This is a genomic window from Massilia aerilata (genome assembly GCF_042656905.1).
Classification (GTDB): domain Bacteria; phylum Pseudomonadota; class Gammaproteobacteria; order Burkholderiales; family Burkholderiaceae_D; genus Telluria; species Telluria aerilata.
The window spans coordinates 112,757-169,361 of the sequence record NZ_JBHSMZ010000004.1 but is presented as its reverse complement, the minus strand read 5'-3'; the positions used below and the strand labels follow the sequence as shown (position 1 = coordinate 169,361).

Annotated in this window: 55 protein-coding genes and 2 pseudogenes (2 of these 57 cut by a window edge); 8 read left to right on the top strand and 49 right to left on the bottom strand. The window is 59.6% G+C overall.

Annotated features, from left to right (window positions below):
- The 8 genes from ACFPO9_RS05445 to flgB form a co-directional block, all read right to left on the bottom strand.
- A protein-coding gene (locus tag ACFPO9_RS05445; RefSeq protein WP_379768209.1) for a flagellar basal body P-ring protein FlgI crosses the window boundary here: on the bottom strand, positions 1–457 show its 5' end (the start). Its footprint begins 656 nt before the window's first position; 457 of the gene's 1,113 nt are visible here — the first part of the coding sequence; it begins with the start codon at positions 455–457; its stop codon lies beyond the left edge, outside the window.
- A gap of 55 nt (positions 458–512) precedes the next feature.
- Positions 513–1,163 carry a flagellar basal body L-ring protein FlgH gene (locus tag ACFPO9_RS05440; protein ID WP_379768207.1) on the bottom strand — a complete coding sequence of 217 codons (651 nt, stop codon included), beginning with the start codon at positions 1,161–1,163 and terminating at the stop codon, positions 513–515.
- Positions 1,160–1,942 carry a flagellar basal-body rod protein FlgG gene (gene flgG, locus ACFPO9_RS05435; RefSeq protein WP_379768205.1) on the bottom strand — a complete coding sequence of 261 codons (783 nt, stop codon included), beginning with the start codon at positions 1,940–1,942 and terminating at the stop codon, positions 1,160–1,162. The genes ACFPO9_RS05440 and flgG overlap by 4 nt, the downstream gene beginning before the upstream one ends.
- A 64-nt stretch (positions 1,943–2,006) precedes the next feature.
- On the bottom strand, positions 2,007–2,747 hold the full coding sequence (gene flgF / locus ACFPO9_RS05430) for a flagellar basal-body rod protein FlgF (protein WP_379768203.1): 741 nt from the start codon (positions 2,745–2,747) through the stop codon (positions 2,007–2,009).
- Positions 2,748–2,834: 87 nt separating this feature from the next.
- On the bottom strand, positions 2,835–4,361 hold the full coding sequence (locus ACFPO9_RS05425) for a flagellar hook protein FlgE (RefSeq protein WP_379768201.1): 1,527 nt from the start codon (positions 4,359–4,361) through the stop codon (positions 2,835–2,837).
- A gap of 23 nt (positions 4,362–4,384) precedes the next feature.
- Complete coding sequence (locus tag ACFPO9_RS05420) at positions 4,385–5,101, bottom strand: flagellar hook assembly protein FlgD (protein ID WP_379768199.1); 717 nt, start codon at positions 5,099–5,101, stop codon at positions 4,385–4,387.
- 19 nt (positions 5,102–5,120) lie between these two features.
- Positions 5,121–5,522: a flagellar basal body rod protein FlgC gene (gene flgC, locus ACFPO9_RS05415; protein ID WP_379768197.1), complete on the bottom strand. Its 402-nt coding sequence runs from the start codon at positions 5,520–5,522 to the stop codon at positions 5,121–5,123.
- Positions 5,523–5,525: 3 nt separating this feature from the next.
- The gene (gene flgB / locus ACFPO9_RS05410) at positions 5,526–5,924 is read right to left on the bottom strand and encodes a flagellar basal body rod protein FlgB (RefSeq protein WP_379768195.1); all 399 of its coding nucleotides are present in this window, start codon (positions 5,922–5,924) and stop codon (positions 5,526–5,528) included.
- 159 nt (positions 5,925–6,083) lie between these two features.
- Here flgB and flgA point away from each other — a divergent pair, with 159 nt between their 5' ends.
- From flgA to ACFPO9_RS05395, 3 genes are all read left to right on the top strand, one after another.
- Complete coding sequence (gene flgA / locus ACFPO9_RS05405; protein WP_379768193.1) at positions 6,084–6,788, top strand: flagellar basal body P-ring formation chaperone FlgA; 705 nt, start codon at positions 6,084–6,086, stop codon at positions 6,786–6,788.
- A gap of 87 nt (positions 6,789–6,875) precedes the next feature.
- A complete protein-coding gene (gene flgM, locus ACFPO9_RS05400) occupies positions 6,876–7,190 on the top strand; it encodes a flagellar biosynthesis anti-sigma factor FlgM (protein WP_379768191.1) in 315 nt (104 codons plus the stop codon).
- Between the two features lie 7 nt (positions 7,191–7,197).
- A complete protein-coding gene (locus ACFPO9_RS05395) occupies positions 7,198–7,668 on the top strand; it encodes a flagella synthesis protein FlgN (RefSeq protein WP_379768189.1) in 471 nt (156 codons plus the stop codon).
- Positions 7,669–7,716: 48 nt separating this feature from the next.
- Here ACFPO9_RS05395 and ACFPO9_RS05390 read toward each other — a convergent pair whose 3' ends face one another.
- Positions 7,717–9,813: a putative bifunctional diguanylate cyclase/phosphodiesterase gene (locus ACFPO9_RS05390; RefSeq protein ID WP_379768187.1), complete on the bottom strand. Its 2,097-nt coding sequence runs from the start codon at positions 9,811–9,813 to the stop codon at positions 7,717–7,719.
- Positions 9,814–10,182: 369 nt separating this feature from the next.
- Here ACFPO9_RS05390 and ACFPO9_RS05385 point away from each other — a divergent pair, with 369 nt between their 5' ends.
- On the top strand, positions 10,183–11,280 hold the full coding sequence (locus tag ACFPO9_RS05385) for a M35 family metalloendopeptidase (protein ID WP_379768185.1): 1,098 nt from the start codon (positions 10,183–10,185) through the stop codon (positions 11,278–11,280).
- Between the two features lie 120 nt (positions 11,281–11,400).
- Here ACFPO9_RS05385 and ACFPO9_RS05380 read toward each other — a convergent pair whose 3' ends face one another.
- The 9 genes from ACFPO9_RS05380 to flhB all read right to left on the bottom strand — a co-directional run bounded on the left by ACFPO9_RS05380 (position 11,401) and on the right by flhB (position 20,265).
- Complete coding sequence (locus tag ACFPO9_RS05380) at positions 11,401–11,889, bottom strand: hypothetical protein (protein WP_379768183.1); 489 nt, start codon at positions 11,887–11,889, stop codon at positions 11,401–11,403.
- Positions 11,890–11,984: 95 nt separating this feature from the next.
- The gene (motD, locus tag ACFPO9_RS05375; RefSeq protein WP_379768181.1) at positions 11,985–12,710 is read right to left on the bottom strand and encodes a flagellar motor protein MotD; all 726 of its coding nucleotides are present in this window, start codon (positions 12,708–12,710) and stop codon (positions 11,985–11,987) included.
- A 13-nt stretch (positions 12,711–12,723) separates the two neighbouring features.
- Entirely contained in the window at positions 12,724–13,467 is a 744-nt protein-coding gene (locus ACFPO9_RS05370) for a flagellar motor protein (RefSeq protein WP_379768179.1), read from the bottom strand.
- Entirely contained in the window at positions 13,458–14,177 is a 720-nt protein-coding gene (locus ACFPO9_RS05365) for an RNA polymerase sigma factor FliA (RefSeq protein WP_379768177.1), read from the bottom strand. The genes ACFPO9_RS05370 and ACFPO9_RS05365 overlap by 10 nt, the downstream gene beginning before the upstream one ends.
- A 14-nt stretch (positions 14,178–14,191) precedes the next feature.
- Positions 14,192–14,986 (bottom strand): MinD/ParA family ATP-binding protein, encoded by a 795-nt coding sequence (locus ACFPO9_RS05360; protein ID WP_379768175.1) that lies wholly within the window; start codon positions 14,984–14,986, stop codon positions 14,192–14,194.
- Positions 14,979–16,466: a flagellar biosynthesis protein FlhF gene (gene flhF, locus ACFPO9_RS05355; RefSeq protein ID WP_379768173.1), complete on the bottom strand. Its 1,488-nt coding sequence runs from the start codon at positions 16,464–16,466 to the stop codon at positions 14,979–14,981. The genes ACFPO9_RS05360 and flhF overlap by 8 nt, the downstream gene beginning before the upstream one ends.
- Positions 16,467–16,600: 134 nt before the next feature.
- The gene (locus ACFPO9_RS05350; protein WP_379768171.1) at positions 16,601–16,840 is read right to left on the bottom strand and encodes a hypothetical protein; all 240 of its coding nucleotides are present in this window, start codon (positions 16,838–16,840) and stop codon (positions 16,601–16,603) included.
- 113 nt (positions 16,841–16,953) lie between these two features.
- Complete coding sequence (gene flhA, locus ACFPO9_RS05345; protein ID WP_379768169.1) at positions 16,954–19,095, bottom strand: flagellar biosynthesis protein FlhA; 2,142 nt, start codon at positions 19,093–19,095, stop codon at positions 16,954–16,956.
- 12 nt (positions 19,096–19,107) lie between these two features.
- Positions 19,108–20,265 carry a flagellar biosynthesis protein FlhB gene (flhB, locus tag ACFPO9_RS05340; protein WP_379768167.1) on the bottom strand — a complete coding sequence of 386 codons (1,158 nt, stop codon included), beginning with the start codon at positions 20,263–20,265 and terminating at the stop codon, positions 19,108–19,110.
- 271 nt (positions 20,266–20,536) lie between these two features.
- On the opposite strand from flhB, the gene ACFPO9_RS05335 reads away from it, so the two are divergent.
- Complete coding sequence (locus ACFPO9_RS05335) at positions 20,537–20,869, top strand: hypothetical protein (RefSeq protein WP_379768164.1); 333 nt, start codon at positions 20,537–20,539, stop codon at positions 20,867–20,869.
- Positions 20,870–20,969: 100 nt separating this feature from the next.
- On the opposite strand, the gene ACFPO9_RS05330 is transcribed toward ACFPO9_RS05335, so the two are convergent.
- From ACFPO9_RS05330 to ACFPO9_RS05300, 7 genes are all read right to left on the bottom strand, one after another.
- A complete protein-coding gene (locus tag ACFPO9_RS05330; RefSeq protein ID WP_379768161.1) occupies positions 20,970–22,022 on the bottom strand; it encodes an SDR family oxidoreductase in 1,053 nt (350 codons plus the stop codon).
- On the bottom strand, positions 22,022–23,311 hold the full coding sequence (locus ACFPO9_RS05325) for a nucleotide sugar dehydrogenase (protein ID WP_379768158.1): 1,290 nt from the start codon (positions 23,309–23,311) through the stop codon (positions 22,022–22,024). Before ACFPO9_RS05325 ends, ACFPO9_RS05330 begins: the two co-directional genes overlap by 1 nt.
- Before the next feature lie 155 nt (positions 23,312–23,466).
- Positions 23,467–24,018 carry a dTDP-4-dehydrorhamnose 3,5-epimerase gene (gene rfbC / locus ACFPO9_RS05320; protein WP_379768155.1) on the bottom strand — a complete coding sequence of 184 codons (552 nt, stop codon included), beginning with the start codon at positions 24,016–24,018 and terminating at the stop codon, positions 23,467–23,469.
- A 2-nt stretch (positions 24,019–24,020) separates the two neighbouring features.
- Positions 24,021–24,905: a glucose-1-phosphate thymidylyltransferase RfbA gene (rfbA, locus tag ACFPO9_RS05315; RefSeq protein WP_379768152.1), complete on the bottom strand. Its 885-nt coding sequence runs from the start codon at positions 24,903–24,905 to the stop codon at positions 24,021–24,023.
- Positions 24,898–25,803: a dTDP-4-dehydrorhamnose reductase gene (gene rfbD / locus ACFPO9_RS05310; protein WP_379768149.1), complete on the bottom strand. Its 906-nt coding sequence runs from the start codon at positions 25,801–25,803 to the stop codon at positions 24,898–24,900. Before rfbD ends, rfbA begins: the two co-directional genes overlap by 8 nt.
- Positions 25,804–26,862, bottom strand: coding sequence for a dTDP-glucose 4,6-dehydratase (gene rfbB / locus ACFPO9_RS05305; RefSeq protein WP_379768146.1), 1,059 nt, complete (start codon positions 26,860–26,862; stop codon positions 25,804–25,806). It lies immediately after the preceding gene.
- Positions 26,863–26,929: 67 nt separating this feature from the next.
- A complete protein-coding gene (locus ACFPO9_RS05300; RefSeq protein WP_379768143.1) occupies positions 26,930–29,719 on the bottom strand; it encodes a YjbH domain-containing protein in 2,790 nt (929 codons plus the stop codon).
- 344 nt (positions 29,720–30,063) lie between these two features.
- On the opposite strand from ACFPO9_RS05300, the gene ACFPO9_RS05295 reads away from it, so the two are divergent.
- Positions 30,064–30,267, top strand: a complete 204-nt coding sequence (locus ACFPO9_RS05295; RefSeq protein WP_379768140.1) for a hypothetical protein — start codon at positions 30,064–30,066, stop codon at positions 30,265–30,267.
- 12 nt (positions 30,268–30,279) lie between these two features.
- Here ACFPO9_RS05295 and ACFPO9_RS05290 read toward each other — a convergent pair whose 3' ends face one another.
- From ACFPO9_RS05290 to ACFPO9_RS05220, 15 genes are all read right to left on the bottom strand, one after another.
- Complete coding sequence (locus ACFPO9_RS05290) at positions 30,280–32,229, bottom strand: polysaccharide biosynthesis protein (RefSeq protein WP_379768137.1); 1,950 nt, start codon at positions 32,227–32,229, stop codon at positions 30,280–30,282.
- Positions 32,230–32,279: 50 nt separating this feature from the next.
- Entirely contained in the window at positions 32,280–33,452 is a 1,173-nt protein-coding gene (locus tag ACFPO9_RS05285; RefSeq protein ID WP_379768134.1) for a DegT/DnrJ/EryC1/StrS family aminotransferase, read from the bottom strand.
- Between the two features lie 20 nt (positions 33,453–33,472).
- On the bottom strand, positions 33,473–34,120 hold the full coding sequence (locus tag ACFPO9_RS05280) for a NeuD/PglB/VioB family sugar acetyltransferase (RefSeq protein WP_379768131.1): 648 nt from the start codon (positions 34,118–34,120) through the stop codon (positions 33,473–33,475).
- Positions 34,121–34,131: 11 nt separating this feature from the next.
- A complete protein-coding gene (locus tag ACFPO9_RS05275) occupies positions 34,132–34,728 on the bottom strand; it encodes a sugar transferase (protein ID WP_379768129.1) in 597 nt (198 codons plus the stop codon).
- 193 nt (positions 34,729–34,921) lie between these two features.
- Positions 34,922–36,049 (bottom strand): glycosyltransferase family 4 protein, encoded by a 1,128-nt coding sequence (locus ACFPO9_RS05270; protein WP_379768126.1) that lies wholly within the window; start codon positions 36,047–36,049, stop codon positions 34,922–34,924.
- A gap of 29 nt (positions 36,050–36,078) precedes the next feature.
- Positions 36,079–37,245, bottom strand: a complete 1,167-nt coding sequence (locus ACFPO9_RS05265; protein ID WP_379768123.1) for a glycosyltransferase — start codon at positions 37,243–37,245, stop codon at positions 36,079–36,081.
- A 79-nt stretch (positions 37,246–37,324) separates the two neighbouring features.
- The gene (locus ACFPO9_RS05260; protein ID WP_379768120.1) at positions 37,325–38,533 is read right to left on the bottom strand and encodes an O-antigen ligase family protein; all 1,209 of its coding nucleotides are present in this window, start codon (positions 38,531–38,533) and stop codon (positions 37,325–37,327) included.
- The gene (locus ACFPO9_RS05255; RefSeq protein WP_379768117.1) at positions 38,530–39,783 is read right to left on the bottom strand and encodes a glycosyltransferase family 4 protein; all 1,254 of its coding nucleotides are present in this window, start codon (positions 39,781–39,783) and stop codon (positions 38,530–38,532) included. Before ACFPO9_RS05255 ends, ACFPO9_RS05260 begins: the two co-directional genes overlap by 4 nt.
- 14 nt (positions 39,784–39,797) lie before the next feature.
- Positions 39,798–40,826: a glycosyltransferase gene (locus tag ACFPO9_RS05250; protein WP_379768114.1), complete on the bottom strand. Its 1,029-nt coding sequence runs from the start codon at positions 40,824–40,826 to the stop codon at positions 39,798–39,800.
- Positions 40,827–40,828: 2 nt separating this feature from the next.
- The gene (locus ACFPO9_RS05245) at positions 40,829–41,764 is read right to left on the bottom strand and encodes a PIG-L deacetylase family protein (protein WP_379768111.1); all 936 of its coding nucleotides are present in this window, start codon (positions 41,762–41,764) and stop codon (positions 40,829–40,831) included.
- 56 nt (positions 41,765–41,820) lie between these two features.
- Positions 41,821–43,074 carry an oligosaccharide flippase family protein gene (locus ACFPO9_RS05240; RefSeq protein WP_379768108.1) on the bottom strand — a complete coding sequence of 418 codons (1,254 nt, stop codon included), beginning with the start codon at positions 43,072–43,074 and terminating at the stop codon, positions 41,821–41,823.
- Positions 43,075–43,680, bottom strand: a complete 606-nt coding sequence (locus ACFPO9_RS05235; RefSeq protein WP_379768105.1) for an acyltransferase — start codon at positions 43,678–43,680, stop codon at positions 43,075–43,077.
- A gap of 199 nt (positions 43,681–43,879) precedes the next feature.
- Positions 43,880–46,132 (bottom strand): polysaccharide biosynthesis tyrosine autokinase, encoded by a 2,253-nt coding sequence (locus ACFPO9_RS05230; RefSeq protein WP_379768102.1) that lies wholly within the window; start codon positions 46,130–46,132, stop codon positions 43,880–43,882.
- A 23-nt stretch (positions 46,133–46,155) separates the two neighbouring features.
- Positions 46,156–46,590, bottom strand: a complete 435-nt coding sequence (locus ACFPO9_RS05225) for a low molecular weight protein-tyrosine-phosphatase (protein ID WP_379768099.1) — start codon at positions 46,588–46,590, stop codon at positions 46,156–46,158.
- Entirely contained in the window at positions 46,587–47,714 is a 1,128-nt protein-coding gene (locus tag ACFPO9_RS05220; RefSeq protein WP_379768096.1) for a polysaccharide biosynthesis/export family protein, read from the bottom strand. The genes ACFPO9_RS05225 and ACFPO9_RS05220 overlap by 4 nt, the downstream gene beginning before the upstream one ends.
- Before the next feature lie 516 nt (positions 47,715–48,230).
- Here ACFPO9_RS05220 and ACFPO9_RS05215 point away from each other — a divergent pair.
- The gene (locus tag ACFPO9_RS05215) at positions 48,231–49,421 is read left to right on the top strand and encodes a hypothetical protein (protein WP_379768093.1); all 1,191 of its coding nucleotides are present in this window, start codon (positions 48,231–48,233) and stop codon (positions 49,419–49,421) included.
- A gap of 24 nt (positions 49,422–49,445) precedes the next feature.
- Here ACFPO9_RS05215 and ACFPO9_RS05210 read toward each other — a convergent pair.
- The 5 genes and pseudogenes from ACFPO9_RS05210 to ACFPO9_RS05190 all read right to left on the bottom strand — a co-directional run.
- Positions 49,446–49,939: pseudogene (locus ACFPO9_RS05210) on the bottom strand (fumarylacetoacetate hydrolase family protein); the annotation flags it as partial.
- Positions 49,940–49,945: 6 nt separating this feature from the next.
- Positions 49,946–51,409 (bottom strand): RNA-guided endonuclease InsQ/TnpB family protein, encoded by a 1,464-nt coding sequence (locus ACFPO9_RS05205; protein ID WP_379768090.1) that lies wholly within the window; start codon positions 51,407–51,409, stop codon positions 49,946–49,948.
- A gap of 32 nt (positions 51,410–51,441) precedes the next feature.
- Positions 51,442–51,792 (bottom strand): annotated as a pseudogene (locus tag ACFPO9_RS05200) (fumarylacetoacetate hydrolase family protein); the annotation flags it as partial.
- A 25-nt stretch (positions 51,793–51,817) separates the two neighbouring features.
- Positions 51,818–52,750, bottom strand: coding sequence for a phospholipase A (locus ACFPO9_RS05195; RefSeq protein WP_379768087.1), 933 nt, complete (start codon positions 52,748–52,750; stop codon positions 51,818–51,820).
- Between the two features lie 279 nt (positions 52,751–53,029).
- Complete coding sequence (locus tag ACFPO9_RS05190) at positions 53,030–53,743, bottom strand: pseudouridine synthase (protein ID WP_379768084.1); 714 nt, start codon at positions 53,741–53,743, stop codon at positions 53,030–53,032.
- 192 nt (positions 53,744–53,935) lie between these two features.
- Here ACFPO9_RS05190 and ACFPO9_RS05185 point away from each other — a divergent pair, with 192 nt between their 5' ends.
- A complete protein-coding gene (locus tag ACFPO9_RS05185) occupies positions 53,936–54,202 on the top strand; it encodes a hypothetical protein (protein ID WP_379768081.1) in 267 nt (88 codons plus the stop codon).
- A 156-nt stretch (positions 54,203–54,358) separates the two neighbouring features.
- Here the strand turns inward: ACFPO9_RS05185 and ACFPO9_RS05180 are convergent, their stop codons facing one another.
- The 4 genes in view from ACFPO9_RS05180 to ACFPO9_RS05165 are tightly spaced (at most 15 nt apart) and all read right to left on the bottom strand, a layout consistent with a single transcriptional unit that may run on beyond the window.
- Positions 54,359–55,351 carry a S49 family peptidase gene (locus ACFPO9_RS05180; protein WP_379768077.1) on the bottom strand — a complete coding sequence of 331 codons (993 nt, stop codon included), beginning with the start codon at positions 55,349–55,351 and terminating at the stop codon, positions 54,359–54,361.
- Positions 55,352–55,366: 15 nt separating this feature from the next.
- Entirely contained in the window at positions 55,367–55,738 is a 372-nt protein-coding gene (locus ACFPO9_RS05175; protein ID WP_379768074.1) for a Rieske (2Fe-2S) protein, read from the bottom strand.
- The gene (locus ACFPO9_RS05170; RefSeq protein ID WP_379768071.1) at positions 55,735–56,394 is read right to left on the bottom strand and encodes an HAD-IIIA family hydrolase; all 660 of its coding nucleotides are present in this window, start codon (positions 56,392–56,394) and stop codon (positions 55,735–55,737) included. The genes ACFPO9_RS05175 and ACFPO9_RS05170 overlap by 4 nt, the downstream gene beginning before the upstream one ends.
- Positions 56,394–56,605: the end of an RluA family pseudouridine synthase gene (locus tag ACFPO9_RS05165; protein WP_379768068.1), read on the bottom strand. It continues 757 nt past the right edge of the window; the window shows 212 of its 969 coding nt (coding positions 758–969); its start codon lies off the right edge, out of view — the gene reads right to left on this strand; the stop codon is at positions 56,394–56,396. The genes ACFPO9_RS05170 and ACFPO9_RS05165 overlap by 1 nt, the downstream gene beginning before the upstream one ends.

Here is a 56,605-nt window from a genome sequence, read left to right as displayed (position 1 = left end):
CTGCCCCGCCGACCAGCACATTGCCCTGGGCCATGGCGTACACCTGGCCGTCGGCGCCCTGCAGCGGCGTCATGAGCAGCGTGCCGCCGCGCAGGCTTTTGGCATTACCCATCGACGACACCGTGATGTCGATGGCCTGGCCGGGCTGGGCGAAAGCCGGCAGCGAGGTGGTGACCATCACGGCCGCCACGTTCTTCAGCTGCAGCTGGGTGCCGGCCGGCAGGCTGATGCCCTTCTGCTGCAGCATCGCCATGATCGACTGCACGGTGAACGGGGTCTGGGTGGTCTGGTCGCCGGTGCCGTCGAGGCCGACCACGATGCCGTAGCCGGACAACTGGTTCTGGCGCACGCCGCCGAAGCTGGCGATGTCCTTCAGGCGCTCGGCGTGGGCCGGGGTCGCGAGGAGCGGACCCAGCAGAGCTGCGGCGAGGGCGATCAGTCTGAAATTCTTGTTCATAGTCAGTTGATTAAATTCGGGGTCTGACCCCGAATTTAACCCCGAATTTAGGCAATTAGAACGGCAACATTGATTGGAAGAAACGCGACATCATCGAGGTCATCTCGGCGCGGTCGATCTGGCTGTTGGTGCGGTATTCGACGCGGGCGTCGGCCACCAGGGTCGAGGACACCACGTTGCCCGGCTGGATCGTGTCCGGATTGACCATGCCCGAGAAGCGGATGAATTCGACGCCCTTGTTCATCGCGACCTGCTTCTCGCCGACCACGATCAGGTTGCCGTTGGCGAGCACTTCCGAGACCGTCACGCCGATCGTGCCGGTGAAGGCGTTCGACGCGGTCTGGGTGTCGCCATCGGCGTACTTGGTGGCGGTGCTGGTCTTGAGGTCGGCGCCCAGGCGTCCCTGCAGCGGGCCGGGAATGCCGAACTCCGCGCTGCCCGACTTGTTGCCGGTCGCGGCGCCGCTCTTGTTGGCCGAGGTCTTCTCGACGATGCTGACGGTCAGGATGTCGCCGATATGGCGCGCGCGGCGGTCTTCGAACATCGGACGGAAGGTGCTCGAATTGTAGATCGCGCCTTCGGTCGGGGCGCCGGCATCGGCGATCATCGGGCGTGCCGAGGTCGGGCCCTTGACGATCGAGGTCGGAGTGGCGGCGCAGCCGGCCATCAGGGCCGCGAGCGCTGCCAGTTTAAAAACATTTTTCATAATTGCGCCAGCTTCTGCAGCATCTGATCGGAAGTCGTAATCGCCTTCGAGTTGATCTCGTACGCGCGCTGGGTGGTGATCATGTTGACCATTTCCTCGACCACGTTGACGTTCGAAGTCTCGACATAGCCCTGCATCAGGACGCCGGCGCCGTTGGTACCCGGCGTGTTGGCGTTGGCGGTGCCGGACGCGCCGGTTTCGACGTACAGGTTTTCGCCACGCGATTCGAGGCCGGCCGGATTCACGAACGTGTTCAGCTGGATCGAGCCGATCTGGGTCGGCGCGGCCTGGCCCGGGGTAGTCACGGAGACCGTGCCGTCGCGTCCCACGGTCAGGCTCAGGGCGTTGTTCGGCACGGTGATCGGCGGCTGCAGCACGTAGCCGCTGGACGTCACCAGCTGGCCGTTGGCGTCGGACTGGAAGGAGCCGTCGCGGGTGTAGGCCTGCGTGCCGTCAGGGAGCAGCACCTGGAAGTATCCGGCGCCATTGACCATGACGTCCTTGTCGTTGCCGGTCTGCTGAGGGTTGCCCTGGGTATGGATGCGTTCGGTGGCGACGGTGCGCACGCCGGTGCCGATCTGCAGGCCGGACGGCAACTGGGTCTGTTGCGAGGATTGCGCGCCGGGCTGGCGTACGTTCTGGTACAGCAGGTCCTCGAACACGGCACGCGACTTTTTGAAGCCATTGGTGCTGACGTTGGCGAGGTTGTTGGTGATGACGTCGAGGTTGGTCTGCTGGGCTTCCAGGCCGGTTTTTGCGATGAATAGCGAACGGATCATGGTGGAGTTCTCCTGACGGCGACGGAACTCCATCGCCCACCATGAAATTATGTCCCAGCAGCAATCAAGTCAAAGCGAGGATCTGGGTGGCTTTCGTCGCGTTATTCTCGGCGTTCTTCAGCAGGCTCATCTGTGTTTCGAAGGAACGCGCCAAAGAAATCATGTTCACCATCGAGTCGACGGCCGATACATTGCTGCCTTCGAGCGCCCCGCCAGCCACGGTCACGGCCGGGTCGGACTGCGCGCTGCTGCCGTCCTTCAGGCGGAACAGGCCATCGTCGCCGCGCACCAGGTCGGCTTCGTTCGGATTCACCAGCTTGATGCGGCCCAGCACGGTGGGCGCGGCCGGCGTGGTGGTGGTCGACAGGGTCGAAATGGTGCCGTCGGCGCCGACTGCCACCGTCACGTCGGGCGGAATCGTGATCGGACCGCCCTCGCCGGCGACGGTCTGGCCGCTGGCGGTCTGCAGGATGCCGTTGGGGCTGAGCTGCAGCGAACCGTTGCGCGTGTACGACTCGGTGCCGTCCGCATTCTGCACCGCGATCCAGCCCTTGCCCTTGATCGCGACGTCGAGATCGCGCCCCGTCACCTGCAGCGGACCGGCAGAGAAGTCGGCGCCCGTGGTGTTATCGACCACGAAAGCACGCGTGGGCAAGCCCTCGCTCTGGACCGGCACCGCGCGAAACGTATCGAACTGCGCGCGAAAACCCGTTGTGTTGAGGTTCGCGAGATTGTTCGAGGTGGTCGCCTGCTGCTCCAGGATGTGCTTGGCACCGCTGGCTGCCGTGTAGATTAACCGGTCCATGATCTTCCTTAAACCGGGGTCAGAGCCCGAATTTTGGCAACTGCCCCTTAGTTATTTCCTAAAACGGGGCTCTGACCCCGGTTTGCGTTAGCGCAGGCTCACCAGCGTCTGCAACACCGAGTCCTGGGTCTTGATGGTCTGGGCATTCGCCTGATACACGCGCTGGGCCGTGATCATGTTCACCAGTTCGGCGGTCAGGTCGACGTTGGAAGATTCCACTGCCGACGATTGCAGCACGCCCAGGCTGCCGGTATCGGGCGTTCCCACCATCGGCGTACCCGAGGCCGAGCTCTCGGCGAAGGAGTTATTACCCAGCGGCTCCAGGCCCTGTGGATTGGTGAAATTGGCCAGCACAATCTGGCCCAGGGGCTTGGTCTGGCCGTTGCTATATTGACCGAGGATGATGCCGTCGGCGCCAGCCGAGAAGCGTTGCAGGTGGCCGGCGGTGTAGCCGTCCTGCGTGGTCTTCTTTTCGCTGGTGTCCGTGCCGTACTGGGTACTACCGGTGAAATTCAACTTGATCTGCAGGTCTTCCTTGGCCCCGGTGGGCGGGTAGATCGGCAGGTCGACCGTCAGCGGCAGGGTCTTCGTCATCAGGCTCGCCGACAGCGCACCGTTCGAGTCGAAGCGCAACTGCCCCAGCGACACGGCCGGCACCGTTACGGCGTTGGTAATGTCCTTGTCGACCTGGTCCGGATTGTAACCAGAGGCCGAGCCGGCGCTGGCCGCAGCCGCCTTGATGGCGTCGACCGTCGCCGCGCTCATCGTCGTGCCGCCCGCTGCAATGACGGCGGCCGAGGCCTTGTCCGCGTAATTTTTCAGCGCGCTCGCAATCGTGGCCGCATCCGGCGGCACCGCCTTGGTCGCATCGTCCCAGGCCTGGCGCGCGGCGCTGGCGGCAGCGTCCTTCGTCGCTGCCGACGCGACGTTCACGTTCGTCAGTTCGATGCCATCGCTACCGACATAGACATCCCAGGCGCCAGCCTGGGCGCTGCTCTTCACGTAATACACCGACATCACGTGCGGATTCCCGAGCGTGTCGTAGACCTCCACCGGCGTCTGCTTGTTGTAAGTGGTCGGATCGTCGGCGTTGAAAGGATAATTGGTCGGCGGGTCGGCGCGCGAGTCCAGGTTCAGCGAGGTATCCACGCGGGTCGTGGCCACGGGCTTCAGATCGGCCGAGTTGATCTGCAGCGCGGAAGGAGCGCCGGCCAGGATCTGTCCGCTTTGTCCCACACCGTAGCCCGTCAAGTTGGCACCCTGGGGGGTTACCAGGAAGCCGTTTTTATCCAGGGAAAACTGGCCATTGCGGGTGTACTGGATGACGCCGGAAGTCTCGGTGCGAAAGAAGCCGCTGCCGTTGATGGCGATGTCGAGGGGATTGTTCGAGGTTTCGATATTACCCTGCGTGAACTGCTGGGCAATGCCGGCAACCGTCACGCCGATACCGGCATTGACGCCACCCGCACCGCTCAGCGAACGCGCGTAGACGTCGGCGAACTGGGTGGTCGAACCCTTGAAGCCGACGGTGCTGGCGTTGGCGATGTTGTTACCGATGACGTCCAGCGATTTCGCGGCGCCGTTCAAGCCACTCAGGCCCTGTTGGAAAGACATGTTCTGCTCCTAGAAAAGTTCGATTACAGGACCTGCTTGATGTCTGCCAGCGTGACCCCGCCCTTCGAGGGCAGGTTCAGCTTGACGCCGTCGGTACTGTTGGTGGTGACCGACGCCACGCTGTCGAAGGACAGCGTCTTGGCGTCGGTCACCTTGTCGCCGCCGCGGGTGGCGACGACCTGGAAGGTGTAGTTGCCGTCCGCCACCGTGACCGGCTTGCCGTCGCTGTCCAGCTTGTTGGCATCGGGGACGCCGTCCCAGGCCAGCGGGATCACGCCGGCCTTCTGTGCGCCCAGGTCCATGGTCTGCACTTCCTTGCCGTTCTTGTCGCTGATGACGACCTTCATGCTGTCGACGTTGCTGGCCAGTTCCACCCCCAGGATCGCCTTGCTGCCCGACAGGGTCACGTTGCTGCCCTCGACCAGCACGCCGTGGCCGATCAGGTTGGTCGCCTGCATCGCTTCCGTGCTCTGGTAGCTGGCCTTGAGGGAGTTCAGGGTCTCGTTCAGCTTGTTCACGCCGGTGACGGTCTGCAGCTGCGCCAGCTGGCTGGTGACCTGGGCGTTGTCGAGCGGATTGAGTGGATCCTGGTTCTTCAGCTGGGTGACCAGCAGGGTCATGAACTTGTCGGTGTCGGCTTGCACGCTGTCGCCGCTGGTGGCGGCGGCCTTGGTGTTCATCGTCGACATCAGGTCGTTGATGGTGGCGGGCGAGCCGGTGTTGGTGTTAACGGTGGTCATGGGTGGGAACTTTCAGCGGTTACTGACCGATGGTCAGGGTCTTCAGCAGCATGGTCTTCGCCGCATTCATGGTTTCGACGTTGGTCTGGTAGGAGCGCGAGGCCGACAGCATGTTGACCATCTCGTCGACCACGTTCACGTTCGGCATCGTCACGAACCCCTTGTCGTCGGCCAGCGGGTTCTTCGGGTCGTACACCTGCTTCATCGGCGACGGGTCCTCGACCACTTCGCGCACCTTGACGGCGGTCGAGCCGTTGGTCACCGGCACGGCTTCGAACACGACCTGCTTGGCGCGGTAGGCTTCGCCCGTGGCGCTGGTGGCGCTGTCGGCGTTGGCCAGGTTGCTGGCGGTGGTGTTCAGGCGCGCCGACTGCGCGCTCATCGCCGAGCCGGCGACGTTGAAGACATTAAAGAGCGACATGGATTACTGGCCTCCCTGGATGGCGGCGAGCAGATTGTGAATCTGGTGGTTGATCATCGTGATGCCTGCTTCGTAGCGCAGCGCGTTGTCGGCGAACTGGGTACGTTCGGTGTCCATGTCGACCGTGTTGCCGTCGACGGCGCCCTGGGATACGTTGCGGTACAGGACCGGGGTGCCGTCCGCCAGCGCCTTGCCGTCCGCGGCCACCGAACCGTTGGCTATATGGGGCTGGGCGCCGCGCGCCAGCGCGCCCTGCAGGGCATTCGAAAAGTCGATGTCGCGCGCTTTGTAATTGGGCGTGTCGGCGTTGGCGATGTTCGACGCAAGCAGCTCCTGGCGCTGCGAGCGCAGGCTCAGCGCGGTTTCGTTGAAACGCAGGTAGTCGTCGAGTTTGCCGATCATGTCGCCTCCAGGGGCTAAGGTCTTATTGGACAGGATCGATCATACGGGCTCGCCGACTCTTCCAATCGGGCAATAAGGGGACCCAAAACAGGGCTATTCCAAGTTTCAGTACGGAATCAGGGCGCCTAAGATGGCAGGGTCGAACAGGATTTCCCATTTATGAAACGCCTCATCCGTACTCTTTTTGCCGCTGTCTCGCTGATCCCGCTGCTGACGCAGGCGGCGCCGGCCGTGCCGGCACGCCAGGACGCGAATGCGCTGCGCGCCGTGGCCGAACAGTTCCTGCTGACCCAGGCTGCCGGCCTGCCGGGCGAGGTGTCGGTGAAAGTCGGCGCGGTCGATCCGCGCACCGCGCTGGCGGGTTGCCCGGCGCCGGAAGCCTTCCTGCAGCCGGGCGCGCGCGCCTGGGGCAAGACCACGGTGGGCGTGCGCTGCACCGCCCCCTCCGTCTGGACCATCTTCATCCAGGCCCAGGTGAACGTCAAAGCCGAGTATGTGGCGGCGGCGGTGCCGCTGGCCCAGGGCCAGCCGGTCGAGCAGGGCCAGCTGATGTTGGTAAAAGGCGACATCGCGGCGATGCCCAACGGAATCATCACGGACATGGCGCAGGCCATCGGCCGCACCCCGACCGTCTCGCTGGCGGCCGGCACGCCGCTACGCCTGGATACCTTGAAGAGCAAACCCGTCGTGCAGCAGAACCAGGCGGTGCGTCTGGTGTTGAATGGCAATGGCTTTTCCGTGTCGTCCGAAGGCCGCGCGATCGGCACCGCCGGCGAAGGCCAGGTGGTGCAGGTGCGCACCGCGTCCGGCACGATGGTCAGCGGCACGGCCAGGGCCGGCGGTATGGTCGAGGTGGCCTTTTAACAGGTTTGGGACTAAAGTTTTCACTTGATACGCCGATAACCCAAGCAGATCCCGGGCTTTCTGTTCCGAACTGCAAAGGATGATGCTGTGAAAATCAACGATACCCTCAAGAACAACCCAGGCGTGCAGGCGAATACCACGCCGCCGGCCACCGCGAAGACCGCCGACAACGCGGCCGCGGCGACCGCCGCAGCGACCTCGCCTGCCGCCACCGACACCGTGCGCCTGTCCCAGCAAGGCCAGGCGCTGGCTGCCGGCAGCACGAATCAGGTGTTCGACGCCAAGAAAGTCGAGCGCATCAAGGCGGCCATCGCCGATGGCCAGTTCCAGGTAAATTCGGAGAAAGTGGCGGACGGCCTGCTGGAAACGGTACGCGACCTGCTGCACTCCCGCAAACGATAGACATTCCATGGCCATAGCATCCCCCGGCGCAACCCTGCGCGACGAACAGCAACTGATCGGCACCATCGTGGAGCTGATGAAAACGGAACAGCAGTTCCTGGTCAGTGCGGATGCCGATGGCCTCTCCAACCTCAGCCCGAAAAAGCTGCAGCTGGCCCAGAAGATGGCCGAGCTGGCGCGCCTGCGCCACCGGGCCCTGGGCGCCGCCGGTTTCCCCGCCGCGGAAAGCGGCATGGAGCCCTGGCTGGCGGTCGGCGGCAACGACGAGCTGCGCAGCCAATGGAACCAGCTCCTCGCCATGACGCGCGAAGCCAAGGAACTGAACCGCGTGAACGGCATGCTGGTCAACAAGCAGATGGCCCACACCCAGGGCATGCTGAACGCGCTGCGCCCGGCGGGCAATGGCGACGCCGGCGTGTATGGACCGGGCGGGCACACGGCGCCGAGCGGGCCTTCGAAGCGCTATCTGGTCGGCTGACGTCGTTCCCGCCTTCGCGGGAACGACGTGTGGCGCGGGAATGACGGCTTAAAGCTGCGCCTTCAGTAATTCCTCCACCGCCTCCGCCGTCACCGGCCGGCTGAAGTAAAACCCCTGCATCCGCTTGCAGCCGTGCGCGCCCAGGAAGTCCAGCTGGGCGGCGCTCTCCACGCCTTCGGCGATCACCTCCAGCTTCATCGACTGCGCCAGCGCGATCACCGCCTTGACGATGGCGGCGTCGTCGCCGTCCGCGATGTCGGAGACGAAGGAGCGGTCGATCTTCAGGCAGTGGATCGGGAAGCGCTTCAGGTTGGCCAGGTTCGAATAGCCGGTGCCGAAATCGTCGACCGCCAGGTGCACGCCCATGCTCGAGAGGCGCGTCATGGTCGCCGCGGCGGCGGACGGATTCTCCATCAGCACGCTCTCGGTGATCTCCAGCGTCAGCCAGGACGGCTCGCAGCCCGTTTCCTGCAGCAGGCGCTCGACCTTGCCCGCCACGTCCTGCTCGCGGAACTGGCGCGCCGACATGTTCACGCTCATGCGCGGCGGCGTGCCGCCGAGGAGCGCGGCAAAGCGCGCCTGCTGGCGCAGCGCCTCTCCCAGCACCCATTCGCCGATCGGCACGATCAGGCCGGTCTCCTCGGCCAGCGGAATGAAGTCGTTCGGCGGCACCATCGCCCCGCCCTCCGGCTGCCAGCGCACCAGCGCCTCGACGCCGACGATGCGGCCGCTGCCGGCGTCGACCTGCGGCTGGTAGTGCAGCACGAACTCGCTGCGCAGCAGGCCGCGCTGCAGGCCGTGCTCGATGCGCAGGTGGGCCTGGGCCTCGGCCGCCATCTCGTCGGCGTAGAACTCGTAGCGCTTGCCGCCGCTGGCCTTGGCGCGGTACATCGCGCTGTCGGCCGCCTTCAGCAGGGCTTCGCTGTCGCGCCCGTCGCCGGGGTACATGGCGATGCCGATGCTCCCCGACGGGAACACCTCGTGGCCGACCAGCGACAGCGGTTCGAACAGGCTCTCGAGCAGCTTGCCCGCCACCAGCGCGGCATCGTCGGGACTGGCCAGGTCGGCCAGCACCACCACGAATTCGTCGCCGCCCTGGCGCGCCACGGTGTCGCTCTCGCGCAGCGCGGCGGACAGGCGGCGCGCGATCTCGACGATCAGCTGGTCGCCGGCCTCGTGCCCGAGGCTGTCGTTGACGTGCTTGAAGCGGTCCAGGTCGATGAACATCACGCCCACCTGCCGGCGCGCGCGCTGGGCGTGGGCGATGGCCTGCGCCAGCCGGTCCTGCAGCAGCAGGCGGTTCGGCAGCCCGGTCAGGGCGTCGTGGCTGGCCATGCGCAGCAGCGCTTCCTCGGCCTCCTTGCGGCGCGAGATGTCCTGCACCGCGACGATCAGGCGCAGCTGGCCGGAGGCGGCTTCGCGCATGGTCGACGCGCTCAGCGCCACCCACACCGTGCGGCCGTCCTTGCACAGGTAGCGCGACTCGCGCCGGGCGTCGCGCGTCTCGCCGGCCACCAGGCGCCGCATCAGGGCCTTGTCCTCATCCAGTTCGTCCGGATGGGTGACCTGGTGGAAGAAGCGCTGCAGCAGTTCGATCTCGCTGAAGCCGACGATCTGCGACAGCTTGCGGTTCACGCGCACGAAACGCCCTTCGCGCGACAGCAGCGCGATGCCGATCGCGGCCTGGCTGAAGGTCAGGCGGAAGAATTCCTCGCTCTCCTGCAGGCGCTGCCTGGCCTGGCGGCGGAAGGTCACGTCCTGGCCGATCAGCAGCAGCTGGACGCCGCCGGACTGGGAGGTGCGGCGGATGTTGAACTCGAACCAGCGCACGCCGTCCGCGCGGCCGTCGACCGGCGCCATCACCGCATCCTGCGGCGCGCCGGTTTCCAGCGCCGCCGTCACGCGCTCGCCCAGCTCCACCGCCGGGATCAGGGATTCGAGGGAGGGCAAGCCGGCCAGCGCATCGTCGGGGATGCCGAGCATGGCGCTCATGGTGCTGTTGATGGCGCGGACGCGGCGCTGCTCGTCCACCACCAGCAGGCCGGCCGGCATGCCGTCGATGACCTGCAGCATGTCGTTCTTGCCCAGCTCGAGGAAGCGCTTGCGCGAGGCGATCGCGTCCGCTGAATTGTCTGATCCGCTCATAAATCCATTGTTCGATGTATGCGCCCGCAAGGGTAGCCGCAAAGCGAACATGCGGCGGCCACTGCGGCAGGCGTGGTCGCAGTGTTCAGGGTGCTGTGGGGCGTGTGGGCCGGCGCGCGCGCGATGTTCGGGCGGCGCATGAGCGATCAGGGGGAATTTATTCCGTCGTGAAACTCTTGTGTTCTTCCAGCATCATTTCATTCTAACAACGGTTGTCTAGTCAAGCGCGCAATTCTTTGTAACGGAGAGTCAATTCTCACCATTTGTTGCATTAAAGCTGCACGGCCTGTGCGGTTTCTTGCGGAGCGGCAATATTACTGGGTGCCGGCTTGCTACAAACGAGCTTTGAACCAGCCTCGGGAGAATCATATGGACCGGAAGTCGATCATGGGAGTGGCGCTGGCGGCAGGCGCCATGCTGAACACGGGCGCCGCGCTGGCCGCAGCCGGCGAGCTCACGGTACGGGTCACGCCGGAACGCCAGACCCTGGCGAAGAGCGACAACGTGGTCGTCGACGTGACCGTCACGAATGCCACCGCCGCCACGCAATACCTGCTGAAGTGGCAGACGCCGTTCGGCGCGATCGAGGCGCCGCTGTTCGAGGTGACGCGCGACGGCCTGCCGGTGCGCTACCTGGGCGTGCAGGTCAAGCGCCCCGCGCCCGTCCCCGCCGACTATGTCGCCCTCAGGCCGGGCGCCTCGCGCAGCGTGCGGGTCGAGCTATCGGCGCTGTACGACATGGGCGTCACCGGCGCCTACAGCGTGCGCTGGCGCGACGGCGCCACCCAGCTGTTCAGCCGCCCCGGCGTCGCGCGCGTGAGCACCAGCGCCACGAATGGCCAGTCGGCGCTGCCGGCCCGCGCCATCGCCCTGCCCGAGCCGGGGGCCGCTTCGGTGTGGATAGCCGGGCGCCTGCCGCGCGGCGCGTCCGAGCTTGTCAGCGCGCTGCCGGAAGGCGCGGGACTGTCCTTCAGCCGCTGCTCGAATGCCCAGCAGGAGGCGATCGCCGGCGCCGCGCAGGCAGCACAGGCGATGGCGCAGGATGCCGGCGCCTACCTGCAGGCAAAGTCCCTGGGCGCGCGCTATGCGAGCTGGTTCGGGGCCGCCGATCCGGCGCGCTCGAGCACGGTGACGGCCCACTTCCAGGCGATCAAGGAGGCCTTCGCCGGCAAGCCGGTGACGGTCGACTGCGGCTGCAACGAGTCTTACTACGCGTATGTGTACCCGAGCCAGCCCTACAAGATCTATGTGTGCAAGGCCTTCTGGAGCGCGCCGATGACCGGCACCGACTCGAAGGGCGGCACCCTGGTGCACGAGATGAGCCACTTCAATGTGGTGGCGGGGACCGACGACTGGGTGTATGGGCAGTCGGGGGCGGCCAGCCTGGCGATCAGCAATCCGTCGCAGGCAATCGATAACGCCGATTCGCATGAGTATTTTGGGGAGAATACGCCGGCGCTGCAGTAACCCCCCCCCCCCCGTCGTCCCCGCGCAGGCGGGAATAGTGCCCCCGGCACTATTCCCGCCAAGTGCGGCGAGTCGCCACGAAAGTCAACTTGGGTCCCCGCCTTTGCGGGGACGACGGTGTTAACGCTGCGTGTGACTGAACATCACCGCCTCGGTCGCAAAATCCGCCGCCGACTCGAGCTGCCGCACGTCCGACAACGCCGCCCCATCGTAGCGGATCACATAGGTATGCGTCCCCGGACTGAAGGCATAGGCCTCGGTGATGTCGATGGTATGCGTATGCGCGGAGTGCGGGGCCAGTTCGACGTAGTCGTCCAGCGTCGGCGGCCCGCGCTTGACCATGCGGCCGGTATAGGGCACCTCGGCGTCGCCGGGATGCCGGCGCAGGTCGAACAGGCGGCGCGTCAATGCCGTGTCGGCCGCGATCTCGCGCGGCAGGCCGGCCCGGCGCTCGCCGCGGTTCTCGATCCTGAAAGTCACCAGGACCTTGTCATGCCTGGCGTCGACGCTCAGGCTCGCATGCACATTCATCGGTTTTTCTCCATCGGCGCCGGCGGCCGCGGCCGTCATGGCCCATAGCGCGGCGCACAGCATCGTTCGTCTTCGCATCGACAGCTCCTGCCGGGTTGGGACGATTGTGGACCGCCATGGTGGAAATGCCAAGCGTGCGCGCCATGCGTGGGCACGGGGTGCCCACGCATGGTTTATTCGGCGAGGATGGTGACGGCGACGCGGCGGTTGCGGGCGCGGCCGATGGGGTCGTCGTTGGAGGCGATCGGCTGGTTGGCGCCGCGGCCGACCGCGGCCAGGCGGCGTTCAAGCACGCCGCTCTCGACGAACAGCCGCACCACGGTGCTGGCGCGCACCGCCGAAAGTTCCCAGTTCGAGGGGAAGGCGGTGGTGGCGATCGGGGTGGTGTCGGTGTGGCCTTCGACTTCGATGGCGTGCGTGTCGTCCTTCAGCAGGCCGGCGACGGTGCGGAGGGTTTCCTTCGCGTTGCCGACCAGGCCGGCGTCGCCTTCGTCGAACAGCACGCTGGCGTTGATCTCGACAGTGACGCCGCGCGCGTTCTGGGTAACACGCACCTTGCCGCTGTCGACCAGCGGCTTGAGGACGCTGTTCAGCTTGCGGGCCAGCAGATCCAGGCGCACGCGGTCGCGCTTGGCCTCTTCCGCGCGCTTGCGGGCGATGATGTTCGCCAGCGGCAGCGGTTCGACCTCGACCGCGGTATTGATCTTCGTGGCCGCGCCGCGCCTGCCGAAAGCGTCGCCGAGGGCATCCGACAGCACCTTGTACTTGCCGACGTTGACCACCGAAACCGCGTACATCACCACGAAGAAGGCGAACAGCAACGTGATGAAATCGGCGTAGGAGATCAGCCAGCGCTCGTGGTTCTCGTTGTCTTCGACGTAGCGTTTTCGGCGCGTCATGAGCGGCCCCGGCTCAGTACGGCGCCGTCAGGCAGGCGATGCGTTCCTCGAGCACCCGGGTGTAGTCGCCGGTGGCGATGTCGTGGAACACGTCGGTGAGGATCTCGTACTGCAGCACCTGCTCGGCGACGATACTCTTGATCTTGTTCCCGACCGGGTAGAACAGCAGGTTGGCCAGGCCCACGCCATACACCGTGGAGACGAAGGCGACCGCGATGCCGGCGCCGAGGCGCGAGGGGTCGCTCAGGTTTTCCATCACGTGGATCAGGCCCAGCACGGCGCCCAGGATCCCGACCGTCGGCGCATAACCGGCCGCCGATTCCCAGATGCGCGCCGCCTGGCGCTCGCGCATCTCATAAGTGTTGATCTCGGTGAACAGCAGGCTGCGCAGCTTGTCCGGCTGGATGCCGTCGACCACCAGGCGCAGGCCCTTCTGGATGAAGGGATCGGCCTTGGTCATGTACTGTTCCAGGGAGAGCAGGCCGTCGCGGCGCGCCGACAGGCTCCACAGATGGATTTCGCGCGCCAGCTCCTGGCGGCGGTCGGGCGGCGGGGCGAACACCCAGCGCAGCATGCGCAGGCCGCGGAGGAAGGCGGATTTTTTGGTCTGCAGCAGCACGGCGCCGAAGGTGCCGACCACCACGATCGCGAAGGCGGCCGGCTGCACCAGCGAAGAGAACTTGCCGCCGTCGAGGGTATGGCCGACCAGGATGCCGGCAATCGCCAGCACCAGCCCGAGCAGGCTGGCTATGTCCACGCAAGCTCCTTGAGATAGGTACGCATGCGGCCCACGGCCTGGCTGTGCAGCTGCGAGACGCGCGATTCCGACACGCCCATCACCGCCCCGATCTCCTTCAGGTTCAGTTCTTCCTCGTAATACAAGCCCATCAGGATCTTCTCCCTCGGCGGCAGGTTGTCGATGGCGTCGATGACGGCCTGGCGGAAGTCGGTCTCCAGCAGCGCGCGCAGCGGATCGTCGTCATCGACGGCATAGCGGTCGAGCCAGCTGTCGTTGCCGTCTTCGTCATGGAAATCTTCGTAATAGACCAACTGGTGGCCGCCGGAATCGCCCAGCATTTCCTGGTAATCGGCCAGCGAAAGCTTGAGGCTTTTCGCGATCTCGGATTCGCTGGGCGCGCGGCCGAGCTGCTGCTGCAGGGTCGCCATCGCCTGTTCCACCTTGCGCATGTTCTGGCGTGTCGAGCGCGGCAGCCAGTCGTTGCTGCGCAATTCGTCCAGCATGGCGCCGCGGATGCGCAGCACCGCATAGGTCTCGAACTGGGCGCCGTGGTTTTCTTCGTAGCGTTGAATCGCATCGAGCAGGCCGATCATGCCCGCCTGTACCAGGTCGTCGACTTCGACGGACGGCGGCAGCTTCGCCTTCATCTGGTGGGCGAGACGCTTCACCAACGGCGCATGCTCCGTCAGCAAATGATTCTTGTCCGCTTTCCCTTTAGCCGTGTACATGTTCTTTCTGTTTATTATGCTGCGCGGCTCACGCCCGTTGCAAAACGTCCGGCCAGGCGGCGGAATGCCACCGACGCGCCCGCCAGCGGGAAGGCGTCGACCACCGCACGGCCCAGGCGCGCGGCGCGCTGCAGGTACTCGTCGGCGGGCACCGAGCCCATGGAGCTAAGCGTTACTGCCAGGTAACGTGTTGCCGCAGATGACATATTATCGTATACCACCTTCGCCTCGGCTTCGGTAGCGCCGGTGACAAGGATACCGAAAGGGCGGCGCCCCAGGTGTTGCGACAGGCGCTTGACCAGCGCATAGGCGTTCGTGATGGACGTCGCGCCGGTCGAGACCTGGACCACGATCTCCGAGGATTCCATGATCGGCACCGGGAAGCCGCCCTCATCCGAAAATTCGCCGTCGACGATCACGATGCTGCCGGCCGCCTGCTTGACCAGCACGTCGAAGGCTTTCGCCAGGCGGCGCCTTTCGTCCGCGGTGCGGCCCGGGCGCATCTTCACCACCGAAAAACCCTGGGGCGCCGGATGGATCACCTGGTTCAGCGCGCACTCCTGGCGCGCCACCTCCAGCAGGCCGGGACCGCGGTCCACGCCCAGGCGCTGGGCCACGCCGTAGTCGTGCTCGCAGGCGTCGACGATCAGCACGTCATTGCCGCTCTGCGCCAGCGAGGCGCCGAGGTTCACCAGCATGGCGCCCTTGTCGTCCTGCGCGGTCGCCGAGAGGAAGGTCACGATGCGTGGCTTCGGACCCGCCAGCATCCGGCGCAGGCCTTCGGCCTGGTCGAAATCAAAACTAGCCAATGGTCACCTCGCGCAGCGAACGGTCGTTGTTCAGGTTGCCGAGGCCGGACATCATCAGCGGCAGGTCGGCGTCGGAAAATTGCGCGGCAGCGTCTTTTTTGGTGCGAAAGGCACGGTCGACCAGCATGGCGCGATCGGCCAGGTGCAGGTCTTCCGGCACGCGCTGGCCATTCGAAATGTAATGCAGGTTCAGTTTCTGGCGTATGATCACGTCCAGCACGTTGCCGATCGACGCGGCTTCGTCCATCTTGGTCATGATGCAACCGGCCAGGCCGGTGCCCTGGTAGGCGCGCACCACTTCGTTCAGGGTCTCGTTGGTCGAGGTGGCGTTCAGGCACAGCAGGCGCTGCACGTTGGCGCCCGATTCCGTCAGCATGGCCACCTGTTCCGTCACCATCTGGTCGCGCTGCGACATGCCGATGGTGTCGATCAGCACGGTGTGCTTGTTGCGCAGTTCTTTCAGTGCGATCCGCAGGTCGGCCTCGTCCTTCACAGAGTGCACCATCACGCCCAGGATCTTGCCGTAGATGCGCAGCTGCTCATGGCCGCCGATACGGTAGGCGTCGGTAGTGATCAGGGCCAGCTTTTCCGGGCCGTGGCGCATCACGCAGCGCGCGGCCAGCTTGGCGGTGGTGGTGGTCTTGCCGACGCCGGTCGGGCCGACCAGGGCGAACACGCCGCCGCGGTCGAGGATCGCGTCCTCATCCGACATCGAGGTGATGTTGCGTGCCAGGACCGTCTTGATCCAGCGGAGGGATTCGGCGGCATCCTTGCCGGCCGGGAGCTTGTCGATCAGGTAGCGCGACAGGCTGGCCGAAAAACCGGCCGCCAGCATCTCGCGCAGCACGACGGCCTTCTGCGGCTCGCGCTGCTGGGTGCTGCCCCAGGACAGCTCGGACAGCTGGGTTTCCATCATGCCGCGCATGGCGCGCAGCTCGCTCATCATGCCCTGCATCTCGGCGGCGGCCGCGTTGGCAGCGGACTCCTTGGCCTGGGCGATGGCGGCCGACATCATGGCGGTCATTGCGGCCATGTCGAAACTTGGTGCTTCCGGCTGCGGTGCGCGGCGGTTGACATAGGTTTGCGGGGCCGGCGCCGGTTCTTCGAAATCCTGGAAGGACGGCATGGCCGGGCGGCTTGCCGGTGCGCGCATTGCCGGCTCCGCCTGAATGTTGCTGAAGCTGCGGGCTGCCGGCGCGTCGTAGGGACGCGGTGCGCCCGCTTCGTGCAGCGCGCGCGCGGCCGGGGCTGCAGCTTGCGGGAGATCGTCCATGTGGTGCAAATGGGGGCGCGGGGCCGCCATGTCCGACTCCGGCGAAGGCGAAGCCAGCGAGGCGACGTCGTCGTTGTCCAGCGCCAGGATCTCGACCACGCCATCCACCGGGCGGTTCGACAGGATGACCGCGTCCGGTCCCAGGGCATCGCGCACCTTGCGCAGGGCCTCACGGGAAGTCGGGGCTGTAAATTTCTTCACGTTCATCGTCGGTCTCCGCTCATGCAGGCAGGTGTTACAGGTTAATCGTCTATAACAGGATTATTGACGATGCCGCCAGGAAACCATCGGAGGAAAAGGATGGGGAAACAGGGCTAATTCCAGCAAACCCAGGGGAGGCCTTACTTGCGCCGCAGACTCCGCCGCGGGCCATGTTGGGACAGCACACGCGCTGCAAGCTCGTCGCTGACGCCGCTGCGGCGCAAGAACAAAGCCGCGTCATGAAGCTCCAGCACGTTCCGGATGCCGATAGCATGGGTAACCAGATCGGCCTGGACAGCGTCCCGCCGACGCTCGACGCCACCCGGGCGGCGCTGGTCGGCGGCTGCAATCAAGTTGGCGGTCCATTTGTCGGCAGTCATTTCGCCACGGTACCGCCGCCCAAAGGCCCGTCTGGTGATCTTTCTCAACGGTGTTGCGGCTGCATGCGGACCGCTTGCATATCGTGGGCATGGGGTGCCCACCCTACTGGTATTTACGCCGCGCCTACCAGGCTGGTCACCCGGATTGTCTTGGTTTCCGGAATCTCCGAATGCGACAACACCTTCAACTGCGGCAGCGCCCGGCGCAGGAAACGCGACAGCAGCGTCCGCAGCGGCCCCGGCACCAGCAGCACCGGCGTGAAGCCCATCGCCTCCTGCTGCTGGGCCGCGTTGGCGGCCTGCTGGACGATGGTGTCGGCCAGGCCCGGCTCGATGCCGGTGCCGTCGCCGCCGGCATTCAGGGCCTGGACCAGCAGGCGCTCGAGGCGGTTATCCAGGGTCATCACCGACAGCTCGTTGGTGCCCGGGAACAGCTGCTGGACGATGGCGCGGCCCAGTGCGATACGCACCAGCGCGGTCAGGTCGTTCGGATCGGCGGTCGAGCCGGCATGTTCCGACAGCGATTCGATGATGGTGCGCATGTCGCGGATATGCACGCCTTCCTGCAGCAGGTTCTGCAGCACCTTCTGCAAGGTCGACAGCGACACGACCTTCGGCACCAGGTCCTCGACCAGCTTGGGCGCATCTTTTGCCAAATGGTCAAGAAGTGCCTGCACTTCCATGCGGCCCAGCAGTTCCGATGCATGGGTGGTGATCAGGTGGTTCAGGTGGGTGGCGATGACGGTGCCGGCGTCGACCACGGTATAGCCCATGCTCTGCGCCTCGTCCTTCAGGCCGGCGTCGATCCAGACCGCCGGCAGGCCGAAGGCCGGATCGGTGGTCGGCTGGCCCGGCAGCGTGCCGCTGGCCATGCCTGGATTGATCGCCAGGAACTGGCCGTTCATCGCCTCGCCGCTGCCCACTTCCACGCCTTTCAGCGAGATGCGGTAGGCCGAGGGCTTCAGCTCCAGGTTGTCGCGGATGTGTACCGGCGGCGCCAGGAAGCCGACTTCCTGCGCGAACTTCTTGCGGATGCCTTTGATGCGCTTGAGCAGCTCGCCGGCCTGGCCCTTGTCGACCAGCGGAATCAGGCGGTAACCCACTTCCAGGCCCAGGGTGTCGACCGGCATGACATCCTGCCAGGTTGCCTCTTCCTGCTCGGCCGGCGCGGCGGCACTCGCGCCGCCTGCGCCAGCCGCGGCGCCCGCCGCACCGCCCTGCCCCGCTGCACTGGCCGCACCCGGCGACCCTGCCGCCAGCGCGTTCTTCTGGCGCTTTTCCACCAGGTAGCCAACGCCGAACAGGGCGCTGCCCAGCAGCAGGAACACCAGGTTCGGCATGCCCGGGATCATGCCCATGCCGCCGATGATGCCGCCGGTGATGTACATGACGATCGGACGGCCGAACAGCTGGCCGACGACCTGGTCGCCGACGTCCTGATCGCTGGCCACGCGCGAGACGACCATACCGGCCGCGATCGAGATGATCAGCGAGGGGATCTGCGCGACCAGGCCGTCACCGATGGCCAGCAGGGTGTAGTTCTTGATCGCGTCGGCGAAGGACATGTCGTGCTGGAGCATGCCGACGATCAGGCCGCCGATCACGTTGATCAGGGTCACCAGGATGCCGGCGATCGCGTCGCCGTGCACGTACTTCGAGGCACCGTCCATCGAACCGTAGAACTCGGCTTCCATCGCCACGTCCGAGCGGCGCTGCTTGGCTTCCGCTTCGCCGATCAGGCCGGCGTTCAGGTCGGCGTCGATCGCCATCTGCTTGCCCGGCATTGCGTCCAGTGCAAAGCGCGCGCCCACTTCGGCGATACGGCCGGCGCCCTTGGTGACGACCATGAAGTTGATGATGGTGAGGATGATGAACACCACCAGGCCGACCGTGTAGTTGCCGCCGATGAGGAAGTGGCCGAAGGCTTCGATCACCTTGCCGGCCGCCGCGCCGCCGGTGTGGCCCTCGGTCAGCACCACGCGGGTCGAGGCCACGTTCAGCGCCAGGCGCAGCAGGGTCGTCACCAGCAGCACCGCCGGGAAGGCCATGAAGTCGAGCGGCTTGACCGTGTACAGGGCGGTCAGCAGCACGATGACCGACATCGCGATGTTAAAGCTGAAGAACAGGTCGAGTGCGAACGCCGGCAGCGGCAGGATCATCATCGACAGCAGCAGGATGATGAGGATAGGCGCCGCCAGCGCGTTGCCGCGTCCCAGGATCGCCTTGGCCCATGCCGGCAGTGTGAAACCGTTCATTGCTTTATTCCTTTAATGCTTTTGCTGCGACGCCGGATTGAAGGGATCCATCTCCGGCGGCACCGCCAGCTTGCTCGGGCGATCCGGATAATGGTCGCTGGTGCCCTTGGTGTAGGCGCGCAGCTGGTAGACATAGGCCAGCACTTCGGCCACCGCCGAGTACAGGGCTTCCGGGATCTCGTCGTCGATGTCGGTGTGCTTGTACAGCGCACGGGCCAGGGCCGGAGCTTCGAGCAGCGCGACCTTGTTCTCTTTCGCGATCTCGCGGATCTTCGCCGCGACTTCGTCGGTACCCTTGGCCACCACGCGCGGCGCGCCGCGGCCGTTCTCGGCATACTTCAGCGCCACCGCGAAGTGGGTCGGGTTGGTCACGACCACGTCCGCGGTCGGGACGTTGCTCATCATGCGCTTGCGCGCCATCTCGCGCTGCAGCTGGCGGATCTTGCCCTTGATCTGCGGGTTGCCGTCCGATTCCTTGGATTCCTGGATCACTTCCTGGCGCGTCATCTTCAGTTTGTTGGCGTAGTGCCAGATCTGGTACGGACCGTCCAGCAGGGCAATCGCGCCGAGCGCGCCGACCATGGTCAGGAATGCCTTGGCCAGCAGGCCGCCAAGGTGCGGCATGGCGGCGCCGAGCGGCTCGACCGCCAGGCCGATCACGGCATCCTTCTGGCTCATCACCACATACCAGGCGACCGCCCCCACCAGCAGGGTCTTGGCGACCGCCTTGAGCAGCTCGACCAGGGCATTGGTCGACACCATGTTGCCAAGGCCGTTCATCGGGTTCAGCTTGCCGAAATTCGGCATGAAGGACTTGGCGCTGAAATTCCAGCCACCGATCAGCAAGGGCGAGACCACGGCGACCAGCATGATGGCGATCGCCAGCGGCAGGCAAACCAGCATGACGCCGGCAACGTCCGCGATGACGCGCTCGATCAGGAGACTCGGGTTGGTGATCTGTTCACGGTCGAGCGACAAGCCGCGCTGGAGCGTGGTGGAAAGCTTGTCGACCACGCCGCCGCCCAGCATCCACAGGCTGGCGCCAGCGGTCATCAGGACGGTGAAGGTCGCAACTTCGCGCGAACGGGGGATGTCGCCGTTTTCGCGTGCCTGTTTCAGGCGTTTGGGTGACGCTGGTTCTGTCTTTTCCGCGTTGCTGCTTTCCGCCATGTCCTGTTCCCGCTTCCGCTCCGGTTGGGCCGGCTGCGCCACCGGCTTGGATTCAGGATGGGATTATTCCAGATGTTGCCGTGGGGCCATAGAGCGAACAGGTGGGGAAACGGGTGTCTTTTCCGTTCTGGTACTCGCTGCCCCGTGGAAAAAACCTCACACTTTCAGGGTGGACTAGCAGATTGATAAGACTACAGTGAATCGAAGCAACATTTCATTGTTATAATCAGTTAGCAAGCATTTGCTGCCCCCTATTGACTAAAGGAACATTATGAAAAAGATCATCGCAACTGCCGCTATCCTGAGCATGATGTCGGCACCGGTGCTGGCACAAACGACCGCGGGCGCCGCCACCAATGCTGGCAACGCAGGCGCTGCTGCCGGCCAGACCGCTGGTGCTGCCGGTACCGGCGCAACCGCAGGCACCGGCGCTGCCGCCGGTACGGCTGCCGGTACGGCTGCCGGCGCGGCCGGCTCGGCCGGTTTCCTGGGCGGTGCCGCCATTGCCGGCGTGTCCGTCGGTACCGTGGTTGCCGTCGGTGCCGCCGTTGCTGCCGTAGCCGTTGCCGCTTCGGACAACAACTCGACCACCACCCACCACTAATCGCTTGCGGAGGGCTTTGCGCCTTCCTCCAGCCGGCACGATGCAATACGGCCGCGGCATTTCTGGCGCGGCCGTATTTATTTCTGCTCTACACCCTGGATCAGTCCGGCACGACTGCGTTCTGCTGTCGCGAAAAATCGCTGACGTACCAGTTCATGGCCTCCTCGAGGCTGTCGGCGATACGGTGCGTCGGGGCATAGCCCAATAGCGCCGCCGCCTTCGAAATATCGGCCTGCGAATGGCGTACATCGCCGGCCCGGAAATCGACATACTGTGGCACATGGCTGTCCACATGGGCAAAACGCTGCGCCAGCTCGGCGCGCATCATCCGGTACAAGGCATTGAGCGTGGTGCGGTCGCCAAGCGCCACGTTGTACACCTGGTTGGCGGCTTCCGGCGCTGCCAGCGCCGCCAGCAGGTTGGCCTGGACCACGTTGGCCACATAGCAGAAATCGCGGCTGGTCTCGCCGTCGCCGTTGATGCGCAGCTCGTCGTTGCGGATCAGCGCCGCCACCCATTTCGGGATCACGGCGGCGTAGGCGCCGTGCGGATCCTGGCGCGGACCGAACACGTTGAAGTAGCGCAGGCCGATCGATTCCATGCCATAGGTGCGGCCGAACACCTCGGCGTACAGCTCGTTGACATACTTGGTCACGGCATACGGCGAGAGCGGCTTGCCGATCCGGTCCTCGACCTTCGGCAGGCCCGGATGGTCGCCATAGGTCGAGCTGGAGGCGGCGTAGACGAAGCGTTTTACCCTGGCGTCGCGCGCAGCCACCAGCATGTTCAGGAAACCGGTGATATTCGTTTCGTTGGTCAGCTGCGGATTCGCGATCGAGCGCGGCACCGAGCCCAGTGCGGCCTGGTGCAGGACGAAGTCGACGCTCTCGCAGGCGCGCGCGCAGTCGTCGGGCGAACGGATATCGGCGTTCAGGAAAGTAAAGTTGGCATAGGCCGCCTCGCCGACCAGTTCGCGAACCTGGTCGAGATTGTGCCGGTGACCGGTCGCGAAATTATCGAGGCCAGTGACGCGCTGGTTCAGCTTGAGCAGGGCTTCCACCAGGTTCGAGCCGATGAAGCCGGCCGCGCCAGTCACCAGCCAGTGGTAGCTGTGCTGGCGCAGGTGTTGTTGAAGATCCTGAAATTTGCCCATTACAGCCTCCAGACGCAATAGCCGGCGTCGCTGATCGCCTTCGGATCGAATTGCGACTTGACGTCGATGAAGCAGCCCTTGTCGTTCAGCTTGGACTGGAAATCGCACAGCGAATGGGCCAGCACTTCCTTGTGAGGAACGGCCACGACCAGGGCGTCGGCTTTCGGCAGGTCTTCCCAGCTTTCCAGCTTGATGCCGTATTCGTGCCGGGCTTCCTCGGCTTCGGCAACCGGGTCATACACATGCACCTCGCAGCCATAGGACTGCAGCTCGTGCACGATGTCGGCGACTTTCGAGTTGCGCAGGTCCGGGCAGTTTTCCTTGAAGGTCAGGCCGATCACGTTGACCTTCGAGCCCTTCACGTGGAAGCCCGAGGAAATCATCGACTTGACGGTCTTTTCGGCCACGAACTTGGCCATGCCGTCGTTGATGCGGCGGCCCGCCAGGATCACCTGCGGGTGGTAGCCGACCATCTCGGCCTTGTGGGTCAGATAGTACGGGTCGACGCCGATGCAGTGGCCGCCCACAAGGCCCGGGCGGAAGGGCAGGAAATTCCACTTGGTGCCGGCAGCCTTCAGGACTTCCAGCGTGTCGATGCCGACCTTGTCGAAGATAATGGCCAGTTCGTTCATCAGGGCGATGTTCAGGTCGCGCTGGGTATTTTCGATCACCTTGGCGGCTTCGGCCACCTTGATGCTGGAGGCGCGGTACACGCCGGCGGTCACCACCGATTCGTACAGCTTGGCGACGCGGTCCAGGGTCTCTGCATCGTCACCGGACACCACTTTCAGGATGGTGGTCAGCGTGTGTTCCTTGTCGCCCGGGTTGATACGCTCCGGGGAGAAGCCGACGTGGAAATCTTCCTTCCACTTCAGGCCGGATTCCTTTTCCATGATCGGAATGCAGACTTCCTCGGTCGCGCCCGGATAGACGGTCGACTCGAACACGACGATGGCGCCGCGCTTCATGTGCTTGCCGACGGTCTTGCTGGCGCCGGCCAGCGGGGTGAAGTCAGGATTGTGGGCGATATCGACCGGGGTCGGGACGGCCACCACGATGTAGTCGGCCTGTGCCAGTGCGGATGGGTCGGTGGTGACTTCCAGGTGCTGTGCCGCCTTCATCTGTTCGGCCGACAATTCACCGGTAGGATCGACGAACTTTTTATAACTCTCGACCTTGGATGCCGACAGATCGAAGCCAATCGTCCGGGATTTCTTGCCAAATTCGACGGCCAGGGGCAAGCCAACATAACCCAAGCCAACTACTGCGATAACACTACCTGCATTCATGATACATCCTTGACCGACCTGCGAAAACCTTCGATTGTACCAAAACTAGTTTCCTCACTTAAACAAAAAGGCTGACGCCTTGGTGCTCTTTCGAGGCCTAAGTGCAACACAAATCAATCCTGCCGGCTCGGTGACGTTTCCTTGCCCAAGAGCTGTCAGTCGAACAATTCCGCCCCGCTGAGCAGCTTGGCTGCCGCATCCTTCGCAGCCAGCCGGGGTTCGCCATCCAGGGGCCAGGCGATGCCGACGGCCGGGTCCTTCCACAGCAAGCTGCGTTCATGCTCCGGATACCAGTAATCGGTGGTCTTGTAGAGCATTTCGGCCGTGTCGCTCAGGGCCAGGAAACCATGGGCGAAGCCGGGCGGCACCCACAGTTGCCGACGGTTGTCGGCGCTGAGCAGCACCCCGGCCCAGCGCCCGAAGCTGGGCGACGACTTGCGCAGGTCGACCACGACATCGAACACGCTCCCCTGCACCGCCCTCAGCAGCTTGCCCTGGGGATGATGGATCTGGTAATGCAGCCCGCGCAACACGCCCTTTTCCGACAGGCTGTGGTTATCCTGGACGAACTCGACCTCGATGCCGGTCGACTCGCGAAAATCGCGGGCGTTATAACTTTCGAAGAAATAACCACGATCGTCGCTGAAGACTTTCGGCTCCAGCAGCAGTACATCGGGAATCGCGGTGGGGATGAGCGTAAACGGCATGGTCAGGAGGATTTCAGCAATTTCAGCAGGTAGTCGCCATAACTGTTGCTGGATAAAGGCGAGGCCAGCTTTTCGAGGTCGGCGGCGCTGATCCAGCCCTGGCGATAAGCGATTTCTTCCGGACAGGACACCTGCAAGCCCTGGCGCTTCTGCAGCGTGGCGATGAAGCTGGACGCCTCCAGCAGGCTGTCGTGGGTGCCGGTATCCAGCCAGGCCAGGCCACGCCCCATGACTTCGACCTTCAGTTGGTCCTGCGCGAGATAGGTCCGGATAAGGTCCGTGATTTCCAGTTCACCGCGCGCGGACGGCATGATGCCGGCGGCAATATCGCAGACCTTGTTGTCGCAGAAATATAGCCCGGTCAGCGCATAGTTGGACTTTGGCGCCCGGGGCTTTTCCTCGATGCTTGCCACGCGCCCCATGCCGTCGAATTCGATCACGCCGTAGCGTTCCGGATCCTGCACGTGGTAGGCGAACACGGTCGCGCCGTCGACGCGTGCATTCGCGCGCTTCAGGTGGGCCGCCAGGTCGTGTCCATAGAAAATATTATCGCCAAGGATGAGCACGCAGGGATCCTTGCCGATGAAATCGCGTCCGATAACGAAGGCCTGTGTCAGGCCGTCCGGCGATGCTTGCACGGCATACTCGATATGCATGCCCCATTGGCTGCCGTCGGCGAGCAGGCTGGCGAAACGCGGCAGGTCGTGCGGCGTGCTGATCAGGAGAACATCACGGATCCCGCTCAGCATCAGTGTGCTGAGGGGATAGTAGACCATGGGTTTGTCGTAGACCGGCATCAGCTGCTTGCTGACCGCCTGCGTGGCCGGATATAGCCGGGTGCCGTAGCCACCGGCCAGGATAATGCCCTTGCGTTTGGTATCAAGCATCGATGTCTTTCTGGATTATTTGCTGCAGCACCTGACGCACACCATCTTGCCATGGCGGCAAGCGCAGCCCGAAGGCATGCCGGAAACGGCCGGTATCGAGGCGCGAGTTGGCCGGGCGCTTTGCCGCCGTCGGATACGCCGCAGTGTGCACCGGCAGCACATCTTCCGGCCCGGCCCGGAGCGGCATACCTGCCTCCCGCGCAGCACCGAGCACGAAGCGGGCATAGTCGTACCAGCTGGTTTCACCCGATGCCGCCACATGGTAAATCCCATAAGGAAAGGCCTGCCCGCCTTCGCGCGCATGTTGCCGCACCAGATGGGCAGTGAGGTCGGCCAGCAAGCCGGCCGAGGTGGGCGCGCCGCATTGGTCGTCGACGACCCGCAACTGTCCACGCTCGGCGGCCAGGCGCAGCATGGTCTTCGCAAAATTGCCGCCTTGGGCGCCCAGCACCCAGCTGGTGCGCATGATCAGGTGGCGCGGGCAAGCCTCGGCGAGCGCCAGTTCGCCGGCATGTTTGCTGCGGCCGTAGACGTTCTGCGGCGCGGGACTATCGGCTTCCGTGTAGGGCGCCTGCCCGCTGCCGTCGAACACGTAATCGGTCGAATAGTGGACCACCAGCGCACCGAGGCGCGCGGCTTCCTCGCCCAGCACGCCCGGCGCCCGCGCATTCACGGCAAAGGCGGTATCACGGTCGGACTCGGCCCGGTCGACGGCGGTATACGCGGCCGGGTTGACGATGACATCCGGCGCATAACTGCGCACCAGCGCGCGCAAAGCATCGGCGTCGGCCAGGTCGCAGTTCGCGCGGCCGACCGCCAGCACCTCGCCCAGCGGCGCCAGCGCCCGTGCCAACTCGAACCCCAGCTGGCCGTCCTTGCCCGTCAACAGAATCTTCATCTACGCTCCGTACTGCTTGCCGACCCACTCGCGATAGGCGCCGCTGGTCACATTCTCCACCCAGTCCGGGTGGTCGAGATACCAGCGCACCGTCTTGCGGAGTCCGCTTTCGAAGGTCTCCGCCGGCCTCCAGCCCAGCTCGCGCCCGATCTTGCCCGCATCGACTGCATAGCGGCGGTCGTGGCCCGGACGGTCGGCCACGAAGGCGATCTGGGTCCGGTAGGATCGTCCGTCGGGGCGCGGGCGCAAGGCATCGAGAATATCGCAGAGCGTGGTTACGACCTCGAGATTCGTCTTTTCGTTGCAGCCGCCGACGTTGTAAACCTCGCCCAACCGCCCCGCTTCCAGCACGCGCCGGATGGCCGCGCAGTGGTCCCCCACGTACAGCCAGTCGCGCCGCTGCCGGCCATCGCCGTAGAGCGGCAGCGGCTTGCCGGCCAGCGCATTGTGGATGCACAGCGGGATCAGCTTTTCCGGAAAGTGCCAGGGCCCATAATTGTTCGAGCAATTGGTGGTGAGTACCGGCAGGCCGTAGGTATGGTGCCAGGCCCGCACCAGGTGGTCGCTGGCCGCCTTGCTTGCCGAATAAGGACTGTTCGGCTCGTAGCGACTGGTTTCGCTGAAGGCCGGCTCGTCCAGGCCCAGGGAACCATACACCTCGTCCGTCGACACATGCAGGAAGCGGAAGGCCGCCTTTTCCGCCGGCGCCAGGCCGCTCCAGTAGGCGCGCACCGCTTCGAGCAGGTGGAAGGTGCCGACGATGTTGGTCTGGATGAAGTCTTGCGGGCCGTGGATGCTGCGGTCGACATGGCTCTCGGCGGCAAAGTTGAGGACCGCGCGCGGCCGGTGCGCGTCCAGCAGCCTGCGCACCAGGGCGGCATCGCCGATGTCGCCCTGCACGAATACATGACGTGGATCGCCGCCCAGGCTGGCCAGGTTATGCAGGTTGCCGGCGTAGCTCAGCTTGTCCAGGTTGAGCACCGGCTCGTCGCATCCGGCGAGCCAGTCCAGCACAAAATTACTGCCGATGAATCCGGCGCCACCGGTGGTCAAGATCATGGATGGACTGCTCCTGTTTGTGCGTACATGCCCGGTATTGTACGTGCCGGGCGCTGCGCGGGCACAATCAGTAGCTGCCGCTCCAGGCCACGCTGAGCGACTTCGGCCCCGGGCTGACGGCAAGGCCCGAGCGTGCGTTGTCGCGCTGGGTCTGCCACAGCCAGCTGCCCATCGCATAACCGAGCACACCGCCGGCAACGACGTCGGACACCCAGTGCTGGCGGCCGGCGGTGCGGCCCAGCGAACCGATGGCGGCCACGCCGTACAGCCAGGGCGCATCGTATTCCTGCGCGAAGGGCGTGATCGCGGCAAACGCGATGGCGCCGTGGTTGGACGGGAAGGAAGCGTTCGAACGGTCCGCGGTGCGGCTCCAGCGCCCCGCTTCCTCGCCAGGACGGGCGCGGCCGATGACGCGCTTGGCCGCCACCGACAAGGCCCCTGCCCCGACGATGGACTCCAGCGCAATGTAGCCTGTGTTCTGCATGCGCGCGTCGCCAAAGGCCAGCGCACCGGCCGCGGCGCCGGCAAACAGCACCGGCGTGGCCTTGCCGACCTGGTCCCACTTGTGGGCAAGGCTGGAACCCGCATGCTTTTTCATGAAGCGGTCGACCGGCTTGTCCAGCAAGGCGCCGGCCAGGACCGCGCCGCCGGCCGCTGCCGTGCCCTTGGCCCATTGCGGCAGGGTCGGCGTGGTCGAAAACGACTGCTCCAGGCACCAGCGGAAGGCCGGCCACGGACTGACCACCGGGCGCATCGCCGGGTTGACAGCCGGCAGGCTCTGCTCGTCGCGGCGCTCGCCAAAGTTGCCGAGTCCGTCGTAGGTCGTCAGGTCGCGGCGCTGGTTTTCGAACAGCTCGTACAGGTCGCCCGGACTGGCGACCATCTGGCCGACGTCACGGGTCCACGGCGCGATGCTGGCCCCCGCGCTGGCCTGCGAATCCACCGGCAGCATGATGTTCAGCGGCACCGACAGGAAGATGCCCTTGTCGTGGTAAGGGTTGCTTGGCGTGCCCGGATTCGTGGTGTCCTTGCCGTTGGTCCTGGTGTACCAGGCGCCGATTTCCACGCCGGACGCAAAGCGGCGCTTGAATTCGACACGCACGCCTTCGTCACGGGCCAGGAAGCGGCCCGCCCGCGCGGTGGCGGTCACGTCGTACGGCAGCTTGTAGTGCAGCGCACCGAGGGCGGTAACGGTCTGGTAATCGCGCTTGTCGAACCAGCCCCGGTAGCCGCGCTGCTGCAAGGCATCGACGCTGATATCGGCCGCCCACTGGCTGGCCTTCGGCAGGTAGAGCACCTGGCCGCCGACGCCGCGGTACATCTCTTCATAGAAGCCGGCGGAGGCGCGCGCGTACAGGCGCTCGTCGAGCGTCAGGTACTGGTTCAGCATCAGCTTGTTGAGCTTGAAGCGGCTGCTGCGCTTGTACTCGGCAATATCGGTGCGTACGTGGGGCAGCAGGCTGTTCGACGGCTGGGTGACGCCGGAAATGTTTTCGAACAGGTTCAGCTTGAACGCGCTGTTCAGGTAAGTGCCCTGGCCCAGGCGCCGGTCGTAATTGGCCGCCGCCGCGACTTCGTAGCGCAGCGCGCCGCTCGGGTCGTTGAAATAGAAGCCGAGCTTGGGCACGACCTTGAAGCGGTTGGCTTCGCGGTCTTCCGACACCAGCTGGACGATGTTGCCGTCCTCGCCCACCTGCACCGCCAGGCCGTTGTCTTCTTCCCGCACTGCGGCAAGCAGGCCTTGCTGCTCGCCGCCGAGCTGGTCCGCCGGATTGGCGTAACGCACGCGCACGGTTTGCAGGAAGGACTCGCGATTCGCCAGGCCGGTGAAGTAATCCGTCAGACGCTGCAGGTCGGAAAACTCATAGGTGGCAATCGGCTGTTCGAGCTGGGTGTAGGTGATGTGGATCGCGTACGTGCCCGCCGGCGCGAACGCGAGCGCGGTGCGGGCGGCCCGGCCAACCGCACGGCCGAGGTTGGCGATGCGGTTGTTCGTGAGCGTGAGCTTGAGCGTGTCGCCGTCGAGCTCGATGCGGATATTCTTGAAATCCTGTCTGGCCAGTGCCTGCACCAGTTCGGCGCCACGGCTTGCGCTCTGGCGCCATTGCTCCGCCGAAACCCGCGTGGGCGCCTTGCTTGCGTCGTAAGGCGCCGGCTCGTAGAGCTTGGGAACGAATTCACGTTCCGACAGCGGGATGCTGATGTAGGCGTTAGCGCTGAAATGGTCGCGCTGCCGCGCGAGCTGGGCGCCCAGCCAGCCCCAGCGGTACTCGAGAGCGACGGACGGACCTTTTTTCCGCCTTGCCGCGCCGGTCGCCACCGCGTCATAGTCATGGGTGTAATCGTTGGCGTCGTACTCGGCTGCTACTGCCAGGCCCGGTACAGTGAGCGAATACCAGCGGGCTCCTGCGAATGCGCCGTCCAGGCGCTGCCTGCCGTAGCCGATGCTGGCTTCCACGTTCCGGGCACTGCCGAAGGTCTTGGTCGCTACGACATATTGACTCTTGAAGAGCTCGGTGCCGAGCAGGTCGGTGGCGCCGACTGAGACTGCCGGCAAGTATGTCCCCTCTTGCCACAGGTTCAGTTTGGCGTCGGCTACCTTGTCCTTGTAGCGCCCATAGCCTTTCCAGTCCGGGTCCTTCACATCTGCAAACGCCCTCGTTCCAGTAATCGATACGTAGCGGCCGGTTACCTGCAGCATCGGCAGGATGGTCGAGGTCAGCCACAGCGAACCATACGGCCGGTCATAGCTGTAGCCCATGCTGAAGGTGCCGTCCGCTTCTACAGCGGCGCTGGGCATGTTGATGTAGCCGGATTGGCCTTGCAGGGTCGGACTGGCGCCCGCGGTGGCGCTCACGCCGAGCAGAAGCCATACGTACGAACAGTACTTGAGGGATTTTTTTAAGATGGGGAACACGTGGAGGTCGGTGTAAAACAGGCAAGCGGAACAGTTTATCATCGGCAAGTTGGCTTGCCAAAAGATTGTTGCCCTCGGTGATGGAAGAAGCTGTCGCGCCACAACGAAAAACAACAACAGAATGTGCCGCCGAATATTATGAAAACGCAAGCAACTGTGACAATGTAACTATTTCTTGTCAGACCAAGCGAGCGCGCCGAAACATCGTGCTAAACTAAAATCAATAGCACGCAAGAACTCGTCATACACATGCGAAGCACATCCAAGGGACGGGAGATCGAACGATGGAAAAAATAGAACGTTTGCGGGCCATGGCACATGATGCCCTTCGGGAGTACCAGGCGACGATCAGCGCCGGCGGCGAGCCGGTCTATCCGCAGTGGGCGGACGATCTACTGGAGGTGTGCCAGCAAGCGGAGGCTGGCCAGCAACTCTTTTACTCTCCTGCGCCGCGCGCAGGCCGGCCTTGCGCCAACCTGCACAACTAATCGAGGACTGGCTTAACTGTTAGCAACGAGCAAGGCCTGCTTCGCCTGCTTCGCCTGCTCCAGATACACCCAGTCCACGATCTCGTCCGCTGCCCGGTAACCCGGGACCAGCTCATGCAAGAGCTGCCTGATCTGGGCGACATTATTTGCGCCCAGTGCCGCCTCGAGCGCCGCCATCCGCTTCATCAGATGGTCCCAGGGAATCGCTTCTTCGCGCGCGCGCATCACGCGCGGATGCGCGGTTTCGGTCGGGTTATCGCCAATCAGCAGTTCTTCGTACAGCTTTTCACCAGGGCGCAGGCCGGTGGTGACGATCGCGATGTCCCCATCCGGATTCAGCTTGTCCTTGACCGACAAGCCCGACAACTCGACCATCCGGCGCGCCAGGTCGATGATGCGCACCGGGGCGCCCATGTCCAGCACGAACACGTCGCCCCCTTCCGCCATCGCGCCCGCCTGGATCACCAGTTGCGCCGCCTCCGGAATGGTCATGAAATAGCGCGTGATGTCCGCATGGGTGAGCGTGATCGGCCCGCCGCCCTTTATTTGCGCGCGGAACAGGGGCACGACGGAACCGCTGGAACCCAGCACGTTACCGAAGCGCACCATCGAGAAGCGGGTAGCGCCACCGCGCTGCGCCATGCCCTGCAGGACCAGCTCGGCCAGGCGCTTGCTCGCACCCATCACATTGGTAGGGCGCACCGCCTTGTCGGTACTGATCAGCACAAAATCGTTGACGCCGCACTCCGCCGCCACCTTGACGGTAACGTAAGTACCCAGCACGTTATTGCGCACGCCTTCCGCCGGGTTGTGCTCCACCAGCGGCACATGCTTGTAGGCCGCAGCGTGGTAGATCGTGTCCGGAAGCCAGGTGCGCATGATCTCGCGCATGCGCGGCTCATCCCGCACCGATGCGAGCATGGGCAACACCCGTACGCTGGTGCCTTCCGCAAGGGCCTGTAGCTCCTGGTGGATAGTGTACAAGGCAAATTCGCTTACTTCTACCAGGACCAGCGTGGCCGGCTCCAGCTTGACGATCTGCCGGCACAGTTCGCTGCCGATCGATCCGCCCGCGCCAGTTACCAGCACCACCTTGTCACGGATATTGCGGTGAAGCAGGTCATCATCCGGGGGAACCGGATCACGACCCAGCAGGTCTTCGATATCCAGTTCGTGCAGGTCGCGCACATGCACTTTGCCCTGCGCGAGATCCGCCAAGCGCGGTAAGGTTCGTACGTGCAGCGGTAGCTTGAGTGCCTGGATGTCGGCCACGATCTCCGCACGGCGGGCACGGCCGACGCCGGGCATTGCCAAAAGAAGGTCGGTCACACCGCGATGATTGACCAGTTCAGGCAGTTTTGAGGCAGAGAAAATACGCAAGCCGTTGAGCGTGCTGTCCCGCAAGCCGGAGGCGTCGTCGATGAAGCCACGTACGACGACCTCGCCGCTATTGGCAAGCGCCGCCGCCAACTGACGGCCAGCGGAACCCGCACCGTAGATCAGAACTTGTGGCAAAGATCTACGGTTGAGGACGCGAACATACTTCCCCCCCAGCCAGTAGCGTGCGAGAAGTCGGCTTGCACCGGTAGTGACGAAAAGCACTAAAGGCACGCTAAGCCCGACGCTACGTGGCACCCCGGCAATACCAATAAACGTGAATAACAGCAGATAAAGGAGACCGAAAGCCGTGCACGACTTGACAAGCGCCAGCATCGCAGCGGTTCCGGAAAACCGGAAAATCGCCCGGTACATTCCCGATATGACAAAGAATGGAAGAACAATACCGACAGCCGCAACGACTGCGCGGATCTGCGGGACGGTCATGAACTCCCAGTGTTCCAGCCGGAGCCCAAAAACCAGCCATACCGACCCGACGCACAAGCCAGCGTCGACCGCGAGCGCAAGGGCGCGCTTGGCACCGCGCGGCAGCGCCAACAGCAGATCAGCAAACTTACTCATCATTTCTTCCAAACAGCTTTTAGCCCTATTTTTCAACTGAACCGCGTGACAGCTTATGCCGCAGCTTTTAACACTTGATGGATTGCACTGCACATGACATCGATCTCCTGCCCCGTGAGCGTAGGGTGGACGAGGAACATGAGACTGGTTTCGCCCAACTCCAGGGCAACCGGTAGCCGCTCCGCTGGACGGAAACCTGTGCCATCGAATGCCTTTTCCAGGTAGACCTCGGAACACGAACCCTGGTAGCAAGGGACGCCAATCTTGTTGATCTCGTCAACGATGCGATCGCGGCTCCATCCGGCACCCAGCTTTTCCGGACGAACATACACGTAGCATTTGTAATGCGCATGCGTGACGCCCTGCGGTACTTCAGGCACGCGCACACAGTCATACCCGCGGCAGGCGTTCCAGATCGCTTCGGCGTGAGCGGTTCTCGCTTTCGTCCACTCAACCATACGCGTCAGCTGGATCCTTCCGATTACCGCTTGCATTTCGAGCATGCGCCAGTTGGTACCAAAGCTCTCATGCAGCCAACGGAAACCCGGGGGATGCTCACGCTCGTAGACGGCTTCGTAGCTCTTTCCATGATCCTTGAAAGACCACATCTTACGCCAAAGAAATTCATTATTGGTTGTAACCATGCCGCCTTCGCCACCGGTGGTCATGATTTTATCTTGACAGAAACTCCATGCACCAACGTGGCCGATCGACCCGACCATTTTGCCTTTGTACATCGCGCCATGCGCCTGGGCGCAGTCTTCAATGACCTGGAAGCCGTGCTTTTCCGCCAAGTCCATGATCGGATCCATGTCACAGGGCCATCCGGCCAGGTGGACACAGATCACAGCGCGCGTACGTGGCGTCAATACTTTTTCGATGGTGGCGGCGGAGATGTTGCCGCTGTCGAGCTCTACATCTGCGAATACCGGCGTCGCGCCCGCGTTAACGACACAGGAGATGCTTGCAATGAAGGTGCGCGGCGTTACTACTACCTCGTCGCCTGGGCCAATGTCTATAGCCTTGAGGGCGACATCCAATGCAAGGGTGCCATTTGCCAGCGCTACAGCGTGCGGCGTCCCGGACCAGGCGGCGAATTCGCGTTCAAATTGCCTGGTTTCGTTACCTGTCCAGTAGTTGACTTTATTGGAGAGTAGCACTTGTTGAACGGCGGTTGCTTCCTCATCCGTAAACGAAGGCCAAGGGGAAAACGGGATATTTAACATCTCTACTATCAACCTTAAACTTAAACCTGCATCGGTCGCGCAGGGTTGCCTATCACTGTTGTTAAAGGTGCAACTCCCCGAGTCACCACCGCCCCCATCCCGACTACAGCACCGGCACCGATAATGAGGGGATCACCGGGTTTGCCTTGCCGGATGATGGCTCCCGCCCCAATATATGCATGATCCTCAATAACGACGTTGCCATTGCAGTGCACGCCAGGAGCAAACGTAACGAAATCACCAATAATGCAGTCGTGCGCGATATAGCTATATATATTCGCGTGAAACTGCTTACCAATTCGGACATTGCTGGTAATCGTAACAAACGGGCAGAGCACCGCCCCAGGACCAATTGATATTTCGTCAAGCGTTACGACATTTTGACCTTTCACGTCAACGAAACCTACTCCATCTGACGCACAACGAAGTGCAATCTCCTCACGTGCCTGACTGTTGGCAACTGCAATAGCTACATAACGAGCGTCTGCAGGTTCCTTCAACCAATCCATATATGACGTGACCCGATGTCCGTTCTGAAAAGCAACCTGAGCATTATCGTCCACGAAAACGAGATCCCAAGAATCTTCCGCCGCTTGAAGTTGATGGCGCATCAACGGCAAAACTTCTCTTCCAAAGCCACTCGCACCAAAAATCGCATATCGTTTCATTTTACCGCTTCTCACCTTTTAGCTTTACCCATAAAGCGCGGCATAGTCGCATCGCCAGTCGCCGTGATTCCTTCACGGATAAAAACCTTTTTTACTGTTAGCCAAAGTATTTTTACATCCATCCACAGGGATCGATTATCGACATACCAGATGTCAAGCTCGAATTTCTCCTCCCAGGTCAAAGCATTGCGCCCGTTAACTTGAGCCCAGCCTGTAATGCCTGGACGAACCTCATGCCGCCGTGCCTGTTCGATCGAGTAAAGGGGCAGATATTCCATTAACAAAGGACGCGGCCCAACTAAACTCATTTCCCCTTTAAGTACATTCCATAGTTCAGGGAGCTCATCCAGACTAGTAGCGCGTAGAAAGCGGCCAAACGGTGTAAGGCGATCAGCATCGGCCAGAAGGCGTCCGTCTGGACCTTCCATTTGAGTCATCGATCGGAACTTGACCATCTGAAAGGGTCGGCCACCTTTTCCCGGACGAATCTGACGAAAGAAGACTGGGCTACCGATCTTCTTGTAAATCACAAAGATCAGAAAAAGCAATGGAACGCTCAAAATAAACAACGCGACCATTGCCACAATTAAGTCAAAGAAACGCTTCATGTTTTACCTGGAAGTTTTTACAACAAAAGCAAAATTCATTTTTCATTTCAATAAAAATACAAAAAAAGAAAGTAGAGCTCAGCGCAAATAGCTCGTACATAATTAAAATCTGGCTGTATCTTTAGCAGGAAGGATCAAAGCATGGCCGATCAAAGAAATCCATGGCATAAATTCCTGAGAAATTCAAGAGATTTCACTCACCCAAGACATTCCGGTAGAATAGAACCATGCGTTTCCAGTGATCCTTTTGACAGAACCGCTCTGTTACACGAATCCTTGCGCGTTTACCCATTTCACGAAGCAAAGTGCGCGACGCTTCTAGAGCATATAACATTACATCAGCCAACGGTTTTACTTCACGTGCGGGAACTAGCCAACCGTTGAAATTTTTTTCTATGATCTCATTACATCCGTTGATATCAGTAGCGATCGCGGGTAGTTCCATCGCGCCAGCTTGAAGCAGTACATTCGGGAACCCTTCGCGATAACTGGGAAGAACAAGCACGTTACTTACAGCCAACGCAGGACGTACATCATCGACAAAACCCAACTCGAAAATCCGCGGATGCGAACGTATTATCTCTATATCCCTTTGGAGTAAAGGTGAAGTGACATCAATCTTACCTACCAAAAGCAAATTCGCTGTTTGCGGCAAGGTCTTAAATGCTGCCAATAGCTCACTTAGCCCCTTATCCTTATTTAATCGACCGACAAAGCAGAAGACAAAATCATCATCTTTCAGCCCCAGTCGATTTCTTAGACATGTCGCAGAAGGCGCAACCCCCAAAGCCGTCGGAGCAAAAAAACTTGCATCTACACCAGCGATATTCCCGTATCCGATCACGTTTAAAGGTTTTTTAGTGATGCGATATCTTTCTAAGTCCCGCTTTACACCCTCTCCTTCTGGTACAAGGTGTGTTGCACATGCACACAGGATCCGATCAGTCCAAACTAAAAGCCTTCGTCGAAAGCCCAATTCCGTCGGAAATATGAGCCCGGTGAACGTATGTATACGGATTGGCACACCGCAGATCCACCCGGCGAGCATACAGACGAGACCAGCCTTTGGAGTATAAGAATGTATTATCGACGGCTTAACCCTTCTAATGCTTTGGCACATAGAAATAACGGATGTAATGTCCTTTATTAAGCTTATGCCACGAACCATCGGCACAGCCATGACGGTTACTTCTTCCCTTGCGGCGACTTTTTTGAGTTCCTGACCTGGACTAGTTACAAGCGTTACATCGAAGAAATCAGCTAAATATCGTGGTTGTCGCGCAAGAATAGTAGCTAATGTTTCGGGAACTGTCGTAGCCACTAGTATCTTCGCCGATGATTTTTTGCGCATTAATCAACCAGTCGACTATCAGGATGATTCATGACTGCCGACTCTTCTTTTGAAAAAAATCTTTCGGCCAAATCTGAATTGGTGTCATACATTTCTAACCACTGCTCAGCTATTCGGCGCAAAGAATAAAGTTCAACGATTTTCTTACGCCCAGCGCTGCCTCTTTGACGTCTTTCTTCTGGCGATAACATCAAAGCATTCCCCATGGCTTCACTTAAGGCAAAGCTATCCCTGATGGGCACAACAAATGCATTATCGCCCGCAAAATCCTTAACACCGCCAGCATTTGTCGACACCACGACACGTTCGCATGCCATTGCCTCCCCGACCACCAGCGGCAACCCCTCCCACGCTGAGGACAACACAAACGTATCCGCAGCATTCATTAGTTCAAAAACGTCTCGCCGTAAACCAAGGAAATGAATTCTGTTTGCAAGTCCTAACTCACGAGCCTTTGCCTCAAAAAATGCTTGATTACCGCCAGATCCAGCAATCATAAGCACACAGTTTTTATGGCTCCTTGCAATTGTACTGAACGCTGAAAATAAATTAGGATAATCTTTCGCGTCTGCAAATCTACCAACCGCAAAAAATACATGTATATCTTCCGCGAGATTCAAGTCCCGACGTGTCTTCTGACGAATCGACCATTCAAATCTGAACCGTTCGCAGTCAATTCCGTTATGAACCGCAATTATTTTCCGCAGTGGCGCAGCCTTTTTAACGATGAATTGATTTACGCTATCATGACTTACGTTGGTTGTTATATCTGCGAGATTGTCAGTGTATCGATATGCCAACATCCGCAATTTTCCTCCCTCGTTAGAGTTATGGGCAGTACAAATCAAACGTTGCATCGGCTGAACGAGTCGCAACAGACGCGCGAACAGATTCGCATGGATCATATGACTGTGTACGACGTCAGGAGAGAATTCACGGATCAACCGAAGCGCCATCAAGTAAGCCGATATGAAGCTGAAAATATTCTTCTTCATATTAAGGGGGGCGACACGTACTACTTGACTAGTTGGTTTAACGACAGTCTCACCGGTCAGTGAAATCAGTAAAATAGAATGATTTTTCGCCGCATAGTAATCACAGAGACTTGCGACTTGATTTTCTGCCCCCCCCATACCAAGGCCAGTAATTATCAAAGCAATTTTCATAAGAGAATAAAATGACTTTCAAGAATCCATAAACTAGAACACGAAACGAGGCATCCTAATACTGGCAAACGAATACGGATTAGCAATGACCCGAACGCATATTGGCCAACGTTTTAGGATACCCACAACAAAAAATCAGTGCAAACCCAACCCAAACAAAATAGTTTGTTGCGAGATCGCCACTAACATTAGCATTAATAAACGCATATATGAAAAGCGCGACCGAGGTATGAAGCCACGGCCTCATCTCCTCCGATATTTTGGAAAATCGGATAGGGTTCAATAAGAAAGGTAGAACGAAAAGCAGCAACATAATACCAAACCCCAAAACACCGACCTCGGTTAATATCTCGCCAAAAATATTATGAAAATATTCTCTGCCTCCAGTAGTGCTTGGATCTGGTGAGAACGCGCCAAGCCCCGTTCCGAAAAATGGCGAATCACCCAACTGAGTCAGTGCGGCCGCGAAAACACTCCACCGGCCATCGCTACTAAGCGCCTCCGCAGAAAATCGAGGCACAAGTATTGGCAAAAGCAGTGCTGCAACAATGAATACTATTGCACTAATTAATACTCGGGCACCCCCACTAAGTCTTCGAAATGTGGATACTAGGACCGCGATTACATAGGTGATAGAAAATAGAAGTGCTAACACTGGCCCCCGCTCACCAATCATGAGCATCATTATTAACAACGGAGCACTTGCAGAAATAAAAAACATTCGACGCCAACCTTTGGCACGAATGGCAAAAATTGTGGCGATCAGCACACCTAATCCAAGGCTTCGTTCGGTTCCAATCACATCCACACCAAGTTGATTAAGTGAATATCGAAAGAAACCAGGCTCAAGCATCTCCGTGTCCATTAAGATCAAAAACGCCGGCAGCGCGGAGAAGACAAGCAGCCAACGCAGAAAACTTTCGATAAGGAATGGGCGTTGCCAATAGTTCCAAACGATGAAGAATGCCGGCATAACTGAAAAAACCAAAAAGCCCTGCACTTTCCACATTCCATACTCTGGAAACGAGCTTATGAAAAGCGAAAATGTAAATACACATACCTGCAATAACATCATTAGAATGTACACGCCCGCTCGCTTATTTAACGGCGATTTATTCTTATTAACGACTACAAGTTGAAACAGAACAGTAACAAGCGCCATGATTAAGGCGCGCCCGCCGATTAATAGATCTCCCGGCAGAAATTGCCAGATTAGCATTCCGTTTAACAATATCGCAAGTGACACAGTGGCTAAGCGATGTGACACAGCTAATTTAAGTTGACTCATCTCACAACTGCTTGTAGACATGCAGCAATCCGGCCAGCCGCATGATCCCATGAACCGCCATCGGCAACAATTTCATGTGCACGAAGGCCCCTAAGGTTGTTCTCTTCTTGCGACTCCTCAAGCAAATCACCTAGCGCTTGCGCGAGCGCTTTAGGGTTATCTGGCGCGACACAAAAACCGGCTCCAGCGGTCTGAATGGTTATGCCCAATTCATCCATTGCAGTTGTAACTACTGGTCGACCGCACCCAAGATAAGAGACGGTCTTCAAAGCCGAAATTGTTCCTGGGGTGCCACGATTTCCTGGAAAACTCGCTACGCAAACGTCTGCTGCGCCTAAGTAGACTGGCACGTCTTCATATTGCACATGACCAACGAGCGTCACCGTCGAATGTAGCTTTTCATCTTGAATGAACTGCTCACACATTTTGCGCGAAATCCCATCGCCAACTAAAATGATTCGCGCATTAGGTAGCCGATCTTTCAACATGACGGCCGATTTCATCAATGTTTCCAAACCCTGCCATACAGTCAGATTGCCCATCCATACAACAAGCGGCGAATCACTCAGGTTCAGCGCCTCACGGCAAACCTTTCTGCTGCGCGGATAAAACAATTCGGAATTATATCCGAGAGGAACAGGCCAGCATTTGTCTGAAGTTATCTGAAAGTTTTCATTTATATAGCGCAAGTAGCCCGGTGAGCCCACAACGATTCGTGCAACCTGATACATCAGCTTTTCCCATCTTGCAGTTATTGCCTGCTGAAAAAACTTGTTGGGGCGCTGAATTCGCATATCTTCGCTTGGCAGTCCATTCATCTCCACGACCAAGGGTCGATTCGTCAATAAACTGGCAAGCCAACCAACAACCATGCCAGGATCAAGCCGGGAGTAGATAACCTCTACCTTTTGAGCTCGAATTGTCCGAACCGCGGCAATTGTGCCGAGTAGATTCCAGCTTAACTGAAAGGCAAACCTGCGGTGCCACGGCTGAACTCGAACTTCTTGTAGCGTCGAGCCCACAGGCGCTTGCGGTCCAGGCAGGCACAATACCACCGGGTTAATATTGAAATTCTGCAATCCAACAGCGATTTCACGCATATGGATTGAGTCGCCCCTATCAGCCCACAAAGGAAGTACACCGATGAGTAGAACTCGCGTAGGGTTAGATCGTAACCTATCTACTTCTTCATTTTTGCCGGCACATGCTTGCGCTGCTGCATCCCGTACGGGATGGTCGAGCTGTTCCATTCTTTTCGAACTCATTAACCGCGACGCTCCAATACGGTTTCATAAACTGTTTTCAATTTCTTTACTCCGGACTCCCATGAAAATTCATCAAGAATTCGACTTCTAAATGGAAGATCGCGCGGCCTTTTTAGCGCATAATTCAGTTGTTCCGCAATATCCTGCTCGTCAAGTGGGTTGACGTATGTGGCACTTCCACCGAACCATTCTGCCGGCGCTAATGAGTTGCGTGTTACAACAATTCTTGTTCCGGCCATTGCAGCCTCTATTGTTGAATTTGGAGCAATTTCCGATACACTTGGCAAGACGAATGCTTCAGCACCTGCATACGCGGATGCCAACAGCTCACTGTTGTAAGGTAAGTGGTCGATAAATTTAACTCTTCCACCCCCTTCTTTACGGCATTGTGCTGCGTAGTCTTGGGCATCATCAGAAATACGCCCCACAACTACTAATGGGAGATCGATTGCCTTCATCGCACGAATAAGCCGTAGCTGGTTTTTATTAGGCTCGACACGACCGATCATTAGAACGTACCGTTCTAGTTCGAATTTCTCTCTAAATATCGACGGGTCTGCACTACCATAGAGCGCGGCGTCAGCGCAGTTCGAAATTACATGAATTTTGTCTGCAGGCACAGAAAAAGCGTTTTCGATTATATTGGCTTCTGCACGAGAAACTGCAATTAGTCCGTCTGCGACCTTGGCTTGAGAGTAAATGGTGTGCGCAAGGAGATTCCTTCCAATATTCCTTTTCCAAAATTCACTCATTACTCGAACAGTCCTCACAGGATATTCGGGGGGCAACACTGTACTTATTACATTACAGACCCTACGCTTATTTGCTGTGAGTACAAGCTCTTGAACAGAATGGTGCAACTTGAACGAATGTAAAATTTCGAATTCCGACAAATGATGACGCCATTGATCGAAAAGCTCTACATCTACGCCCGCTTTCCTCAGTTCCTTAAACGTCCGGTTGACTCGCATTTGTACACCGCCGATGTTCTGGTTTGTGTTTGGATATGTACAGAAAGCAACTTTCAAAATTATTTCCCCTCGTTTAGTGCGGGCGTGCCGATCAATTCTTTAACGCGTTTCGCTTGAGCATAAAGTAGCAAATAGTCACGGGCAAGAGTTGATGTTCTATTTGGTTTCTGTGGTGTCTCGTTCTCGGCGGCAGCAAGTAGACCTCTCACTGTCTCGGTCCGCTTGCCGCGTTCAAACTCACAAATAGAAATGATAGGCACTTTCTTTTTATATAAAATACCTTCAAGTTTTTGAAGGTATAAAGCGGCGCGAAAAGAACGCCACATAAATCTTTGTGATTGATACAGCTTCAAGACCCGCTCTGTATCACGAGAAAGTTCATCATTTCCATAGACGGCCGTCGTGAACACTGGAGTTAGCGGCGTTTGAATTGGGTAGAAGCGTACAGGGACTGACTCCGGCGTGAGTTCCGATACCAAGCGAGCCATCAAGCGATGTTCCGGATGATGATTGTACGGAAACGGAGCATAAATTAGGTCAGGCTTCACTTCATTTAAAAGCTTGACAAATCGCTCTCGAAGTTCCTCATTGTCGCTAGCTGGACTAGGAATGCCCCACCAATGGCAGCTATTCCAGCCGCATGAGGCCTGGACGGCTAATGCTTCTTTTTCCCGATGAGCAGCAGTTTCCATCGCATTACGATGCCCTCCATTTGCATTTCTACCGTCAATTGCAATTAACCAATTGATATCGGCACCCGCATCACGATGTGCATTGATGATAGCCATACAACCTAGCACCTCATCGTCGGCATGTGCAGATACTAGCAGAATATTTCGAGATTGATCTGACTGAAGTTCGCTCACTGCCTTTTTAACTAATTCATTAGAGGCCAAACGAAAGTATTTTCGTTGATTTACGTAGTGAACTAAATCCGCCAATTCAAAAAAATTAGTAAAGACGTAGTTTCGAATTTGTCGGAGCGAATTTATCATAAATCCAATTATTAACTATTTACAACTGTTATGACAAAGCTTCATGTGGGCAGCGGCTAATTAGCGACATCGCAGATATTTTTCCCAACAAATTTTGGCATCTTCTGCATATAGGAAAAGGCAACCCAAGCGGAATTAATCGAATACCCGATGCAAGCAGCAATCCCTGCACCAAGAAGACCAAATTTTGGAAGTAACAGAACATCAAGAACCAGCATTACGCTAGCGCCAATCCACGTGCCGCCAGCGACTCGAAAAGCAAACCCCCGGCCGATCAAACTTGATCCAAGAATCTTATAGATAACGGAAATTGTCACTCCAAATAGTATTGCTGGCAACACCGTAGCCACACCGATAAATTTGGCACCAATGAAATGTTTAACAAAGCTAGGCGCGATAAGACCGGCAAATAGAGCCGAAATGGCGGTTAATCCAAAAATAAGCATCAAAAATTTATTTGTCGTTCGTACAGCCTCTTGTTCGGTTTCTCTTGATACCTTAGGACCAAGCAACCAAGACGCTGCGTCTGGAATGCGCAAAACTGCCTCAGCGATCGTGTTCGCAACCGAATAAACCCCCAAAGCACTGCTGCCAAGCATTGCCCCAACTAAAAAGAAGTCTGCTCGTTGCAAAACTATTCCACCGATGCTTCGGAGCAAAGTTTGGGTCCCATATGCCGCGCTCTTCCGAAAAATATCTAACGGTCTGGAAGGGTTGATAAAACCGGCGCCCTTAGGCCTAATTAGGATTGCGATCGCAATCATTTGAAACAAGGCACTTAAAAGATATGCGAGAACGGCACCATGCAAAGAGCTGCCAAACGCGATGCTAAAAGAGAGAAAGAAAATCAGTGGCAACACACTCTCGGCGAAGTCAAGCCATATAGTCGTCTTATAGTTTTGCGTGGTCATTAACAAGCCACGCCCAAGCATACTTGAAAGACGACAGAGTAACAAAATCGCTGCAAAAAATGCGAGCAAAAAATCGAAGTGGTATCCCCATACTCTTTGGCCATTGGTAAAAATACCTATCCCAAGTGCGGCGCACGCTATACCTCCTACAGCAACGCTGTACTGGAAGAAAAATCGCGTGATGTCACGTACATCCACGCCTAATCGATTCACTAAGTATGGTGCAGCATCGTTCATCCCGAGAGTCAGCAGGACACCCCCAAAATACGGAAGCAACAGCAAAAGGCTCAGGGCACCACGTGCTTCTGTACCAAGCCAGCGTGCGGTAAGAATTCCAAGGCCCATTCCCATCAAGCCGTTCATGACCTGAATAAGAATTCTTATGAAAAGTAGACGCATCTAGAGTAAAACCGCTTCCGCACCAGCGGCTGGCGAGCTTGGATCGTTATACACACGACGTAAAGGTCGGGCCGGAACACCTAGAGCTACGACCTCTGATGGGATGTTTTTGGTAACGACTGCGCCTGCGCCAATCACAGAAGAGTCACCAACGGTAGTTCCAGCTAAAACGCAGACATTAAAGCCTAACCAGACGTTATTTCCAACCCGGATTTTTTCATATTCTTCACCACTATCGCGAATTAATACCCCAGGTATCCCGAAACGGTGCTCCGCCGCATTGATCCTACAACCTGCAGCAATCAGAACACAGTCTCCGATTTCCACGGTGCCATTTGCATATCCATTAATATAGCTGAACTCATGAATGCTCACCCGACTCCCAATTGAAACAAACTGAGGACCATAAATATAGACACCGGGAAATATAACTACATCATCGCCCATTTTTGCCAGAACCCTTCGATAAGCCGATTTTCTGAGACCTGTAGCAAGCCTACATTCACCGAAACGGGTCCAGCTAATTATTAATTGGGCAGCTGCTTTCGGCATTATGGAAAATACCCGATCCAAAAGGCGGCCAGAGAAGCCTCGCTTGACCTTCATGAAATAGTCCGTTCGCTCATAATTTCCAATTCAAACACGTTGCATTTCTTACTCAATTTCACTGCAAGAAAATAGTCCACACATTCAAGACCGATGCGAACGAAATTTTCCAACAAACATTCATATTTTTTAAAATATGCATTCGAGTATTTCGTTTTGCCCAGTGTGCTCATTTATGAACAGAAGTCGCTTCTAATTCTTAATATTTATACTGTGCGTAGCGATATTTCCCGTACTTCGAGCCATATCCACCTTTACGGTGACGTAGATCGTTGAAAACCAGGCCAGCCACATTGTGACCGGCCTGCTGGATGCGTTTTACCGATTCTTCGATTTCTCCCATTGTACTGACGTTACCACGTACGACATTGAAAATCGTTCCTGCATATGGCGCGATCACCATACCGTCCGTGACGGCTAGCACCGGCGCCGTGTCAATAACGATTAGATCATATTGGCGCATCACTTCTTGCAAGAGCATTGCGAAGTTGGAATGCTCGAGAAGCTCTGAAGGCTGTGGAGGGATCTCACCAGTCGAAAGAAAATCCACGTTTTCTAAAACGTCTTTGTGAACCACGCTTGCGAACACACTACTGCCTGCAATTACTTCCGAAAGCCCACCCCTTCGATGCAAACCAAAATAGCGCTGCAGGTAACCCTTGCGAAGGTCTCCATCGATCAACAAAACCTTTTTCCCAGCAGAAGCAATGACCGCAGCAAAATTGACGGAAATAAAGGACTTTCCTACGCCGGGGGTGGGGCCAGTGATCATGACAATCTTGTTCTTCGCACCCAGCATTGAGAACTGGAGCGACGTCCGGAAACTACGCAAGCTTTCAATTGCAAGGTCGGCGGGATCGTCCTTTGCAAGGACCGAAATCTTCGAAGCACCCGCTTTTACGTTGCTGTACAAAGACTCCTGTCGAGCGCTATGCGGAATTGCTGCACTGATCGTGAGACCAAGGATCTTTTCGATTTCACTAGGATCTTCAATACCGCCAAAGAATGATCTGCGGATAAATGCACATCCAATGCCGACGATAATACCCATAAGCATAGCCATGGAAATCACGAGGGAGCTCTGAGGGCGAATCGGTCGAAGCGGAATTACAGCTTCATCAAGCAAACGTACATTACCGACTTTACTGGCTTTTACTAATTTCAGTTGCTGTGCGCTGTTCAATAAAGATGTATAAAGATCAGTATTAACCTTAATGTCTCTCGTAAGACGCAGCACATCTTGCTCAATAGAAGGCATCTTTTTAATACGATTGTTGACCCCGGCGATTTCGCCATTCAGAGTATGTATTTGCTGATCCACAGCTCGGACAAGTGGATTAGATTCTTGATAGCGTGTCAACAGTTCGTCGCGTCGCTGCTTAAGCTCTATAAGTTTGGTTTGCGAGAGCACAGATTGTTGCAGGACGGACTTCGCTTCCTCGCTGAGGTCGACTGTGCCACGGCTGTTGCGCATTGCGTTATACGTAGCCTCGGCTTGCTCAAGACTACGCTTGAGTTCTGGCAGTTGTTTTTCCAGAAAAGCTAGCGACTTCTGGGCTTCCTCGGATTTACGTTCGACGTTTTGACGGATATACTCGTGGCCAATTTCGTTTAAGGTCGCAGCAGTTCTTTCACGGTCGGTGCCTTCTAATGAGACACCGATGATCCCAGACTGTTTTCCTTTCTCTGTAATCGTTAGCGATTTCTGCAACCGTTCAACCGTTTCGAGCAAGGGAGCGCGACTTATGAAAAATTGCGCCCCTTTTTTTGCGCCAAGGTTCTGCACGTGAATTTTAATTGCGCCATCTTTAGTATTAATTAACAGCGTTTCGCCAACATGGCCATTCCCCGTAACACCGGCTTCAGCGTGCGTGATAACGTAAGCTCCGTTTCCCATCGCAGTGAGAACGAACCGTTCTCCTTCAAAGCTTGTGGGGACGGTAAACATTGATACATTAATTTTTTCTGCACCCCAAGTAAAGCCGCCGAAACCGAATAGACCCGGCTCAGAGAGCTCGTTCTTACCGCGCGCGATCCAGCTACCTATGATAGGGAAACGCTTTGCGCTCAGCGTCAGGTCCAACTGCGCATTTGTTACAGCTCGTGTAACGACGAACCGCGAGCGAAGAATCTCAATCTCTGCGGTTGCCGCGGATTTCATTTCCAGTGCACCGGCGAGATCGCCGAGCATCATGCCAGGCGCACCTGCCCCGTCCTCGACCTGCACCAGGATATTCGATTGATAGACGGGCATTGCAATGAATGAGTAAGCGACACCGAGAACAGTGATGATCGATGCCACAATGACGATCAGCCAGCGGTTTTCGACTACCAAGTCGATATACGATGCCAAGTCTAAGGATTCATTGTCCTGCTCGATGACTTGGCTAGTTTTAAGCACATTATTTGAAACTGGCTGATTCATAGGTACTTTGAGTGATTCGTTATCCATGTGAAAGCGCTGTGTAAACGACGTTACGCAATCTGCTCAATTTGACTTGCCCACGCTTGTACGCCGTCGACAATTAGTTGATGTGCATTACGGAAGCTTTCGATTCCTTCACGGTAAGGGTCTGGAATGTCAACCTTCGCTACCTCGCCCAAGCGAAAGACCTTGCCGCGCGCACCCATATATTGGCTTTCGATATAGCGTTTCTGCTCCAGGTCCATGACGAAAATAACGTCTGCTTCCGTTACCAGAACTTGCGTTATTTGCTGAGCTACATGATCAGATATATCGATTCCTTGCTCCGCCATCAGCTCAATCGAATGCGGGTCAGCGCCTTTGCCCACTAATGCACCTAATCCGGCGGAATGCACCAGCCGATTAGGAAGGGCACGCTTGAGCAGTGCCTCAGCCATCGGACTCCGGCAAATATTGCCAATACAAACAACAAGAATATTATTCATCGGTTCAGTTGCCCAACAGAGGTGGCCGCCGTCGCAGCAGTCGGCAGAATCAGACTAATAATGCGGTTGTAACGCGTCAGGCCAGAAGCATCCACAAACACCACATCCCGCGGATTCAATTCAAACCCTTCCGCCATCGCCAACGCTACAGGTGATTTCGCATCGAGGTTATAGACCACCGGCTTCGGCTCATTCGCACCACGGATCACATACACTTGCCGCGCAGAGCTGCTCAATTGGTTCAAACCACCAGCCTCGCCCAGCGCGGCGGCGAGCGAAAGCTTGCCGTTATACATAGGCAGTGCCACCGGGCGAGTCACTTCACCCAGCACGAACACCTTGCTCTCGTCGCGGTTCGGTACGCGCACCACGTCCCCCGACGCCAGCATCAGGCGTGACAGGTCGGCGCCCTTGCGTACCAGTTCCGGCACGTTGACCGGATATGAAACGCCATGACGCGCTACGATCACCTGGCTCTGGTCCGCAGTCGGCAAAAAGCCGCCGGCCCGGCTGACGCCTTCCAGCAGCGTCATCGGCACGTCGTCGATCGCCTGGCCACCCGGCGCCTTGACGTCGCCGTCGATGTACACCCGCTTGCTGCGGTAGGCCAGCACGCGCAGGGTCAGGTCGGGGTCCTTGATCGACTTGATCAGTCGCTTCGAGAGCAGGCTACGTGCCTGCAGTTCCGTCATGCCGGCAACCTTGATCGGGCCAACGAACGGAAACTGGATCATGCCCTCGCTGTCGACCAGGAACGCGGCCGGCGATTGGGCGCCGGAATTCGTCAGCGCCTGCGCGCCAGCCGCTGCAATGTTCAGCTCGGGGTGGTTCCACACCAGGATCGACAGTAGGTCACCAGGGCCGATCAAGTAAGGGCGTGCTTCGCCAAACAGCGCCTGTGCGCGCTTGTCTGCGTTCTGCTCCCTGGCGGCACGCTCTTCCTGGATCAGGTCTGGCGTGATCAGCTTGATGACAGGCTCAGGCATTGGGGCGGCGTGCGTGCTTGGGACACGGTCCACGTCGATACGCATGCCCGGCTCCATATTGGCGCAGCCGGTGACAAAAAAAGGAAGGGCGACGACGAAGCTGCTCAGCTTCATCGCCCTGAAGAGGGTGACAGACATGGATTTTTTCCGGTAACTCTACAGACCTACGGTGTTGGGATTGATCAGGATCTTTGCATTAGAAGACACAAAAAAGATCACTGAAATCAAGGAACTGTGCATTGTACACAGGGAGTTTCCCCATTCCAAGCACTACGGTGGGAGGTGATATCAGACTGGCCAGAGGAAAAAGCTACAGTCAATACAACTATTTCATGGTTTACCAGACTAGGCTGAGTACTTCTGCAATTCTCACAATTCCATTATGTTGATTTCACCTAGGAAACATCAGCAAGATACCCGGTGAGGGCGAAAAGGAGGGCTTCTTTCTTATTATTTTAAATTCGCAAATATGCTCGAATTGTCACAGTTTTGTGTCAACGTTTATTAATAGGCAATTTGTCTCATTTTCCCCAATAAAATTCACAATGGGTACGGATGAGCTAGGTCAATGTCTTGACATTTCGTAACAAAAACCTGCCTGATTACAGCAAACTCTACAGGCAATCCCACATCGTTTGACCGGAGACAGATGACATGGCCTCTTACTGCTTGCTAGCTGTTTTCCTGCTGCTCGCCACCTCCCCAGTCCTGGCGCAGACCAAGTCAGAATCCGACGCGATCAAGGCTGCGCTCGACCTAAAAATGTACCAGGCCACCGCCGACGCCCTGCTCGCCCAGCGCGAGGCGGAAATACGCAAGGCCACCGCCGAGGCCGAGCGTGCCGAACTGCTGGCCCGCCTGCCGCCTGCTGCCGGCAAATCCCTGGATGGCGAGGTCGATGTATCGAAATTCGGCGCCGCCGGGCTGGTTGCGGCCTTCGACCTTGCAAAGCAGTTGGCCGGCGATGTGTGCGCCGCCCTCCCCGCCGACCGCAAAACCGTCGTCTACGAACCGGTCACTGCGCAGGGCGTGCTGGCCGCGCGCCTGATCGTCGATGCGATTGCGCGTCTGGGTGACGACCTGAACAAGCAGAACAGGGAGCTGCAGTTGCTTATCGAAGCGCATACGCCGAGTGGCACGGGCGTCGGTACGTTCGGCTTGACGTTTCTGACAGCGGTGCCCGCGACCCTGAAGGCGGCGGCTGACTTGACGTCCCTGTTCAAGACCAACGTGGCCGCGCAAGGCATTGCATATGGCGAGGGCGCCCGCAGCCTGTTCACCACCTCGCTCGGGCAACATTGTCCTGCCAAGTTGGGTGGGCTCGGGTCCGGCTATCTTGGGGAGCTGGATGGGAAGCAGTACACCTCCCTGCTCGCGCGGGTACGTGCGCTCGCGGCCCAGCGCGGCGAGTATGCGAACCGCATCGCGATCCTGCAAAAGCTGGCCGATGTCGCCAAGGGCGAGGAAAAAAAGGATCTCGCCGCGGCCACGGCTGCCGCCGGCGCACTGCTGAAGACCGTCGATGCCTTCATCGACTCATTGAAGGCCGGCGAGGCCGGCGACAAGAGCCCGCTGTTCAATGCGGCGCGCTACCTGGGTTATGCGCAGCGCACCGAGGGGATGCTGGTGCTGGATTTCGATTTACGGTTGGAGGGATTGAGTATTGTGAAGGATTCACTTTTTACCGGGCAGAAGCTGCGGCTGTCCGGCGTGGCGTTTCTTTGGTATCGGGTGCATGAGCCGGATGGACGCTTGCTTGTTGCTGAGGCGGTGCGGCGGGTTTCTCGGCCGGTGGAGGTTGATTTAAGAGGCAATGTGGTCAGTGGCGAATTTTGGGGGAATTGAACGCGTGGGTACAGGGTGCCCACCCTATCGTTCGACGCGAGTGACCTTTTGCTCGATGGCGCCAAAAATCGACTTCCCCTCTTACCCAGCATCTCGATCCGGACCGTATCCCCAAAGCGCATGAACCGGCTGAACGGCTGTGCGGCGATGCAGGAATAGCCCGCGCCGACGATGCTGCCGGCGCGGGCCTTGCTGGTCTTGCAGAGGTGGGCGATTAGTTGCGGGAAATTGAAGGCTATGTCGACGCCGGCCTCCGGCTGGCCGACCAGGCGTTCGTTCCAGGTCGAGCGCAGCGGCAGGTGGACCTTGCCGCCCTTCCACGCATCGCCCAGTTCATCCAGCGCGACCGCCACAGGCGAGAAAGCGGTGGCCGGCTTAGATTGCAGTCCCCCGAGCTTGCGCAGCGCGATGTCGTTCGCCAGCATCAGCAGGCGAATCTGCTGGTGGGCTTCGTCGGGCGTCGTGCCCATTTTTACGTCGCCGGTAATCACGGCCACTTTGGCCTCGAAGTCGATGCCCCACTGCTAGCAAGAATGTGCGCAGAAGTGCGCGCCGTTCTCTTCCTGCCCCGAGCCGTCCTGCTGACCGTGCTCGTCTCTGACAGGCGTGACTTCCCCGCCTCCCGCCAGCCCCGTGCCGGCGGCAGTGCCCGGCGTTGCCGCCGGACTCGCCTCGGGTAGCGCCGTTCGCGCCGCGAGGGCGCCGGTGGCGAGCCGTTGCAAGTTGATCGCCGCGTTGACGTCGCGGTCATGGTGCGCGCCGCAGGCGACACAGGTCCAGGCGCGCTCGCTCAGAGCAAGTGTGGCGTTGCGCACGCTGCAGTGTGAACACAGCTTACTGGACGGATACCATCGGTCGGCCAGCACGATGTCAGTACCGTAGCGTGGCGCCTTGTACAGCAACTGGCGACGGAACTCGTAAAAGCCGACATCCGCGATCGCGCGCGACAGCCGGGCGTTGGCCAGCATCCCCTTCACGCTCAAGTCTTCGATCACCACCGCTTGGTTTTCGCGGCAGAGCCGGGTCGTGAGCTTGTGCGTGAAGTCGCGGCGGACCCGGGCGATCCTCGCTTGCAGGCGCGCCAGCGCCAGCGCGCCCTTGGCTTGGCTTTTTGATACCGGCAAGCGCGTGCCCTTCGGTATCCGGCCCGTGATGCCGGCCGCCGCCTTGGCGCTTTCCAACTTGCGCGACAGGCGGCGTGACCGGATGCGCAAGCACCGCAATGCGCCTCGGAGCGGCCGCGGCGCGGCGATCTTTTCCCCGCCGGAGAAGGTGGCTGCGCTGCTCACGCCAAGGTCGACGCCGACGATACCGTTGCCACTGCGGCACCGCCGCGCCACGTTGCCTGGCACCGCGACCTGGACCGACAGGAACCACTGGTCCGCTTCGCGCGATACGCTCGCGCCCAGAATCCGGCCGGGCCAGCGCAATGCCTCGCGCAGCGCCACGCGGCCGATCTTGGGCAGGATCGCAATCTTATCTTCGAGCCTGAATTTATCGTTCGCCAAGTAAAAACTATCGGTGCAGCGCCCCTTCTTCTTGAAGCGCGGCGGATGGGCCTTCTCGCCAGCACGGCGCTGCGCGAAGTAGCGGCTCCACGCCTTGGCAAGGTTTACGAACGGTTGCGCGTGGGCGTCGCGATGGATATTGCGTAGCCAAGGATTGCCATCGGCATCGAGCCAGGCAGGATCGGTGTACTTGATGGCGTTGAACTGTCTTCTGAGCGCCATCGCGTTGGGCTTGCCGCCGCCGGCCACTTGACGCTGCGATTCGGCCAGCGCCCAGTTCCAAACCCGGCGCGCGGTGCCGGCCGCGCGGGCGAAATAGTCGCGCTGCTCGTGCGTCGGGTCGATCCTGATCCGGTGCGCCAGCAGCATGGCCGCCGCGTCCGAGGCCATTGTGTTTTTCATCATCAGGATTCGACACTCCGACGCGCACTTGGTTCGACTGCAGTCAAGCTCCCCATGCGCCAGCACGATGTCGTCCATCGGCCGATAAAGTCGTCGCTGCCGCCCTGCTACATCAGCGGGTCTTCCCAGAACGATTGCGGCATCTCGGCGCCGCGCTCTGTCGAGCAACTGCGGCGTACCAGTTCGACGTGGTTGACGTAGGCCGAGCCGTCCGCCCACTGGTAGACGCGGGGCAGCGGCGCCATGCAGCGCGCCGGGTCGAAGTCGAAGGGACGGCGGGTGCGGCCTGCATTCAGTTCGTCGTACAGCGCCTGCAGCTGGGGGGCGATGAAGGGCCAGTCGTCGAGGGCGGCCTGCAGGGTCGGCGCGATGCCGTCGGCGATGTGGGCGGTTTTCAGGTCACGCGCTACGACGGCCAGCTGGCCGTCGCGCGATCCGTCGTTAATGGTGGCAAGTTTCATCTTGCCATTTTAATGCAGCGCGCTCTCAGAACGAACCGAGCAGGCCGACGCCCACCACGTTCTGGTAGTAGTTGTAATCGATCAGGCTCTGCCCGTAACCGGAAAAGTACTGCACATAGCCTTTGAAATGGCCGGCCAGCGGGAAGGCCCAGCTGAGCTGGACCGCGCCGCGCTCGGTCGAGAAATTCCGGCGCAGCAGGGCCGAATAATCGTGGCCGTTGTTGCGGTAGGTGACGGCCAGGTCGCCGCGGCCCATGTAGTCGACGATGTCCGGGTTGTTGTCCTCGCTGGCCGCTTCGTTGACGCGCTTCCACACCCGCCCGAGCACGGTGAAACCGGCGCGCTCGAGGCCGACCTGGGCGTAATAGCGGTTCCAGCTGCGCGACAGCGTCGAGGCCTGGCCGTTCGACTGGTGCACCACCCCGAGGTTGAGGAAGCTTGCGTGCATGCCCAGCACGTCGAAGTTCAGCGGCGTCACCAGCATCAATTCGGGCTGGTAATTGGTCTCGCGGAAGGGGCTCGAGGCCTTGCGGTTGCCCGCCTGCCAGAAGCTGTTCTGGGTGTAGCCGAACCAGAGGTCGACCGGCTTCTTCGCAATGCCCTCCACCACCTTGGTCTTGAAGCTCAGCTGGTAGACAAGTTCATTGTGCGCGAGGTCGGTGTTGAAGTCGGCAAGGTTGCGGAAGGGCCGGTAGGGCTCGTCGTTCGGATGGGCCGCGCGCGTGATCATCAGGTAGTTCAAGTTGTGCGGGCGGAAATTGAAGACGCCGCGACGGTGCTCCTGGTCGAGTTCCCAGTGATCGGCCAGGCTGAAACCGCGCATCTTTTCCGGCGACAGGTCGAGCGAAGCCTGCACTTCGCGGTCGACCTCGACTTTGGCGACGACCGGTGCGGTGGTCGCATCGGTGGCCGGCGTCGTATTGACACCGGCGAGGCGGTCATAGCAGGCAAGGCGCACGGCCGAGTCCGGAATCCGTGCACAACCGGAGAGGTCGGGAGCGGCCTGCTGAGCAAAGGCTGGGTTAAGGACGAAGAGTGTTAAAACGGAGAGGAATCTATACGAATTCGGAGGCATGGGTCGTTATCTTGTTGACAAGCATTAAGATAAGGAGTGTGGCGGAAATGCGTCAACTACGTCGCACGGCACACTGCCGTTCCCGTCAGGCGGGAACCCGAGGATTGCTTGAGCTATTGAACCGCATGCAAACTTGGGCTCCCGCCTTCGCGCGAGCGACGGCTACGACACCAGCAAATCCAGCTGCGCCTGCTCCAGGAAACACCACTCCCCTTCCTTCAAGCCCAGCGCTTCCAGCGTCAAGCCGCCGATCTGCGAGCGGTGCAGCGCCGAGCAGTGATTGCCGGCGGCCGCCAGCATACGCTTGACCTGGTGGTACTTGCCCTGCTCCAGCACGATCTCGAGCAGATGCTCGCCGCGCTGGATGCAGCTCACGGCCGCCAGCGGGGCCGGCTCATCAATCAGCTGGACGCCGGCCAGCAGCTGATCGACCAGGGCCTGGGTCACCGGCTCCTGGGTCGTCGCCTGGTAGACCTTGGGCACGTGGCGCTTGGGCGAAGACTGGGCATGGATGAAGGGACCGTCGTCCGACATCAGCAGCAGGCCGGTGGTGTCGTGGTCGAGACGGCCGACCGGCTGCACTTCGCGCCAGGTAAATTGCTCAGGCAACAGGGTCAGCACACCCGGATGGTGGCTGGGCTTGCGCGAGCATTCGAAATTGGCAGGCTTGTAGAGGGCGATGTAGACGCGTTCGCGGTAGACCCATTCCTCGTCGAACACGGTCAGGACCAGCCCGTCGGTCTCGACCGCCGTCTTGTAGTTGTCATGGACTTCGCCATGGATGGCGACGTCGCCGTCCTCGATCAGGGCGCGGCAGTATTTGCGCGTGCCGAAGCCTTGCGATTGCAGCACGCGGTCAAGGGAGAGTTTGCTCATGGGGCGCGACTTTAACAGAACCGATGTATATGGCAAAGCTCAGATAGTTCAGCAGTTTGAATCCGTGTCTAGGACACGTTTGACGAACATCAAAAGCGCCGCAATTCCTGTTGTTACACTGAAACCTCTTTAGGAATCGACCTACAAACACCTCACGTAGGCCTAAGCCTACATTCAGAGAAAGAGGATAAAGTGCACATCGAACAGCATCAAGACCGCGAGCCTTTCCCGCTAAGGACGAGCCCGAGCCGCTATTACCGGCCCGCCGCCGAAGACTACGTCGCCGTATTTCCGACCCGCCTTGCGCTTGCGCGCTGGACCCGGGGCGGCGACATTCCGCATGTCTTTTCGCCCACTCGCAACGTACCGATGCGCGCCGCATGGTATGCACAGGCCCAGCGCCAGTTCCAGGCCTGGCTCGAGGCTGGCGGTTTTCATGCCGATTCTCATGCCGAATAAATGAAAACGACGGCTTTCGCCGTCGTTTCCTCCCATTGCGGGATCCAACCTGAGGAATGAAGTTCACTCGATACCGCACGTATGCGGGTCTGTAGTTATAAGCTACAAAACAACTATAGACGACGCTCCTGAAGTTTCAAGGCAAATATTGGTTGATCAGCGCAGGCTGGGAACAGCCCCGCGATAAATCGACTTCACTGCGCCCGAACCCACCGAGGCGCCGAATTTCTTCAGCACACGCTCCGGCAAGCCTTCATGGGCGGTGTAGTCGATGATGTCCTCGGCCTTGACCACCTCGCGGGCCACGGTGTCGACCGTGCCGAAGCCGTCGGCCAGGCCCATCTCGACCGCCTTGGCGCCGGTCCAGTACAGGCCGGAGAAGATTTCCGGGTTTTCCTTCAGGCGCTTGCCGCGGCCGGCGCGCACCACGGAAATGAACTGCTCATGGATTTCGTTCAGCATGCTCAGCGCGTGCTGCTTCTGTTTGTCCGACTGCGGGCTGAAGGGGTCGAGGAAGCCCTTGTTTTCGCCCGCGGTCAGCAGGCGGCGCTCGACGCCCAGCTTGTCCATGAGGCCGGTAAAGCCGAAGCCGTCCATCAGCACGCCGACCGAACCGACGATGCTCGCCTTATTGACATAGATCTTGTCGGCCGCTGCTGCAATGTAATAGCCGCCCGAGGCGCAGATCTCGTCCACGACCACGTACAGCGGCTTGTTCGGGTAGCCCTTCTTGAGGCGCTGGATCTCGTCGACGATGATGCCGGCCTGCACCGGGCTGCCGCCCGGGCTGTTGATGCGCAGCACCACCGCGGCCGAGCCGGCGTCGGCGAAGGCCTTGTTCAGTGACGGGATCACGGTGTCGGCGGCGCCGCTGCCTTCGTCGTCGATGGTGCCGTCGATCTCGATCAGGGCGGTATGGCGGCCCAGCGACTCGAGGTCGGAGCCGGTGTAGAAATCGGAATACGCCCAGATCGCGAACAATGCCAGCAACAAGAATGAAAGTTTGAAGAAGATTCCCCAGCGCCGCGCAGCCCGCTGCTCGCGCACGGTGGCGAACACCAGCCGCTCCAGGGTTTCACGCTCCCAGTTGCGAACCGTGCCTGGGCCCTCGTTCGCTTTCTGATTCTCGTTGCTGTTGTTTTCGCTCATAAGTGTCTGCTTGATTTACTTCGGCGGCTGGAAATGCTGGTCCGGCTGCCAATAGACGCCCTTCTCCGTTTCGCGCACGGCGATGGGGCGCAGCCTGCCGCCCCGGCATGGCCCACCGGTGCAGACGCCGGTTTCGGGCACATAGATCGCGCCATGCGTCGAACACATCAGGTACAGCTTGCTCGACTCGAAGAATTCACCCTTGAACCAGTCCAGCTCCACCGGGATGTGGGCGCAACGGTTCAGGTAAGCGTAGACCTTGCCGCCATGGCGCACCACGAAACCGGTCGCTTCGTCGCCGAACGCGACGACGGGGAAGCGCACGCCGGTGCCGCCGTCGGCCAGCGCATCGGCCCCGCAGATAAAGACTTCGTTCGCCTCGCTCATGCGTTCTCGATCAGCCACTGGTGAAGTTCCGGCACGTTCTTTGCCGTGAAGATCGGATGACATGCCTGCAGTTGCTGCACCGGATGCGCGCCGTACTCGACCGCGATACCGGCTGCGCCCGCATTGTTGGCCATAAGCAAGTCGTGCGTTGTGTCGCCGATCATAACGGTACGGCGCATGTCCTGCCCCAGTTCCCTTGTCAATTCTTGCAACATTGCAGGATGGGGCTTGGAAAATGTCTCGTCCGCGCAACGAGTCGCATCGAAGGTCGACAGCAGGCTGCAGGCGTTCAATGCGCGGTTCAGGCCGACCCGGCTCTTGCCGGTGGCGACCGCCAGGAAATAGCCGAGCTGGGACAGTTCTTCCAGCATCGCCGGCACACCCTTGAACAGCACCAGTTCATGGTCTTTCGTCAGGAAATGGTAGCGATAGCGCTCCACCATGCGCGGATACAGCGCCGGATCGATGTCCGGCATCACGGCCTGCATTGCTTCCGACAGGCCGAGCCCGATCACGTGCGCGGCCGCGGCGTCGCTGGGAACGCCGAGGCCGAGGTCCTTGGCGGCGGACTGTATACATTTGACGATGGTGGCGGTGCTGTCCATCAGCGTGCCGTCCCAGTCGAAGACGATCAGATCGAATTGCTTGCGAGCCATTATGAGTGTTTGCCTATTGGTTGCCCCAAGCTTACCAAGAAACGCTCACACTCCGCCGGAAGCGGCGCCGTCAGGGTCATCGGCTTGCCGGTTTCAGGGTGCTGGAAGGTAATCCGGTAGGCGTGCAGGAACATGCGCTTGAGGGCGCCGCGCGTGTCGTTTGCCTTCTGAAGCTGCTTGTTCAATGCAAAATCGCCGTATTTTTCGTCAC

Coding starts and splice junctions, on each gene's coding strand:
- ACFPO9_RS05175 (WP_379768074.1), bottom strand. CDS start 55,738: ATGAGCGAGGCGAACGAAGTCTTTATCTGCGGGGCCGATGCGCTGGCC.
- flgF (WP_379768203.1), bottom strand. CDS start 2,747: ATGGACCGGTTAATCTACACGGCAGCCAGCGGTGCCAAGCACATCCTG.
- rfbA (WP_379768152.1), bottom strand. CDS start 24,905: ATGCTTGATACCAAACGCAAGGGCATTATCCTGGCCGGTGGCTACGGC.
- flgG (WP_379768205.1), bottom strand. CDS start 1,942: ATGATCCGTTCGCTATTCATCGCAAAAACCGGCCTGGAAGCCCAGCAG.
- ACFPO9_RS05285 (WP_379768134.1), bottom strand. CDS start 33,452: ATGTTAAATATCCCGTTTTCCCCTTGGCCTTCGTTTACGGATGAGGAA.
- flgC (WP_379768197.1), bottom strand. CDS start 5,522: ATGTCGCTCTTTAATGTCTTCAACGTCGCCGGCTCGGCGATGAGCGCG.
- ACFPO9_RS05280 (WP_379768131.1), bottom strand. CDS start 34,120: ATGAAACGATATGCGATTTTTGGTGCGAGTGGCTTTGGAAGAGAAGTT.
- ACFPO9_RS05265 (WP_379768123.1), bottom strand. CDS start 37,245: ATGAAAATTGCTTTGATAATTACTGGCCTTGGTATGGGGGGGGCAGAA.
- ACFPO9_RS05225 (WP_379768099.1), bottom strand. CDS start 46,590: ATGAATAATATTCTTGTTGTTTGTATTGGCAATATTTGCCGGAGTCCG.
- ACFPO9_RS05245 (WP_379768111.1), bottom strand. CDS start 41,764: ATGATAAATTCGCTCCGACAAATTCGAAACTACGTCTTTACTAATTTT.
- ACFPO9_RS05205 (WP_379768090.1), bottom strand. CDS start 51,409: ATGGACGACATCGTGCTGGCGCATGGGGAGCTTGACTGCAGTCGAACC.
- ACFPO9_RS05335 (WP_379768164.1), top strand. CDS start 20,537: ATGAAAAAGATCATCGCAACTGCCGCTATCCTGAGCATGATGTCGGCA.
- flhA (WP_379768169.1), bottom strand. CDS start 19,095: ATGAACGGTTTCACACTGCCGGCATGGGCCAAGGCGATCCTGGGACGC.
- flhB (WP_379768167.1), bottom strand. CDS start 20,265: ATGGCGGAAAGCAGCAACGCGGAAAAGACAGAACCAGCGTCACCCAAA.
- ACFPO9_RS05330 (WP_379768161.1), bottom strand. CDS start 22,022: ATGGGCAAATTTCAGGATCTTCAACAACACCTGCGCCAGCACAGCTAC.
- ACFPO9_RS05190 (WP_379768084.1), bottom strand. CDS start 53,743: ATGAGCAAACTCTCCCTTGACCGCGTGCTGCAATCGCAAGGCTTCGGC.
- ACFPO9_RS05440 (WP_379768207.1), bottom strand. CDS start 1,163: ATGAAAAATGTTTTTAAACTGGCAGCGCTCGCGGCCCTGATGGCCGGC.
- ACFPO9_RS05395 (WP_379768189.1), top strand. CDS start 7,198: ATGGCCATAGCATCCCCCGGCGCAACCCTGCGCGACGAACAGCAACTG.
- ACFPO9_RS05290 (WP_379768137.1), bottom strand. CDS start 32,229: ATGATGAGTAAGTTTGCTGATCTGCTGTTGGCGCTGCCGCGCGGTGCC.
- ACFPO9_RS05230 (WP_379768102.1), bottom strand. CDS start 46,132: ATGGATAACGAATCACTCAAAGTACCTATGAATCAGCCAGTTTCAAAT.
- ACFPO9_RS05170 (WP_379768071.1), bottom strand. CDS start 56,394: ATGGCTCGCAAGCAATTCGATCTGATCGTCTTCGACTGGGACGGCACG.
- ACFPO9_RS05260 (WP_379768120.1), bottom strand. CDS start 38,533: ATGAGTCAACTTAAATTAGCTGTGTCACATCGCTTAGCCACTGTGTCA.
- ACFPO9_RS05380 (WP_379768183.1), bottom strand. CDS start 11,889: ATGCGAAGACGAACGATGCTGTGCGCCGCGCTATGGGCCATGACGGCC.
- ACFPO9_RS05255 (WP_379768117.1), bottom strand. CDS start 39,783: ATGGAACAGCTCGACCATCCCGTACGGGATGCAGCAGCGCAAGCATGT.
- rfbD (WP_379768149.1), bottom strand. CDS start 25,803: ATGAAGATTCTGTTGACGGGCAAGGACGGCCAGCTGGGGTTCGAGTTG.
- ACFPO9_RS05215 (WP_379768093.1), top strand. CDS start 48,231: ATGGCCTCTTACTGCTTGCTAGCTGTTTTCCTGCTGCTCGCCACCTCC.
- ACFPO9_RS05420 (WP_379768199.1), bottom strand. CDS start 5,101: ATGACCACCGTTAACACCAACACCGGCTCGCCCGCCACCATCAACGAC.
- motD (WP_379768181.1), bottom strand. CDS start 12,710: ATGACGCGCCGAAAACGCTACGTCGAAGACAACGAGAACCACGAGCGC.
- ACFPO9_RS05325 (WP_379768158.1), bottom strand. CDS start 23,311: ATGAATGCAGGTAGTGTTATCGCAGTAGTTGGCTTGGGTTATGTTGGC.
- flgA (WP_379768193.1), top strand. CDS start 6,084: ATGAAACGCCTCATCCGTACTCTTTTTGCCGCTGTCTCGCTGATCCCG.
- rfbC (WP_379768155.1), bottom strand. CDS start 24,018: ATGCCGTTTACGCTCATCCCCACCGCGATTCCCGATGTACTGCTGCTG.
- ACFPO9_RS05295 (WP_379768140.1), top strand. CDS start 30,064: ATGGAAAAAATAGAACGTTTGCGGGCCATGGCACATGATGCCCTTCGG.
- ACFPO9_RS05235 (WP_379768105.1), bottom strand. CDS start 43,680: ATGAAGGTCAAGCGAGGCTTCTCTGGCCGCCTTTTGGATCGGGTATTT.
- ACFPO9_RS05220 (WP_379768096.1), bottom strand. CDS start 47,714: ATGTCTGTCACCCTCTTCAGGGCGATGAAGCTGAGCAGCTTCGTCGTC.
- ACFPO9_RS05385 (WP_379768185.1), top strand. CDS start 10,183: ATGGACCGGAAGTCGATCATGGGAGTGGCGCTGGCGGCAGGCGCCATG.
- ACFPO9_RS05425 (WP_379768201.1), bottom strand. CDS start 4,361: ATGTCTTTCCAACAGGGCCTGAGTGGCTTGAACGGCGCCGCGAAATCG.
- ACFPO9_RS05390 (WP_379768187.1), bottom strand. CDS start 9,813: ATGAGCGGATCAGACAATTCAGCGGACGCGATCGCCTCGCGCAAGCGC.
- ACFPO9_RS05240 (WP_379768108.1), bottom strand. CDS start 43,074: ATGCGTCTACTTTTCATAAGAATTCTTATTCAGGTCATGAACGGCTTG.
- ACFPO9_RS05275 (WP_379768129.1), bottom strand. CDS start 34,728: ATGAAGCGTTTCTTTGACTTAATTGTGGCAATGGTCGCGTTGTTTATT.
- rfbB (WP_379768146.1), bottom strand. CDS start 26,862: ATGATCTTGACCACCGGTGGCGCCGGATTCATCGGCAGTAATTTTGTG.
- flhF (WP_379768173.1), bottom strand. CDS start 16,466: ATGAACGTGAAGAAATTTACAGCCCCGACTTCCCGTGAGGCCCTGCGC.
- ACFPO9_RS05365 (WP_379768177.1), bottom strand. CDS start 14,177: ATGTACACGGCTAAAGGGAAAGCGGACAAGAATCATTTGCTGACGGAG.
- ACFPO9_RS05180 (WP_379768077.1), bottom strand. CDS start 55,351: ATGAGCGAAAACAACAGCAACGAGAATCAGAAAGCGAACGAGGGCCCA.
- ACFPO9_RS05350 (WP_379768171.1), bottom strand. CDS start 16,840: ATGACTGCCGACAAATGGACCGCCAACTTGATTGCAGCCGCCGACCAG.
- flgB (WP_379768195.1), bottom strand. CDS start 5,924: ATGATCGGCAAACTCGACGACTACCTGCGTTTCAACGAAACCGCGCTG.